Origin of the sequence: Flavobacterium granuli (assembly GCF_031456055.1) — a bacterium.
In the GTDB taxonomy this organism is placed as follows: Bacteria; Bacteroidota; Bacteroidia; order Flavobacteriales; family Flavobacteriaceae; genus Flavobacterium; species Flavobacterium granuli_A.
Genome location: NZ_JAVDTX010000007.1, coordinates 1 through 57671, shown reverse-complemented (window position 1 = coordinate 57671; position 57671 = coordinate 1). Strand labels below are relative to the sequence as shown.

The 57671-nt window shown below is 34.5% G+C and carries 40 protein-coding genes and 1 tRNA gene (1 of these 41 running past the window's edge); 20 read left to right on the top strand and 21 right to left on the bottom strand.

Going from position 1 to position 57671, the window contains the following annotated elements; translation table 11 throughout:
• Together J2W95_RS14750 and J2W95_RS14745 are read right to left on the bottom strand one after the other, a co-directional pair.
• Positions 1-367 carry the 5' end (the start) of a hypothetical protein gene (locus J2W95_RS14750; RefSeq protein ID WP_310008366.1) on the bottom strand. It extends 968 nt beyond the left edge of the window, so 367 of the gene's 1335 nt are visible here — the first part of the coding sequence; it begins with the start codon at positions 365-367; its stop codon lies beyond the left edge, outside the window.
• Positions 368-470: 103 nt separating this feature from the next.
• Positions 471-1256 carry a LuxR C-terminal-related transcriptional regulator gene (locus tag J2W95_RS14745; RefSeq protein WP_310008364.1) on the bottom strand — a complete coding sequence of 262 codons (786 nt, stop codon included), beginning with the start codon at positions 1254-1256 and terminating at the stop codon, positions 471-473.
• A gap of 375 nt (positions 1257-1631) precedes the next feature.
• On the opposite strand from J2W95_RS14745, the gene J2W95_RS14740 reads away from it, so the two are divergent.
• The gene (locus J2W95_RS14740) at positions 1632-2201 is read left to right on the top strand and encodes a GNAT family acetyltransferase (protein WP_310008362.1); all 570 of its coding nucleotides are present in this window, start codon (positions 1632-1634) and stop codon (positions 2199-2201) included.
• Positions 2202-2204: 3 nt separating this feature from the next.
• Here J2W95_RS14740 and J2W95_RS14735 read toward each other — a convergent pair whose 3' ends face one another.
• Positions 2205-2843 (bottom strand): hypothetical protein, encoded by a 639-nt coding sequence (locus J2W95_RS14735; RefSeq protein WP_310008360.1) that lies wholly within the window; start codon positions 2841-2843, stop codon positions 2205-2207.
• A gap of 137 nt (positions 2844-2980) precedes the next feature.
• Positions 2981-4120 carry an acyl-CoA dehydrogenase family protein gene (locus J2W95_RS14730; RefSeq protein WP_310008358.1) on the bottom strand — a complete coding sequence of 380 codons (1140 nt, stop codon included), beginning with the start codon at positions 4118-4120 and terminating at the stop codon, positions 2981-2983.
• Between the two features lie 96 nt (positions 4121-4216).
• Between J2W95_RS14730 and J2W95_RS14725 the strand changes: the two genes are divergently transcribed.
• The 4 genes from J2W95_RS14725 (at position 4217) to J2W95_RS14710 (ending at position 8603) form a co-directional block, all read left to right on the top strand.
• Entirely contained in the window at positions 4217-5284 is a 1068-nt protein-coding gene (locus tag J2W95_RS14725; RefSeq protein ID WP_310008356.1) for an anhydro-N-acetylmuramic acid kinase, read from the top strand.
• 171 nt (positions 5285-5455) lie between these two features.
• Positions 5456-6031, top strand: coding sequence for a chalcone isomerase family protein (locus J2W95_RS14720; RefSeq protein WP_310008354.1), 576 nt, complete (start codon positions 5456-5458; stop codon positions 6029-6031).
• Between the two features lie 260 nt (positions 6032-6291).
• Positions 6292-7518 (top strand): Glu/Leu/Phe/Val dehydrogenase dimerization domain-containing protein, encoded by a 1227-nt coding sequence (locus J2W95_RS14715; protein WP_310008352.1) that lies wholly within the window; start codon positions 6292-6294, stop codon positions 7516-7518.
• 173 nt (positions 7519-7691) lie between these two features.
• Positions 7692-8603 carry an energy transducer TonB gene (locus J2W95_RS14710; protein WP_310008350.1) on the top strand — a complete coding sequence of 304 codons (912 nt, stop codon included), beginning with the start codon at positions 7692-7694 and terminating at the stop codon, positions 8601-8603.
• Between the two features lie 170 nt (positions 8604-8773).
• Here the strand turns inward: J2W95_RS14710 and J2W95_RS14705 are convergent, their stop codons facing one another.
• On the bottom strand, positions 8774-9169 hold the full coding sequence (locus tag J2W95_RS14705; RefSeq protein ID WP_310008348.1) for an ExbD/TolR family protein: 396 nt from the start codon (positions 9167-9169) through the stop codon (positions 8774-8776).
• A 3-nt stretch (positions 9170-9172) separates the two neighbouring features.
• On the bottom strand, positions 9173-9868 hold the full coding sequence (locus tag J2W95_RS14700; RefSeq protein WP_310008346.1) for a MotA/TolQ/ExbB proton channel family protein: 696 nt from the start codon (positions 9866-9868) through the stop codon (positions 9173-9175).
• Positions 9869-9996: 128 nt separating this feature from the next.
• Here J2W95_RS14700 and J2W95_RS14695 point away from each other — a divergent pair, with 128 nt between their 5' ends.
• On the top strand, positions 9997-11232 hold the full coding sequence (locus J2W95_RS14695) for a bifunctional folylpolyglutamate synthase/dihydrofolate synthase (protein ID WP_310008344.1): 1236 nt from the start codon (positions 9997-9999) through the stop codon (positions 11230-11232).
• Positions 11233-11447: 215 nt separating this feature from the next.
• Entirely contained in the window at positions 11448-12146 is a 699-nt protein-coding gene (locus J2W95_RS14690; protein ID WP_310008342.1) for a hypothetical protein, read from the top strand.
• 102 nt (positions 12147-12248) lie between these two features.
• Here the strand turns inward: J2W95_RS14690 and J2W95_RS14685 are convergent, their stop codons facing one another.
• Together J2W95_RS14685 and J2W95_RS14680 are read right to left on the bottom strand one after the other, a co-directional pair.
• Complete coding sequence (locus J2W95_RS14685) at positions 12249-15053, bottom strand: AsmA family protein (RefSeq protein ID WP_310008341.1); 2805 nt, start codon at positions 15051-15053, stop codon at positions 12249-12251.
• Between the two features lie 244 nt (positions 15054-15297).
• Positions 15298-15879, bottom strand: a complete 582-nt coding sequence (locus J2W95_RS14680) for a MiaE family protein (RefSeq protein WP_310008339.1) — start codon at positions 15877-15879, stop codon at positions 15298-15300.
• Positions 15880-15989: 110 nt separating this feature from the next.
• On the opposite strand from J2W95_RS14680, the gene J2W95_RS14675 reads away from it, so the two are divergent.
• Both J2W95_RS14675 and J2W95_RS14670 read left to right on the top strand, forming a co-directional pair.
• A complete protein-coding gene (locus J2W95_RS14675; protein ID WP_310008337.1) occupies positions 15990-17240 on the top strand; it encodes a glycosyltransferase in 1251 nt (416 codons plus the stop codon).
• A 272-nt stretch (positions 17241-17512) separates the two neighbouring features.
• Positions 17513-17590: transfer RNA gene (locus J2W95_RS14670), tRNA-Val, on the top strand.
• 71 nt (positions 17591-17661) lie between these two features.
• On the opposite strand, the gene J2W95_RS14665 is transcribed toward J2W95_RS14670, so the two are convergent.
• The 3 genes from J2W95_RS14665 to J2W95_RS14655 all read right to left on the bottom strand — a co-directional run bounded on the left by J2W95_RS14665 (position 17662) and on the right by J2W95_RS14655 (position 21802).
• Positions 17662-19116, bottom strand: coding sequence for an NAD(P)/FAD-dependent oxidoreductase (locus J2W95_RS14665; RefSeq protein ID WP_310008335.1), 1455 nt, complete (start codon positions 19114-19116; stop codon positions 17662-17664).
• Between the two features lie 181 nt (positions 19117-19297).
• Positions 19298-20953: a serine hydrolase domain-containing protein gene (locus tag J2W95_RS14660; protein WP_310008333.1), complete on the bottom strand. Its 1656-nt coding sequence runs from the start codon at positions 20951-20953 to the stop codon at positions 19298-19300.
• Between the two features lie 93 nt (positions 20954-21046).
• The gene (locus J2W95_RS14655; RefSeq protein ID WP_310008331.1) at positions 21047-21802 is read right to left on the bottom strand and encodes an NUDIX hydrolase; all 756 of its coding nucleotides are present in this window, start codon (positions 21800-21802) and stop codon (positions 21047-21049) included.
• Between the two features lie 310 nt (positions 21803-22112).
• Here J2W95_RS14655 and J2W95_RS14650 point away from each other — a divergent pair, with 310 nt between their 5' ends.
• The 5 genes from J2W95_RS14650 to J2W95_RS14630 all read left to right on the top strand — a co-directional run bounded on the left by J2W95_RS14650 (position 22113) and on the right by J2W95_RS14630 (position 28523).
• Positions 22113-24443 carry a glycoside hydrolase family 3 C-terminal domain-containing protein gene (locus tag J2W95_RS14650; protein WP_310008329.1) on the top strand — a complete coding sequence of 777 codons (2331 nt, stop codon included), beginning with the start codon at positions 22113-22115 and terminating at the stop codon, positions 24441-24443.
• Between the two features lie 93 nt (positions 24444-24536).
• On the top strand, positions 24537-25679 hold the full coding sequence (locus J2W95_RS14645) for an acyltransferase family protein (RefSeq protein WP_310008327.1): 1143 nt from the start codon (positions 24537-24539) through the stop codon (positions 25677-25679).
• Between the two features lie 255 nt (positions 25680-25934).
• A complete protein-coding gene (locus tag J2W95_RS14640; protein WP_310008324.1) occupies positions 25935-26795 on the top strand; it encodes a helix-turn-helix domain-containing protein in 861 nt (286 codons plus the stop codon).
• Positions 26796-26926: 131 nt separating this feature from the next.
• The gene (locus J2W95_RS14635) at positions 26927-27898 is read left to right on the top strand and encodes an alpha/beta hydrolase (protein WP_310008321.1); all 972 of its coding nucleotides are present in this window, start codon (positions 26927-26929) and stop codon (positions 27896-27898) included.
• Positions 27899-27914: 16 nt separating this feature from the next.
• Positions 27915-28523, top strand: a complete 609-nt coding sequence (locus J2W95_RS14630) for an NAD(P)H-dependent oxidoreductase (protein ID WP_310008319.1) — start codon at positions 27915-27917, stop codon at positions 28521-28523.
• 116 nt (positions 28524-28639) lie between these two features.
• Here J2W95_RS14630 and J2W95_RS14625 read toward each other — a convergent pair whose 3' ends face one another.
• The 8 genes from J2W95_RS14625 to J2W95_RS14590 form a co-directional block, all read right to left on the bottom strand.
• Positions 28640-30856 carry a glycoside hydrolase family 3 N-terminal domain-containing protein gene (locus J2W95_RS14625; RefSeq protein WP_310008316.1) on the bottom strand — a complete coding sequence of 739 codons (2217 nt, stop codon included), beginning with the start codon at positions 30854-30856 and terminating at the stop codon, positions 28640-28642.
• Positions 30857-30867: 11 nt separating this feature from the next.
• Complete coding sequence (locus tag J2W95_RS14620) at positions 30868-32601, bottom strand: cellulase family glycosylhydrolase (RefSeq protein ID WP_310008315.1); 1734 nt, start codon at positions 32599-32601, stop codon at positions 30868-30870.
• Between the two features lie 193 nt (positions 32602-32794).
• Positions 32795-34252, bottom strand: coding sequence for a glycoside hydrolase family 30 protein (locus J2W95_RS14615; RefSeq protein WP_310008313.1), 1458 nt, complete (start codon positions 34250-34252; stop codon positions 32795-32797).
• A 16-nt stretch (positions 34253-34268) separates the two neighbouring features.
• Positions 34269-35111, bottom strand: coding sequence for an endonuclease/exonuclease/phosphatase family protein (locus J2W95_RS14610; protein WP_310008311.1), 843 nt, complete (start codon positions 35109-35111; stop codon positions 34269-34271).
• A gap of 128 nt (positions 35112-35239) precedes the next feature.
• On the bottom strand, positions 35240-36304 hold the full coding sequence (locus J2W95_RS14605) for a family 16 glycosylhydrolase (protein ID WP_310008309.1): 1065 nt from the start codon (positions 36302-36304) through the stop codon (positions 35240-35242).
• A 261-nt stretch (positions 36305-36565) separates the two neighbouring features.
• Positions 36566-37375, bottom strand: coding sequence for a hypothetical protein (locus J2W95_RS14600; protein WP_310008308.1), 810 nt, complete (start codon positions 37373-37375; stop codon positions 36566-36568).
• 30 nt (positions 37376-37405) lie between these two features.
• On the bottom strand, positions 37406-39112 hold the full coding sequence (locus tag J2W95_RS14595) for a RagB/SusD family nutrient uptake outer membrane protein (RefSeq protein WP_310008306.1): 1707 nt from the start codon (positions 39110-39112) through the stop codon (positions 37406-37408).
• 18 nt (positions 39113-39130) lie between these two features.
• Positions 39131-42364 (bottom strand): SusC/RagA family TonB-linked outer membrane protein, encoded by a 3234-nt coding sequence (locus J2W95_RS14590; protein ID WP_310008304.1) that lies wholly within the window; start codon positions 42362-42364, stop codon positions 39131-39133.
• Between the two features lie 320 nt (positions 42365-42684).
• Here J2W95_RS14590 and J2W95_RS14585 point away from each other — a divergent pair, with 320 nt between their 5' ends.
• Positions 42685-45555, top strand: a complete 2871-nt coding sequence (locus J2W95_RS14585) for a triple tyrosine motif-containing protein (protein ID WP_310008303.1) — start codon at positions 42685-42687, stop codon at positions 45553-45555.
• A 56-nt stretch (positions 45556-45611) separates the two neighbouring features.
• Here the strand turns inward: J2W95_RS14585 and J2W95_RS14580 are convergent, their stop codons facing one another.
• A complete protein-coding gene (locus J2W95_RS14580) occupies positions 45612-46898 on the bottom strand; it encodes a UDP-N-acetylmuramoyl-tripeptide--D-alanyl-D-alanine ligase (RefSeq protein WP_310008301.1) in 1287 nt (428 codons plus the stop codon).
• Between the two features lie 64 nt (positions 46899-46962).
• On the bottom strand, positions 46963-48663 hold the full coding sequence (gene gldJ, locus J2W95_RS14575) for a gliding motility lipoprotein GldJ (RefSeq protein WP_310008298.1): 1701 nt from the start codon (positions 48661-48663) through the stop codon (positions 46963-46965).
• Between the two features lie 216 nt (positions 48664-48879).
• On the opposite strand from gldJ, the gene porU reads away from it, so the two are divergent.
• The 5 genes from porU (at position 48880) to J2W95_RS14550 (ending at position 57317) form a co-directional block, all read left to right on the top strand.
• Positions 48880-52707, top strand: a complete 3828-nt coding sequence (porU, locus tag J2W95_RS14570) for a type IX secretion system sortase PorU (protein WP_310008297.1) — start codon at positions 48880-48882, stop codon at positions 52705-52707.
• A gap of 42 nt (positions 52708-52749) precedes the next feature.
• Positions 52750-53916 carry a type IX secretion system outer membrane channel protein PorV gene (gene porV / locus J2W95_RS14565; protein WP_310008294.1) on the top strand — a complete coding sequence of 389 codons (1167 nt, stop codon included), beginning with the start codon at positions 52750-52752 and terminating at the stop codon, positions 53914-53916.
• Between the two features lie 91 nt (positions 53917-54007).
• A complete protein-coding gene (gene cdd, locus J2W95_RS14560) occupies positions 54008-54523 on the top strand; it encodes a cytidine deaminase (protein ID WP_409025131.1) in 516 nt (171 codons plus the stop codon).
• 160 nt (positions 54524-54683) lie between these two features.
• Complete coding sequence (gene pdhA, locus J2W95_RS14555) at positions 54684-55682, top strand: pyruvate dehydrogenase (acetyl-transferring) E1 component subunit alpha (protein ID WP_310008290.1); 999 nt, start codon at positions 54684-54686, stop codon at positions 55680-55682.
• A 6-nt stretch (positions 55683-55688) separates the two neighbouring features.
• A complete protein-coding gene (locus J2W95_RS14550) occupies positions 55689-57317 on the top strand; it encodes a pyruvate dehydrogenase complex dihydrolipoamide acetyltransferase (protein ID WP_310008288.1) in 1629 nt (542 codons plus the stop codon).
• The last annotated feature ends 354 nt before the right edge of the window (positions 57318-57671 follow it).

The window sequence follows — 57671 nt, the reverse complement described above, 5'->3', positions numbered from 1 at the left end:
CCCAAACGATTACATCTCCGCTTATTGTCCCTTTATATAAACCGACAGACCCCTTTTTCTCACACATATATACTCTATCTGGTGCCTCACCTTTAATCCCGCCTATTGCTATATCAGTTTCATCCCCACTTGGGCCTAGAAGACGAACCCAAACACCTCCATATATTGAAGTCTCGGTTGAATTGTTTCCTCCATTATTTCCTGTTGGGGTATCTGTAGGATTATTCGGGTTGTTATTATTTGATGGAGTTTCGATAGGATCATCTCCCTTGTCTCCCTTATCGCCCTCATCATTTGAACAAGAACTTACTTGTAAAATTGTTATTAAAATAAAAATAATTCTAAAATACTTTTTCATCGTTGTCATACTTCGTTTGTTATAAATTATTGTTTCTGTTTTAATTGCAGTAAAATTAGCCTAACCAGAATTTTAAAAAATACACCAAAAGGAGTATTCTTCATTGTAAAAACTAAATTACCCCTTGTACAACACAGTTTTTAATAAGCTGAGCGGTGTTTTTAGATTCAGATTTAGTCAAAATATTATTTCTGTGTTTTTTTACCGTCAATGGACTAATAAAAAGCTTTTCTGCAATTTGTGTATTATTTAAGCCATTAGCTAAAAGTTTGATTATATCAATTTCTCTTTTAGAAAATTCTTTTAAATCTTGATTTTCTTTGTCTAGGCTTAAATCCATAAAAGAAGGATCTCCATTTAGTCCAATAAGTGACATTGTGTAAGTGTTCAATTTACTCAAGTGATCAATTTGAGTATGAATGTTTAATGATTTTCCCACTTTACCATTACTATCCATTGTAAGTATCAATGCTTGATGGTTTATCAGCGAATAGGTTCCATTTTTCATTCTCATTCTAAAACAATAACTCATTTTATAATTAAGCAACTTATTCACTCCAAGATTTTTATAAAAAAAATCCTCCAGAGCTTTCTCTGCATTTGCTACAAAATTTATATCATCAGGATGGATTGCATTAAGTATATCATTGAATTTTATTGTACCGGGATTAAATCCGTGCATTTCGATAATAGATGGACTTATATCAGACAATGACATATCATAAAAATCTATTATGTAATAATAAAAAGGACCTGTATTTATAATTGAATTTGTTAAATCGTCAAATGAAATCTGAGGCAACCTAGTTGTTTCGGAACTTTTGGTGTTTATCCAAACTTTATGTAAATTTTCAATTTCTGGAAGCATAGCGTCTGAATAAATTGGGCAAAATAACATAAAAAAATGTTAAAATAAAAATCAGACAACATCCCAAAGACAAACTGAATTAGTAGTAATAATTACAAATTCCGACAAAACAAACAGTAAAAGACTTATTATCAAAAACATAAAAAATATTATTTTTTTTACAATAAATTTAACATTCTATAAAACGATGCTGTTTTTATAAAATTTGAAAGCTTTAAAATAGCAAACACAATAATTTTTCAAGACAACTATTACTCCAACCTCTTTTACTCATTTTTATTAATGCTAAATTTTAAAGAAACTCATTCTTTAAAAAACTCAATACCACTTTATAAATTCAAAGAAAAACTTTAGAGTTTAATTTTACTTATTTTTGCAAAAAAATAAAAACCAGAATACATAACTATGATTGAAAATATCCAATTTGAAGTAGCAAAAAACACAGATATCGAAGGCGTATTGGAATTACAGAGCCTTTATCTGGTATCCAATATGACCGAAGAAGAAAAAGCCTCTGGATTTGTAACTACTCCTTTCACTGTTGAGCAACTCCAAGAAGTGATTCGTCAAGAAGGTTTGTTTATTGCCAAGGACAATCAAAAAATTATTGCCTATATTTTTGCGGCAAGTTGGGAATATTTCAGTCAGTGGGCTATTTTTAATCACATGACTCCTATGCTGCCAGGTCTTTCGTTTGAAGACTTTAAGATGACTGACTCCAATACTTTTCAGTACGGCCCTATTTGCATTGATAAAAAATACAGAGGAAAAGGTTTGATTAATCCTTTTTTCGACTTTATGCGTATTCATCTTTTAAAAAAATTCCCAGTAAGCATTACTTTCATCAACAAAACCAATTTACCTTCACAAAAAGCACATATTGAAAAGTTAAAATGGTCGGTTATTGGAGATTTTCAATTCAACAACAACAATTATTTCATTTTAGCTTACGACATGAATCAACCGTCTTTGTAAATCTTATCTAATATATTTTTTGTAGACTTTAAAAGTCTGGAAGAAAGCCAAAACCACAAAAAACATCGGAATAAATATAGGCATTATGTATTTTGAAAAAGAAAACGTATTCTGAGATAAAGAATCCAACGCTAATATTGCTACGAACATTCCCCAAAAAGTCCCCATTAATGTTCCAAAAATATAATGGAATTTTAGTTTACGATGCAATGATATATGATTGGCATTCATTAGATATAAATTCCAAGCCATCCAAAATGGTATTTGAAGAAAATTTAATCCACACAATACAATTCCAATTAAAAAGGGAGAATAGCGAACATACTCTTCCAAATAATTATGGTCTTCAACAGTTTGGTCTGAATGGGCATAAAACAGATACGCCAAAAGCAACAGAAAGAGTACGGCGAAGAAATCAATACCTTTCATTAATTTCTTATTATTTACTAATTGGTTGGCAAAAATCACAGTAAAATAAACCACTACAGTCTGCGCAATAATCACTCCGACCAAAAAAGAAACCAGGGAATTCATTCCGAATTTCGAAAAAACCTCCACGCCGACAATATTCAAATATCCAAGAGGCAACGATCCCACAAAGCTCACTAAAAACCCAGCTGTTATGTTTTTAAAGGGATTCATTTTTTGGAAATTTAAAATTTTAAGTTGTTGCCAATTCCAGCAAAATTAAACAAAGTGTCTTTCAAAAACATGTCATTAAATAAAAAATCCAAACTCGGAATTAAAGTTTGGATTTATATATTGAGTGAAAAAATTAATTATGCAATTAAGGTTCTTGAAATTACAATACGTTGAATTTCTGAAGTTCCTTCATAAATTTGGGTGATTTTGGCATCACGCATCATACGTTCTACATGATACTCGGCAACATAACCGTTTCCACCGTGAATTTGTACGGCTTCGATAGTAGTGTCCATAGCAGTTTGAGAAGCAAACAATTTAGCCATTGCACCTGATTGTGAAATATCCATTCCGGCATCTTTTTGGAAAGCTGCATTAAAACACAATAATCTCGCTGCCGAAATTTGTGTCGCCATATCAGCCAATTTGAAGGCTATTGCTTGATGCTTGAAAATTTCTTTTCCAAAAGCTTTACGCTCTTGAGAATATTTCAAAGCCAATTCGTAAGCACCAGTTGCAATTCCCAAAGCTTGTGAAGCTATACCAATACGTCCACCGTTTAAAACTGACATAGCGAAATTGAATCCAAAACCATCGGCTCCAATTCTATTTTCCTTTGGCACTTTCACATCGTTAAACATTAAAGAATGTGTATCAGAACCACGAATACCCATTTTCTTTTCTTTTGGACCAATATCAAATCCAGCCCAACCTTTTTCAACTATAAAAGCATTGATTCCTTTATGTCCTTTTTCAATATCCGTTTGGGCAATCACAATATATGTTGAAGCAGAAGCACCATTGGTAATCCAATTTTTGGTTCCATTCAATAAATAATGGTCTCCTTTATCAATCGCAGTAGTTTTTTGAGATGTCGCATCAGAACCCGCTTCTGGCTCAGATAAACAAAATGCTCCAATCACCTCTCCTTTGGCAAGTGGAACCAAATATTTCATCTTTTGTTCTTCATTACAGTATTTCTCTAATCCTGCACAAACCAATGAATTATTCACAGACATAATAACAGCTGCCGAAGCATCAATTTTAGCTATTTCAGTGATAGCCAAAACATAAGAAACACTATCCAAACCAGAACCACCATATTTTGGATCAACCATCATTCCCAGAAATCCAAGTTCAGCCATTTTTTTGACTTGTTCTGTAGGAAATTTGGAGTGTTCGTCTCTTTCTATTACTCCTTCTAACAATTCAGTTTGAGCAAAATCTCGCGCTGCTTGCTGAATCATTAATTGTTCTTCGGTTAGATTAAAATCCATAATAATGTAAAATAAAAATTGGTTTTTGTTTTAAAAATATGGCCAAAGGTACTTTTTAATTATGAAATTTTCAATTTTGAATCGTAAATTTGGCCTATGAAAAAAGATTACTATAACGTTATCGGAGTGATGTCAGGAACTTCGCTAGATGGAGTCGATTTGGCTCATATTCAATTCCAAATAAAAGACAGCAAATGGGCATTCGAAATACTTGAATGTGAAACCATTTCTTACGATTCAAACTGGATTTCAGTCTTAAAAACAGCTGTAGATTATAGTGAAAACCAACTATTGGAATTAAACAAAAACTACACTCAGTTGTTGGCATCCATCATTGCTGATTTCATAAAAAAACATGCTCTAGTAAATTTGGATGCAGTTTGTTCTCATGGGCACACTATTTTGCATCAGCCTCAAAATGGCTTTACACTACAAATTGGAAATTTACCAGAAATTGCAAAACTGATAAAACAAAAAGTAGTTTGCGATTTTAGAGTTCAAGATGTTCAATTGGGAGGACAAGGTGCTCCGCTGGTTCCCATCGGGGATCGGATACTTTTTTCTGATTATAATTATTGTATGAATCTTGGCGGTTTTTCAAATGTATCTTTTGAAGAAAATTACAATAGAATCGCTTTTGACATTTCGGCTGTAAATACGGTTCTTAATTTTTATGCCAATCAATTGGGACTAGACTATGATGACAAAGGGCAAATTTCCCGAAGTGGCAATTGCAACATTGATTTATTAAATGAATTGAACAAATTAGATTTTTATCAAAAAAAGCATCCAAAATCATTGGGTTTTGAATTTGTAAAAGAAGTCATTTTGCCTATAATAGAAGGTTATACAATCTCCATTGAAGACAAATTGCGAACCTATACTGAACATATAGCCATCCAAATAGCATTGGCTTTGCCAAAGAAAAAAGGAAATATGCTAACTACTGGAGGAGGAGCTTATAATGATTTCCTGATCGAAAGAGTTCAATTTCATATGCCAGAAATGGATGTCATCATACCGTCGAAAAAAATTCTGGAATTCAAAGAAGCTTTAATTTTTGCGTTATTAGGCGTTCTAAAAATGCGGAAAGAAGTTAATGCGCTTCAGAGCGTAACAGGTGCAAAATACGACCATAGTTCCGGAATAATTTATGACTGCTAAAAACTTTTTAACATTTAATGTAAGTGATTATTTACTAGAGCGTTGTGGTTTTACAAGAAATAATTAACTACAACGTAATAATATGCACATTTAGCAAAATAAAGGCTTTAAAAAATTAAATTTACAATAATTATGCATTATTTTTGTCCAGAACTATAAATTTATATAATTGTGAAAAAAATATTATTGATTATAACGCTAGTTATTTCTGCATTGTTCACTGAGGCAAATGCTCAAAAACAAATCGTATTCGAAGGGGTAACTATCCCTCGAACAATGAAATTTGAAAACAAAACTTTGCAACTGAATGGCGCAGGATCTAGATCAAAAATGTGGGTCGAAGTATATATTCAAGCTTTATATTTGAGCCACTTATCACAGAACCCAAAAGAAATCATTAATGATAATTTAGAAATGTCTATTCGTATAGAAATTACTTCTGCATTAGTTTCTTCTGGTAAATTAACAAGAGCATTAAATACTGGATTTGAAAAATCTGCAGGAACAAATTTCATTACTTTTAAACCAAAAATGGAATTGTTAAAAAGTTACTTGTCTGAAGAAATCACAAAAGGAGATGTTTTTGAATTAACATACAACCCAACTGACAGTTCTGTTTGGGTTATAAAAAATGGAACTCTTAAAGGGAAAGTTCCTGGATTTGATTTCAAAAAAGTATTTTTCGGTATTTGGCTGGGTGACAATCCAGTAGACGAAGAATTAAAAAATAGTTTATTAGGAATCTAATAATCAATATTTATTGTTTTAAAAAACTTTAAATGCAATATTTACAAATGAACATGATTTAATATTGGCTGCAAATACCAATACTTTTCTGCTCATTTTCTTCTAAAAGAAGTCTAAAATATAGAAGTGCTTTTGTATCTATCGACGATATAAAAGCACTTTTTTTTTGATAAAATTCGAAGGCAAAAAATTTTAAGGCAAATACATATTTCTCATAAAACCTTTTATATATTTGTCGAAAATAAATATATCACAATAATATGAAAGATTTATTAAAGAAATTCGAAAATAAAACTCCTGAAATCATTTTTAACTGGAAAGATTCTGAAACCGAAGCTGAAGGTTGGACTGTGATTAACTCTCTTCGTGGCGGTGCTGCGGGTGGTGGAACACGTATGAGAAAAGGACTCGATATGAATGAGGTTTTGTCATTGGCAAAAACCATGGAAGTGAAATTTTCGGTTTCTGGACCAGCGATTGGTGGTGCTAAATCTGGAATCAATTTTGATCCGAACGATCCTCGCAAAAAAGGCGTTTTGCAACGTTGGTATAAAGCGGTTTCCCCATTATTAAAAAGTTATTACGGAACAGGTGGAGATTTGAACGTAGACGAAATTCACGAAGTAATTCCGATGACCGAAGAATGTGGTGTTTGGCATCCGCAAGAAGGTGTATTTAACGGACACTTCAAACCTACCGAAGCTGATAAAATCAATAGAATTGGACAATTACGTCAAGGTGTAATTAAGGTAATCGAAAACCCAAGATTCTCACCAGATGTAACCAGAAAATATACAATTGCCGATATGATTACCGGTTATGGTGTTGCCGAAGCGGTACGTCATTTCTATGATATTTATGGTGGTTCTGTAAAAGGAAAGAAAGCCATTGTACAAGGTTTTGGAAACGTAGGTTCGGCTGCAGCATTTTATTTAGCCGAAATGGGAGCCAAAATTATTGGTATCATTGACAGAGACGGTGGATTAATCAACGAAGAAGGTTTTACTTTTGAAGAAATAAAAACATTATTCCTTGACAAAGACGGAAATAAATTGGTAGCCGACAACATGATACCTTTTGGAGAAATCAACCAAAAAATCTGGACAATTGGTGCTGAAATATTTACCCCATGCGCTGCTTCTAGATTGGTGGCCCAAAGTCAAATTGACAGCTTAATCGCCAATGGATTGGAAGTAATTTCATGTGGAGCCAACGTTCCTTTTGCTGATAAAGAAATTTTCTTTGGTTCAATCATGGAAGAAGTAGATCATAAAGTAAGCTTGATTCCTGACTTCATTTCAAATTGCGGTATGGCAAGAGTTTTTGCTTATTTCATGGAAAAGAAAGTACAAATGACTGACGAAGCCATTTTTAACGACACTTCGGAAACGATCAAAAAAGCCATTACAAAAGCTTATGATTTAAACAACTCTAAAACAAACATTAGTGCTACAGCATTTGAGATTGCCTTAAAGCAATTGACATAACAAAATATTTTAATTCAAAATCTCCAACACGGATCGAACGGCTTTAAAACTGTTTAATCCGTGTTTTTTTTATTGCCTATTCTTGGTTTAACACTCCAGTCGTTTTTTATTCTTGACAATTTTTAGTACTTTTCAACGTTTTTATAAGTACACTTTTTTAATTCAATTCCACAATGAGTTCTACTCTTTCCAACGACCAAAAGAAATCATTAGTCCTATCCATACTCATCTACGCATCCTTATTGTTGCTGTTATTTTTCATCCGTTTTTGGCCACCATATAATCCGGAAAACAATGTAGCACTCGCTGATGGCGGAGGTGGTGGTGGAGGTGTAACCTTAAACTTTGGCGACAGCGATTTGGGATCAGGAAAAAATACAAAAAGCGAGGTTTTGAATGTACAAAACCAAGCAAAACAAGCCCCAGCTAAAAGCACTCCCGACGAAGCTATTTTATCACAAGAAAATGCAACCGAAGAAAGCGTAACTATTCCACAAAAAGAGAAACCTAAAAAAACGGAAGTCGTTGTCAAACCCGAAATAAAACCCGAAGTCGTTAAACCAAAAGTTTCCAATTCTACCAACGACGCCTTGGCAAGCATTCTAAAAGGCTCCAACAAAGGCGGCGACGGGGATGATAAAACATCAGGCAACAAAGGAAAATCCAACGGAAGCTTAGCCGCAACTGGCTATTATGGAACGGGAGGTTCCGGTGGTGGCACGGGAGGTGGAAACGGAACTGGGACTGGAATTGGCAACGGAAGCGGTTACGGCCCTGGTAGTGGCAGTGGCTCTGGTGGAGGCACCGGCGGCGGTTCTGGCTATTCGCTTGGCAATAGAAAAGCACTCTCCAAACCCGCTCCAAAATACACTTGCAACGAATCTGGCAAAGTAGTCGTAGAAGTTTCTGTAGATCGAAACGGAAACACCATCAACGCAACTGCGGGAATAAAAGGCACAACCAATACAGCAAAATGCTTACTAGATCAAGCTCGAATTGCGGCCATGAACACCAAATGGGACGCTAGCAGTGACGCTCCCGAAAAACAAGTTGGAAAGATTGTTTATAATTTCAATTTGAATTAAAATAATTAGGAGCACTATTTTTTTGCTTTTCATCAACTTTTGTCCCGCTATCCGTTTCAATCTCCCGAAGTAGCGCGGATAGCCCGACCACAATAAAAAAATGGGCGACTCTAGATAATCTAAAGTAGCCCATTTTTTTATTGTGGTCACGCCCAACTGATTTTTCGAATTTACTTCGGACTCGTGGCGATTACGAATTTTAAGTTGTTCTTTACTCCTATTTGCAACACATCGACCAAATCCTGCACTTGCAGATTAAAAGGAATCCTAACAATAACCGTTTGGTCTTTTTGATTGTCTATTTTTGACATTAAAGTGGCTTCCAGCTCTTCATAAGCAACTGCTTCCTTGTCGATATAGAATTTCTTGTCTTCAGTAACCGACAGACTAATGTATTGTTTGTTTGTTTTTTCGTTGGACTTGGCTTTTGGCAGCGTCATTTTGATGACATTTGGATTCGCCAAAGTAGAGATAATCAAGAAAAACAGCAACAAAAAAAACATGATGTCACTCAAGGATGAAGTGGCGACTTCTGCATGAAATCTTCTTTTTCTTTTGATAGACATGACTTATGCTTTTTGAATAATATTTACGAATTCCAATATTTGCTTTTGTACTTTCAAAGCATAATTATCAATCTTTCCATTCAGCAAGTGGTAAGCGCTGTAAGCGATAATTCCCACGATTAATCCCGAACCACTACTGATCATTTTTTCATACAAACCTCCCGAAATATTACCAATACTAATATTTTCGGTTACCGAGATGCTATAAAAAATCTTGATTACCCCCGAAATCGTTCCGATGAATCCTAGCGTTGGAGCAATACCAGCAATAAGCCCTAATTGTCCTAAGTGTTGTTCCATTTCGGCAATTTCGATATCGGCGGCACGGTCCATATTCGATTCAATCTCTGCAATTGGACGTCCTATTAATAAGATACCTTCTTTAATCACATTTCCGGAAGCAGTATTTGTTCTCTCCGTAATGGAACGAGCCAAATCAAAATTGCCTGCAGTCAGGTGATCTCTTACATCACGCATCAAAAGTGGATCCACTTTTGAAACTTTATGGATGTACAAATACCTTTCTATAATCACATAAAAAGTATAAAATAATAAGATTGCGATAGGGATTAAAAAAAACCCTCCTTTTAGAATAAAGCCTAAAACGGAGATTTCGGTATTGGGTGCTATTTTTTCGATAACAACATTGGACGCAGCATTGGCAAGAGTATCAGCTTGTAATTGTATGAAACTAAACATATATTATTCTGGGTTTATAATCATTAATTCTAAAAATTATTTCAATTTTGTATAAAATAATTCAACTGTAATATTAAACTAAAAAAAGCGAAAATTATTTCAATTCACAACTATTTTATCAAAAAATAATGAACTATCAAGAAACCACAAACTGGATGTTTAATCAACTTCCAATGTATCAATTGAAGGGAGCTTCGGCTTATAAAGAAGACCTGACCAATGTCATTTTACTCGCGGATCATCTTGATAATCCCCATAAAAATATAAAATGCATTCACGTTGCTGGCACCAATGGTAAAGGTTCGACTTCTCATATGCTGGCTTCTATTCTCCAAGAAGCGGACTATAAAGTGGGACTATATACTTCACCTCATCTGAAAGATTTTCGGGAACGAATCAAGATTAATGGCATTGAAATCTCCGAAGCCTTTGTTTGTGAATTCATCGAGCAACATAAATCCTTTTTTGAAGCTAATGACATGAGTTTCTTCGAAATGACTGTTGGATTGGCCTTTGATTATTTTGCAAAAGAAAAAGTCGATATTGCCATTATCGAAGTGGGATTGGGCGGAAGACTCGACGCCACGAATATTATCACACCACTAGTTTCTGTAATAACTAATATTGGTATTGATCACGTACAATTTTTGGGCAATACCTTAGAATCTATCGCAACTGAAAAAGCGGGAATAATCAAACCTGGAATCCCAGTAATCATTGGAGAATACACTCCTGAAACCCAGCCCGTATTTTTGACGAAAGCTGAAGCTAATAAAGCCGAAATCTATTTTGCATCCAATTTAATGCGGGAAACATATCCTTCCGATTTAATTGGTGATTATCAAGAACACAATAAAAAGACCGTTATGCAAACCTTTAAAATTTTAAATGAACAAACCAATTTTAAAGTAAGTGACGAAAACATAAAATCGGGATTGCTGCATGTTGTCAAAAACACCGGATTATTGGGAAGATGGCAACAACTAGGTGAAAACCCAAAAGTGATTTGCGATACAGCACACAACAAAAACGGCCTCGAAATTGTTTTGAAACAAATACAAAAAGAAACTTTCAATCACTTGCACATTGTGTTAGGAGTTGTCAACGACAAAGAGCTTGGTGAAGTATTGCCTCTATTCCCAAAAAACGCAACGTATTATTTTTGCAAACCGAATATTCCAAGAGGCTTGGACGCTTCTTTATTACAGGAAAAAGCGCAACAGTTTTCACTAATCGGTACTACCTACCACTCCGTAACAGAAGCCTATGAAGCTGCTCAGAATAATTCTACAAAAGAAGATTTTATCTATGTTGGCGGAAGCACCTTTGTAGTGGCTGAATTGCCGATAAATAAAGAGGTTTAAATAATTCTTATATTTTCTCTTGAAATAAATTAAATTTTCATAATTACTTGATTTACAATTAACTAACTTTATGTGTGTTTTTTGTTAATTAATCATTTAATATTTAATTTATTATGAAAAGGAGAACTGTTTTTTCGTTGGGAATGTTAATTTTAACATTCCTTCTAAGCTTGGATATCCTCGCTCAAGATCCCCCCAAACCTGTATTTATTACGATGACAACCCTACACAGAAATTTAGACACTGACGGTAAAGACTGGAAGGCAACGGAACAAGAGTACTTTGACAAAGTAACGAGCAAAAATAATTTGATAATCGGCTCGGAAATTCTGACCCATTATTACACCGGAAACAGTACAGAAGTCATTATGGTAAGTGTCTATAGAACCTGGGAAGACATAGAAAAAGCACAAACCATCTCTGATGATCTTGCAAAAAAAGCCTGGCCCGATGAAAAAGCAAGAACCACTTTTTTTGACAAACAAAAAAGCTATTATGTTCCGTTGCACTCAGACGAAATTTACGCCTCCATTGAGACAATAGGTATGAAAGAATTCAAAGCCACATCAAAAGAACCTATGATTGTTTACATCCGAAAATCACAAATGTCAATGACCGGAAAAAGAAAAGGCATGAAAGAGTACAACGAGAAAATTACTCTGAAAGATCCTTACATCCAGGGCTACTATCCGTTTCGTCACGCTTGGGGTGCTGACAGCAGGGATTTTATGGAAGCTGTTTTTTATAATTCTTTTGGCGACATAGAAAAATCAAACCTAAAACAGGATGAATTAATAAAAGCTGCCTGGCCTAAAGAAGCCGACAATAAAGCTTTTTTTGACCAACTAAATTTAGGTTTCACTGGCGTTCACGGAGATTTTATTTACCACAATCTACCGGAGGCTTCCAAATAAAAACAAACAGTACAAACTGCGCTGACAATGTCATAAAGCGCAATTTGTACTGTGTTTTTATATTCAAATCTAGCGACAGGAACAACCCTCGCTTTTTGAAAATCACTCCTCAGTATCTTGAGTTTCCTCTATTTCCTCTCCTTTTTTACCCACTTTCACTTTTGGATTATCCTTAGTTCCAGTAACTGTCAACGGAACTCCAATAATTCCCAATGGAGGCAATCCTAATCTCATTTTGATATTTAATTTACCATCCAAGCTTGATGTTCCTTCAATTCTTGGTCTGAAACCTGCAAATTTAAATTTAAAACGTTCAATGGTAATAATATTGTTTTTTACTGTTGATTTGATATCCACTTTGGACAATTCCGGATTCTTAATCTCCTCATGATCCGTTGTTTTACTCACAGCAGTAAACATTTTCATTCCTTTTACTTTTACATCTTTTATAGACAGTACGCCTCCACCTATTAAAGAAGGATAAACTGGCATCATTTGTTGATTCAGCCTACCTTTTATTTTGTAATCCAACGAGACAATTCCCTCTGCATTTTCAGCTGCGCTTGCCATTTCTTTGAACATCTTCACTTCTTTGTACGCTCTTTTTATATCAAACTCCGAGGCTTTGATTTCATACTCAAAGACTGCTTTTTTAGGAGTGAATCCCTGATAGGCGGCATTCATAGCAACATTGCAACCAATCAAATTAAATCCGGTATTCTGCATCAGCATTTTTCCGTCTTTTATTTTCACTGCTCCTTTTCCATCTTGTAGTATAAGTCCCTGATAATTGATTTTGTGAGCTGTGGCATAAAATTGCAAATCAAGATTCGAAGGAATCAGAATCACTCCTTTTTCTTGCACTGTAGGTTGTGCTGTACTACCTGGTACAGCAGTTGTTGTTACAACTGGAGCTGTCGATGTACTGGACATAAATTCATCAATATTGAGGTATTTTGAATTTAAGGTAAACGAACCTCTTAAAACTCCATTTTTGGAAGACATAAAATTAAATACATTCTGCAAATAGCCATTCAGTTTAAAATCAGATTCACCATAGGAAGCCAAAAAGGTATTAAAAGACATTTTATCCTGATTGAACCTGAATATTCCTTCTTTAATCAAAAATGATTTTGGCAAGTACTCTGTAGTAACATTTATATTTCGAAGCTCGAGAGTTCCTTTGTTATGTAATTTACTGTAATCGCCTTTTTGGGCATAGCTTTGAATCCCTTTCAATTCCAAATCCGCTTTGACAAAACCATCTACATCCAATCCTTTTTGAGAAAACACCTTGTAAATTTTACTGATATTCAAAGTTCCTTTGGCTTTGATATCATAATTCAAATCATCAAAATTTTTCAAATCAGCTTCCACTAAAAAAGGTTCCCCTTCAAAAGTAAAACCAGCTGGTTTCAACATTACCGAAAGACCATCATAAGTCCCTTTCTGATTGCTTACTTTGGAAACAACATTGATATCGGTTATTGGGTTTGGATAATATGGAGTTTTTACAAATCCGTTTTTCAAGTTCAACGTTCCATTTGCATTTGGAAAAAGTCTTTTCTTTTGATCGTATTTTCCTTTGGCTTTAAAATCACTCACTAGCATCCCCTTCAATTCTATATCCGAAACCCCAAATGCGCGATTTAATTTCTCCAAATCAATTTGAGATTTCAAAACCAAATCAATGTCTGGGGTAGTCATCCCATTCACTTTCAATTGCGTTTTAAGATAATTTTTTCCAATATTTAAGGACACATTTTTAGCATCCAACTCTAAAAGTTCTGGATTCAAAGAAGGCACTTTTGCAGCAATATCCATATTTAAGTTGGAAACCGGAAAAGCACTTTTTTTATAATTTACAAATCCGCCTTTTACTTTAAAATTCAGATTTAAATCAGGTCCTAGATTTTGAGCTGCAATATATTTCCCTTTAAGTGTCAGCAATAAATCTACATTTCCTTTTAATTCGGTGTCTTTTAGCCAAGTAACGTATTTAGGCGGAAAAGCAGTAAAAAGGTCATTCAAATTGCTTTTGTTTGATTTTATTTTAAAATCAATATCATATCCATCCTTTAAAAAATCAAATTTTCCGGTAAAATCGACCAACAGTTTATTAATGAAAAGATCGTTTTGTTCAAAAACAAAAGAAAGCGAATTGGTGTTTATTTTGGTAATCAAATCCCCGTCCACTTTTTTATTCATCAAGTAAGGTTCATTTTCATAAATCACATTTAACTTTTCGATTTTTGCCTTCGAATGCAAAGCAAATATCGCCTTGCTAAAATCTCCATTTCCTAAATAATTAAACCCAAAAGCATCGACGTGAATATTCGCAGATTGATCGTCATATATAAGTTTACTGTTTGTGATTTCAATTTCTTCAAGCTTTAACCCCGTTTCCGATTCTTCTTTTGGAGTGGTCTCCTTCTCGGCAATATATACATTATAATTGGCCTCCCCTTTTTTGTTTACTTTAACATTAATCAAAGAATTGGAAAGGAAAATTTGATCGACTTTGATTGTTTTTCCAAAAACGAGACTACTCAAATTAATTCCAAAAGCAACCTCATCTGCAGTAATGAATTTTTCATTTTGAAAAGGAGCCGAACCGTTGAGTTTAAAATCACTCAAAGTCAAGGTCAATGAAGGAAAGTGGCTAAAAAAAGAAACTTTGGCTTCCGAATAATTCAGCTCGCCGTTTAATTTTTCATTGGCTGTCTTCTTTACCTGTTCCTTTATTTTATCCGAAAAAACTAAAGGTGTGATAAACATCAGCGCTAATAAAACCACAAGGGTAATTCCTGTATATTTTATTATTTTGAAAAATATAGATTTATAACTGGTAACCGCCATTTGTGATTGGTATAAAATAATAAATGAGAACTTAAAATCTAAGTTCAATTAATTGATTTTGGAGCAGAAAAATTTGTTCTTTTTGGAAATATAGTCCTGCTTTCCGTTGCAATCTCCCTAAAAAAACGGGAAGATTTCCACTGTAAACTAAGTTCACTGAACTCCGATGAAAATAAAAGTACAGTGAAGTAATCGGGGCTAAAAGGAAACATTCTGCTTTTTTCCACCATCCAAAAAAAGAAAAATAACAATAATCAAATACAATTACAAAATGTATCGTTCAATGGTTATTTTATCCGTGGACTGTTTCGTTTTTACCATAGTTTACAATAATTGAGGTTTCAAACTCAATCCATTCTTGCCAACGCTTATCTACATCAAAACTGTCTACATATTTTCTTGCAAAGCCAAGGAAAGTTGTATAATGACCCGCTTCTGAAATCATAAGATCTCTATAAAATTTGGCCAATTCCGGGTCTTTTATATTCTCAGACAATACCTTGAATCGCTCACAACTTCTAGCTTCAATCATTGCCGAAAACAACAATCGATCCACCAAAGCATCTTTACGACTACCGTCTTTTTTCATGAATTTAAAAAGTTCATTCACATAATGATCTTTTCGTTCCCTGCCCAAAGTCAATCCTCTGCTTTTTATTAAATTGTGTACCAATTGTAAGTGATCCAATTCTTCTTTTGCAATAACCAATAACTCCGTTACCAGTTCTTCCAACTCCGAATTGTACGTAATCAAACTAATAGCATTCGAAGCCGCTTTTTGTTCACACCAAGCGTGGTCGGTCAATATTTCTTCAATGTTGGTTTCTACAATATTTACCCAACGTGGGTCCGTAACTAATTTTAATCCAAGCATAACAGGTAATTTTTAGTACTGCAAAATTAGTGTTTTCCTGTTGATTTTCCTTTTAAAATGATGCTTTAACCACCTAAATTGTATTATTTTGCACCATTATCTTAATTAACATGACTCAAATTCAAACGCTTTTAATCATTGGTTTTGTATGGCCCGAACCCAATTCTTCGGCTGCAGGTGGCAGAATGTTGCAACTCATTACTCAATTTCAGCAACAAGGGTACGCCATTACGTTTGCAAGTCCAGCTATGGATAGTGATTTTATGGTCGATCTGGCACCATTGAATGTGAAAAAAGAATCAATTGCCTTAAATTGTTCCAGCTTTGATACTTTTGTCAAAGAGCTGAATCCTGCTGTTGTTTTGTTTGACCGATTTATGATTGAAGAGCAATTTGGCTGGCGCGTTGCCGAAAATTGCCCCGATGCCTTACGAGTATTAGACACCGAGGATTTACATTGTCTGCGATTGGCAAGACAAAAAGCATTCAAGGAGCATCGTAATTTCACAATTACTGACACTTTAAAAGAAGAAGTTGCCAAAAGGGAAATCGCCAGTATTTTGAGATGCGACTTATCACTAATGATTTCCGAGTTTGAAATGGAATTATTAAAAACGACTTTTAAAATAGACGATAAACTGCTGTATTATTTGCCGTTTTTATTAGAACCAATTTCAGAGAAGACTTTTGAAAAGCTTCCTTCATTTGAGGAAAGAAATGATTTTATTTTTATAGGCAACTTTCTTCACGAACCCAATTGGAATGCCGTTCAGTATCTGAAAGAAACCATTTGGCCTTTACTAAGAAAGCAATTACCCGATGCAAACCTTCATGTTTATGGCGCATATCCTTCCCAAAAAGTACTACAACTACACCAACCTAAAGAAGGTTTTCATATCAAAGGACGTGCGATTGACGCCAATGAAGTAGTGCAAAACGCAAGAATTGTTTTGGCTCCATTGCGTTTTGGCGCAGGTATAAAAGGAAAACTGATCGAAGCCATGCAATGTGGAACGCCGAGCATCACAACCACTATTGGCGCTGAATCCATGCAGGGAAATTTGCCTTGGAATGGATTTGTAACTGATGATGTCACCGAATTTACAAATTCTGCCATGCAATTGTACCAAGACAAAAAAGTTTGGATATTGGCACAACAAAACGGAATTTCAATTATTAATGAACGTTATTCGAAAGAACAGTTTGAAAATGATTTTGCTTCCAAAATTCAGATTTTGCGTTCCAATTTACCTCAACATCGTTTGGATAATTTCTTTGGAGCTTTGTTACAACATCATACTTTAACTAGTACCAAATATATGTCACGCTGGATTGAAGCCAAAAACAGCAAAAAAGATTAATCCAGTAGCCCAATCACCCACCGATTATACTGATCAAACGGGTTTTTGTTGATTTTATCAACTAAGAATCTTAGTAACCTTGTATCTTATTCCATCAATTAAGAATTAAACTTGTTTTTTATTGCCTTTTTTTTACTTTTTAAAACACTAAATACCAGTAAACTGAATATTTTTATAAAATAAAAAGCAAAAATTCTTTCGAAATGTTTTGCATAAGCGAAAAACTAGCCTATATTTGCACTCGCAATAACGCAAGACATTGCAACCCGAAAGGGCGATTAGCTCAGCTGGTTCAGAGCACCTCGTTTACACCGAGGGGGTCGGGGGTTCGAACCCCTCATCGCCCACCATAATTTAGAAACCTCCAAAGTCATTTGATTTTGGAGGTTTTTTTTATGTTTAAAAAAATACTTATCAATCTTTATAGTTCTTTTTTCTTAATACATCGCCCTCTCGGCTCATCACCCTCGTGAAGCACAATATCGGAATGCAGAAACTCTGCGGCTTCTGCAGAATCTTTCACTTTGATGGCAGAGCGTTTTAACATTTCTGATTCAAATTCAGTCAAAACGCTTTCCCTCAATCCAGATTTTCTCCACTGAGATAAAGGTCGGCATCCCTTTGATATTCCGCGAGCAAGAGCAAGAGCATCCAGTAGTGCTTGATTTGCTCCCTGTCCTTTGAATGGACTCATTGGATGAGCTGCATCTCCGATCAGAGTCACTTTTCCTGCTTTCGCTAACAATTCTGATTTGAGTAATTCTCGATCATATACGGGATAACCCGAAATCTGCGTTTCTTGAGTTGCCGCTAAAATTTGAGGAATAGGATCGTGCCACTGCGTTCTGCGACACGCTTCCTCCTTAAGTGCTTGATTTCCTTGAGCACTTAACTTCTTAGCCTCATCTTCGTCCATTGGAAAACTAAGTTGCCACATCACAGAATCTAATGTAAAAGGCATTATATAGATTCGCTCATTGCCATTGGCCGTTTGAAATACTGTAGCCGAGTCTAGTAGAGAACTATCTATTCCTTCGAGTGCACTCATAGGACAAATCCCCAATATCACAATACAACCTAGGTAACGCAAAGGGGTAGTATCTTCACCAATCAGTAACCTCCGCACCGAACTGCGAATACCATCGGCTCCAACCACAAGATCTGCCTTGAAGCTCTTCAACTCTGCGTTTACTTGAAAGTTTAAATCAACACTACCTTCTTCACTTGTAGTAAAATCTATTAACTGATGTCCCCACTGTACCATATCATGTCCGCCGAGTTGCTTCAGTAGTGCTAAACGCAAAGATTGCCTTGCGATATGCACATTGGAACGTTTGGAAAATGTTTTCGCCTCTGACGGAATCCATTTTCTGACACCCCATTCTCCGATCACTTTTCCTTCTGTAGTATGAACCAAATGTCTTGTTGAAATCACCCCCTCCTCTAGCGAAAAAATACCCAATCCTGCGATTGCTTTACTGGCTTGCTGCAAAGTGAGTCCGTAGCCCTGAGATCGAGCTTCGAAGTTGTTATCACGTTCGAAAAGAGTAAAAGGAATTCCTCGGTGCAAACAGGCTACAGCTAGAGCAACTCCGCCAATACCTGCACCAATAATCGCAACATGTGGCAAGTTTTCTTTATCAGCAATAGGTGGACTGGCAGCATGAACCAAACCAGATCCAGAACAGTTCAAGCAAGGATTTAGGTGTGGCTTGGGACGAACTGGTACTTTACCTTCATTCGTTTTTTCAAATTGATCAAGTGCTGCTTGGTAACGAAGACGCACTTTCTTGCTAAGTCTTTGGCCTTTTTTGCCTCGTCCCTGACATTCCAGACAAATCGTCCAGCTAGCTTCTTCATTTTTCACTTTTCCCACTTCCTTTTTATTTACAGTGGTGCAAATTTAAAACAAAAGATTCGCAGTATTGCAGGGGCTTCTCTTGAAATAAATTTACATTTTTCAAATCCTAAAAAGATGATTCATCAATAACTTCGTAAAAACAAAAAAAACTTCTCAATTTCTCGAGAAGTTTTTTGTCGCACCACCTATAGCTTGATTATTTTATTATTGCAGGCAAAATATATTCTTCCATCATTTTATCCACTTGCGGATGCCCGTAGGGTCTGTTGAAAGCCTTTGCCGTAATAACAATCGTTAAAGGCAAGTCTTTAAAAATAAATATTTTGCTCCCGCCATTTCCAGCGCAATAAAAAGTCTCATAATCTTTCCCGTTTACCGTATACGTTTTGTTCCAAAATAAGTAACCGTAAAACTCATTCACTCTTTCAGGAATCTGGATTTGCCTTGTAAATGTTTTGTTCACCCATTCAGCTGGCAAAATTTGTTGTCCTTTCCATCGCCCATTGTTTTTGTACAGTTGTCCAATTTTTGCAAATTCTAACGAAGTCATTTGTAAACCACCTGCCGTATTAACCACTTTTTGTGGAGTGTATTGCCATTGGTATTTATCAATATTTAATGGCTTAAATAACTTTTTATCTGCGTATTCTTCTAACCCGTTTGGCACGGATTTATTTAAAATATCACCCAATAAAACTACCCCTGCCGTAAAATAATCCCATTGTTTGCCATTTGATTTAATACTGTCCATGGGCAAGTCTAATGCAAACTTCACCCAATTTTCGGTTGGGTACATATTATCTTCATTTCCTGGCGAATCGCTATTTTGATCTGAACCATCAAATGCCGAACTCATTGTCAATAAATCTTTCAACTTTACATTATCTTTTTTAGAACTGTAATTTGAAAACTTAGTCAGATCGTAGAAAGAGTTTAAGGTTTGATTCTCAGATTTTATATATCCGTCTTTTATCGCAATTCCCATCAATGCTGATGTAAACGATTTTCCGACTGAACGGGTGTCGTGTAATGTATTTCTATCTGCATTGTTAAAATATTCTTCCAACAAAAGTTCGCCATCTTTTATAACAACTATGCTTGTAATTGCTTTGAATGAATTTTCGGCAATGCTTTTATTAAGTTCTTCAATCTTCTTTTTATCATATTCCGAATATGATATTTCAAAACCGCTGTTAGTTCCAATAGGCTGAATCTCTATTTGTTTTGCTGTTATTTCAGGAGTATTAATTATTAAATCAAGCTTGCCTGACGCGATTAAATCTCCAACAATTGCTTCACTATTTTCATTCAATTTTACATACGGTCGCAATTCTACTGTTAGTTTATGCGTTCCATTGGTTAATGCTTTATCACCACCATTGTTTTTAAATCTGTCGAATAAATAAATTGACCACCAATCACCGCCTGCAGTATCTGTAAATGGAACTCGAAATGTAGTAGTTGTACTTTTCCTTAATCCGCAACCGTGATGGATATTCTCTTTGTAAATGAGGTTATTGTCTAGAAAAAATGAAAATTGATAATTCCCTTTTAAATTGAGTTCGTCAGCAGTAAGTTCAGGGGCAAGTCGGTGCATATAATTTGTAATCGAGTTGTCCATAAAAACTCGAATGTTCAAATTAGATTCTTGCTTTAATTCAAATGTTGTCAAAAAGTCTGACTCCTTGTATTGTTCCAAAGGAATATTTCCATTCATAAAAGTCACCTTACCGATATTATCTTTATGAATTTGGTTTTTTATTCCGTCGGTTTGAACAATATCTTTGATTTGTCCAAATGAGAAAAAACAAATGAAATTGCTAATCAAGATTAAGATTGTAATGTGTTTCATTTGTTTTGAAGTTTTTTTGTCGAATTATTTTAGGCGGCTGTTAAATCAAAGCGGTATGCAACGAGGTGTGCACAAATTAAAATAATGGAGTTTTTACCAACCTTGCGTCAAGCCATTCTTTAAGACTTCTTCGTATTTGTCTTTGTCAAAACTGTAGAGATTCGGGGCTTTGTGAGCTACGTTGCTTTTCTTTTCGTCCAACTTGGTGAGTATGCCGATGGAGGTTATTTTTCGGAGAAAATTTCGGCGATCAAGTGTTCTTCCCAATATGGTTTCGTATAATTTTTGAAGTTCGGGGATAGTGAATTTCTCTGGAAGAAGATTGTAACCTACAGGCATTAAATTTAGTTCTGTTCTTAATGTTTCTAGGGCTTTATCCAAAATTTCCCCGTGGTCCAAAATCAATTTCGGAACTTCATTATGATCAACCCATTCGACCATTTCGCCAGGATTATCAGTCTGTGGAATTGCTTTTAAAAAATTGACTAACGCATAATAACCTATGGTCACAAACCTACTTTTATACCATTTTACCTCCTCGGGCGGAATTCCAAAATAGGCTAAAGAGTCACTGCTAAAATGGTCCTGATTTCTCTTGACCTTACCAAAAGTTGAAAATTGTCTCAGAAAAATACCTTTAAGACCAGTCCTTGCTTGCAAAATACTGACAGCCGCTGTGTCGATATCTTCATCGACCGAAATGAATCCACCCGGCAAAGACCAACTATCGTCATACCCTGTTTTGATCAATAAAACCTTGAGCTGATTATCATCGAAACCAAAGATTACACAATCAATAGACAATCCGGGCTGATACTCTTTACTGTTTTTTAGATGTGTTTTTAACATGACTTTGTAGTATCCGTTACTCTTCTAAATTACTGTGCTGCAATTTAGTTCATTTTCAGTACAGCAAATAAACTAAATAAATCTTTACCATTGAAACTTATTTTGACAGCCAAAACTACTTCAAAATTGCAGATAATTTCAAAAATAAGATTTCAAAAAAATACAGGATCATTTGAAAACACTGATAAGTTTGTCAAATCAATATTCAAATCCATTTTTTTTATCAAAAATGTTTTTTGTATTAAAATTAAATGTACATTGCGTCATATTAACGCATTGCATTTTATTAAAAACCAACCACTTATAATTTATGAAAAATAAACTTTTGCTGATTATGGGAATTTTTATTTCTGTAACAGCATTCGCCCAAACCACCGATTATAGAGAAAAAGCCAAAAAATTGGTTTCTCAAATGACACTAGAAGAAAAAGCCTCTTTATGTTCTGGTGAAACGGCATGGTCAACACAAGCAATCCCAAGATTAGGAATTCCTTCTATATTTATGACTGATGGTCCTCACGGTTTGCGAAAAGCTGAGGGTTTCGATTTTGCCAATAGTGTTCCAGCCACTTGTTTTCCTACTGCCTCTGCTCTAGCTTCCTCGTGGAATACAGCTTTGGCACAAAAAATGGGTGAAGCATTAGCTATAGAATCACAAGCCAATGACGTTCAGATATTGTTGGGTCCTGGAGTTAACATGAAAAGATCTCCATTGGGCGGTCGTAATTTTGAGTACTTTTCCGAGGATCCGATTTTGGCGGGTAAAATTGCCACGGCATTTATAAATGGTGTACAAAGTCAAGGCGTTGGTACTTCGATGAAACATTTTGCTGCTAATAATCAAGAATTTGAAAGAATGTCCAACAGTTCCAATGTTGATGAACGTACCTTAAACGAAATCTACTTTCCTGCTTTTGAAATGGCAGTAAAAGAAGCGCAACCTTGGACGGTCATGTGCTCTTATAACAAATTGAATGGTATTTACGCTTCTGAAAATAAATATTTATTGGATGATGTTTTAAAGAAAAAATGGGGTTTCAAAGGATTCGTCGTTTCCGATTGGGGAGCTGTAAATGACAGACCATTAGGAGTTCAAGCGGGTCTAAATTTGGAAATGCCTTCAAGTGGTGGTTTAAATAACAAAAAAATCATCGAAGCAGTAAAAAGTGGTGCTTTGGCGGAAGCCACATTAGACCAAATCGTAATTGAAACTCTTGCTGTAACGCTTAAAGCAAAAGACAGCCACAAGAATGGAATCGTCGTGGACAAACAAAAACACAATGCATTAGCCAGACAAGTAAGTGGGGAATGTATCGTTTTATTAAAAAATGAGAACAATATTTTACCACTGACAACTTCAGTTAAAAAAATTGCAATTGTTGGTGCATTCGCAAAAACACCAAGATATCAAGGTTCAGGAAGTTCTCAAGTAAAACCAACGCAAGTAGAAAATGCTTTCGACGAATTACAAAAATTGTCCAAAGGCGCTTCATTAACCTATGCCGCTGGATATACCCCTGAAGGAGCAACAAATGAAACTTTGATTGCCGAAGCAGTGAAAAATGCAAAAGATGCTGAAACTGTTTTGGTTTTTGCAGGCTTACCAGGTATTTATGAATCTGAAGGGTATGACAGAGCGAATATGGATATGCCGGAAGGTCACAATAAATTGATTGAAGCCGTGGCCAAAGCCAATAAAAATGTGGTAGTCGTTTTAATGAATGGGGCTGCAGTTTCTATGCCTTGGAAAAAAGATGTTTTGGCAATTGTAGAAGCTTATTTAGGTGGTCAAGCCGGTGGTGGCGCTATCGCCGATGTATTGACTGGAAAAGTAAATCCTTCTGGAAAATTATCTGAAACTTTCCCAATGCGTTTGGAAGATACTCCTACTGCCATTGATTTTCCTTCAAAAGATAGCAATGCCAATTATGGAGAAGGAATATACATTGGTTACCGTTATTATGACAAAAAGAAAATCGAACCGAATTTTCCTTTCGGATACGGATTGAGCTATACTACTTTCAGTTATTCTGATATTCAAAGCAACACTGTCTCTGCAAAAGATACGGACGACATTATCATTTCATTGAAAGTTAAAAATACAGGTAAAGTAGCCGGTAAAGAAGTAGTCGAATTATACGTGCACGAACAAGCAACAGAAACTTCCCGACCTGAAAATGAATTGAAACATTTTGAAAAAATAGCTCTTAATCCTGGGGAAGAAAAAACAGTTAGCTTTCACTTAACATCTCGTGATTTTGCTTATTACAGCATCGCTTCACACGATTGGACAATAAAATCAGGAAAATTTGATATTCGTGTGGGAGCTTCTTCAAGAGACTTGCCTTTGCAACAAACTATCGATATTCAATCTACTAAAATGAATAAAATAGTTTACACCCGTAACACTTTGTTTAAGGAATTTAAAAATGCTCCTAATAGTGAGTCCATTTACGAACAAATTACCAAAGGTTTTACCGGTGGAAATAAAAAAGCTGTAACCGAAGAAGAAAAAAAAGCAGAAGCCTTTATGCAAGCGATGTTAGCCGATATGCCAATCAGCAAATTTACAGTAATGTCTGGTGGGAAATTCACTGAAGAAAATCTACAGGCAGTTTTAAAAAGCGCTAATTCAAATTAAAAAAAACACTTTATAATTGGTTATTAATAGTTGTTTATCTTTGAGGCTGTCTCTGTTGGACAGCCTCATTTTTAAAAAAATAAATCTACTCATATGGAAAAAACTACTTCTTTAACTTCAAAAAAACATTATCCAATACTTGACGGTTTACGCGGTGTTGCAGCAATCATGGTGGTTGCTTTTCATATTTTTGAGGCTCATGCGACAAGTCATTTGGACCAAATTATAAACCACGGTTATCTTGCAGTTGACTTTTTCTTCCTGCTTTCCGGTTTTGTTATTAGCTATGCTTATGATGATCGTTGGGGCAAAATGAGCGTTACCGATTTCTTTAAAATCCGCCTTGTCCGCCTGCAACCCATGGTGGTTATGGGAATGATTATTGGAGCCCTTTGCTTTTATTTCCAGGACTCCATATTGTGGCCAACAATTCACGAAGTGCCAGTATGGAAAACAGTGATTGTTATGCTTGTCGGATTTACATTGATTCCGCTATTACCATCTATGGATATAAGAGGTTGGCAAGAAATGCATCCGCTGAATGGACCAGGCTGGTCTTTATTCTTTGAATATATAGGCAATATTCTTTATGCCTTATTCGTAAGAAAGTTTTCGAATACAGCACTTGCCATATTGGTGTTTCTGTCTGGTTGTCTTTTAATCCATCTTGGTTTAACAAGTCCAAATGGTGATGTCATTGGTGGTTGGTCAATAGACGCCACACAACTTCACATCGGTTTTTCACGTTTGTTATTTCCTTTCTTTGGGGGATTATTATTGCATAGAATGGTAAAATTAACTTCTATAAATAATGGTTTCTTTTGGGCTAGTTTGTTAACGGTTATTGTTCTTGCAATGCCAAGAATTGGCGGAAGCGAACATTTATGGATGAATGGGTTGTATGATTCTTTGAGTATTATTATTATTTTCCCATTAATCGTATACTTGGGAGCAAGTGGAGAAGTAACAGGTAAATACTCAACTAAAATCTGTAAATTTTTTGGTGATATATCCTATCCCATTTACATAACACACTATCCACTTATCTATATTTACACAGGATGGGCTGCAAGCAACAAACCTTCCTTTGAAGAAGCATTACCTTTTGCTTTATTGACATTTATAGGATCTATTCTTCTTGCTTATACTTGTTTAAAATTATATGATGAACCAGTACGACTTTGGCTTAAACAGAAAATGTTAACGTCTAAATCAGTATTAATTACAGCCAAATAATTATATACCATTGGCAAGAAAGTCCTTTATAAATACCATACTATCTCCCTGATATAATCTTTTAAAGAAAAAAATGTCGGGCTTTTTGCAAATGCCAATGGTAATTTCCAAGAAAAAGCGATACAATTCATACGAATCGTATCGCTTTTGTGTTTAACCCAAACTAGAGATAAAAAACCATTAAATCAGTAATTTGTTTCCTTTTTTATAGTAGAATGTTTCATATATATATTCACTTGTTTATAACTTTGTAAAATGAGAATATTTAAAGACTTCAAAGCGTTCAATGAATATATAGGCTTGCCAAATCCTTTGGACAATGATATTGATATTGGTTATTATGATCCACCCAATATGCTTTTGAAGTCAGAACCTATAATGGTTGACTTTTACAGAGTTTCATTTAAAACCAATTTTGTTGACAAAACGACACCCAATGCAAAGCCTGTGAATGCGGTGTTTTTCAACAGTCCTGAAATGATTGGCGGATGGGATATTGAACCAACTTACAAGGGAATGTATGTGCAATTGTCAAAAAAAATTATTGACGAAAATCGATTTTTATTCAAAAATTATCTTGATTATGGTCTGCACGAACCTTTATTTCTAACAGACAACGAAATTGTAGAAATTACTACTCTTTTTGAACTGATGATTAAGTATTACAACAAAGAAAGACAAAATTTTGTAGTATTGCTTTCCTATGTAAATGTGTTGATTTCGTTGGTAGAAGCATTTTACAAAAGACAATTTTCTACCGACCCAAAAGAATATAATCGCATCGTAACCGATTTTCAGCAAAGTGTTAAAGACTATTACAATCGTCCTGTTTCCCAACTTCCAAATGTTCAATATTTTGCTGATAAATTAGGGCTAACGCCAAACTATTTAGGTGACATTGTAAAACATTTTACCAATAAATCTGCACTCGAAAATATTCACGATTTTGTAATTAAAAGAGCGAAAGAATTATTAGTAGATGACAAAAAACTAAACACCACAGAAGTAGCGTATGAATTAGGTTTTGAGTATCCCAATTATTTTTCAAAATTCTTCAAAAAACAAGTTAATCTCACACCAAAAGAATACCGATTGCAAACAATCGGCAAAAATTAATACAATCGAAACGTCTTTTATCAAGGCGTTTTTTTGTAATCAGTAATTTGTTTCTTTTTCTGTAGTAGTCTGTTTCCTTTAGCTGTTTTTCAGCATTCTATCTTTGCCCTATCATTTTAAAAGACAAAGCAATGGAGGCAAAAATCATTCTGATAACATTCGTTACAATGTTGTCATTCGGAACAAAATCAATAGCACAAAAGGTTGAAAAAGTTACATTCAACAACAATAATCTAAAAATGGCAGGGAACTTATACTTGCCTGCAGCTTTTAATGAAAACAAAAAATATCCCGTAATAATTACTGTTCATCCTGGCGGTGGCGTTAAAGAACAAACTTCGGGTTTGTATGCTCAAAAAATGGCAGAACAAGGTTATGTTGCATTGGCATTTGATGCTTCACACCAAGGCGAAAGTGAAGGATTGCCAAGATTTTTGGAAGACCCAACCCAAAGAGTTGAAGACATTAGAAGCGCGGTAGATTATGTAAGCACACTGAAATTTGTAGATGCTGAAAAAATTGGACTAATAGGCATTTGTGCAGGTGGGGGTTATTCTATAAGTGCGGCACAAACCGAACACAGAATAAAAACTATTGCCATTGCAAGTCCTGTTAGTACAGGTAACAAAAAAGGTTGGGACGGAAAAACACCTATTTCAGAATCGATAACAACATTAGAAGCAGTTGCAAAACAGCGTACAGCAGAAGCAAATGGAGCGAAACCAATATATATAAATTATGTACCTGAAAAACCCGATGCAAAAACACCAAATGATTTGGTTGAAGCATACGATTATTACAGAACACCCAGAGCGCAACATCCTAACTCTACCAATATTTTTCTATTTACAAGTTTAGATAAAATGATGGCTTTTGATGCTTATGCAAACATTGAAACTTTGCTTACGCAACCAATACTTATCATTGTGGGTAGTAACGCAGGTTCTCGTTGGCAAGGAGAAGAAGTTTATAAAAGAGCAACGAGTCCAAAAGAATTAAAGGTTATTCAAGGTGCAACGCATATGGATTTATACGATATTCCAAAATATGTAAATCAAGTTGCTACTACTATGACAACCTTTTTTGGTAAAAATTTAAAATAATATTAAGCATTTAAGAATGGAAAAATCAAAAAAAGTATTGCTAATCAATACACATTTAACCTATCCAAATTGGTCAGAAGGAACGTTAAATAACTCATTTGTACAAAAAGCAAAAGACTTTTTCGAATCTAAAAGTTTTGAAGTTTTAGAAACTAAAGTTGAAGACGGCTACAATCCAGAAGTAGAAGTAGAAAAACATTTGCAAGCAGATATTGTAATTTTACAAACACCAATAAATTGGTTTGGTGCACCGTGGATTTACAAAAAATATGTGGACGAAGTGTTCAATAGTGGATTTGCCAATAAATCGCTATTAACGGGTGATGGCAGAACAAATGAAGACCCGACAAAACAATACGGATCAGGCGGACTGATGCAAGGTAGAAAATTTATGATTTCCGCGACTTGGAATGCACCAGCTGAAGCATTTGATAATCTTAATCAAAAATTATTTGCAGGCAAAGGCTTAACAGATATTTTCTTGCACATTACTAGTAATTATCGTTTTTCAGGTTACGACATTATAGATAGTTACAACTGCTTTGATATTTATAGACTTGGCGACATGGCTAAAGACCTTGAGAATTACCCAAATCATTTAGAAAACTACCTACTGCAAAAATAAACATTGGACTTAAAGAGAAAAAAATATCGCAATTTTTATAAACGCCAATCGTAATTTTACAAAAAAAGCGATACAATTCAGAAGAATTGTATCGCTTTTTACTTAAGAAAATGGTGTTATTTTACCAATTCAAAACTGTCTCTCAAACGGATATCTGCTGAAGATGAACCAATCATCAAATCAAAATCACCTGGCTCTGAACCAAATTCCAATGCATTGTTGTAGAAGGATAATTTTTGATTGTCAATAGTAAACTGTAATGTTTTCACCTCACCTCGATTCAATGTGATTTTTTGGAAATCTTTCAACTCGATTATAGGACGAACTACAGAACCAAATCTATCTTTCAAATACAACTGAACTACTTCCTCACCTTTCACACTTCCTGTATTTTTTATATTTACCGAAACCGTAATTGATTCAGTGTTTTTCATTGTTTTTTTAGACAATTTCAAATCAGAATATTCAAAAGTCGTATAACTTAATCCGAAACCAAATGGAAATTTTGGAGTTGTTGGTAAATCGATATAAGCCGATTTGTAAATTTTATCTTCATTGATAGAAGGTCGTCCAGTATTGAAATGATTGTAATAAATTGGAATTTGTCCTTCGTTTCTTGGGAATGACATCGGTAATTTTGCAGACGGATTGTAATCCCCAAAAAGTACATCAGCAATAGCATTTCCAGCTTCTGAACCCAACCACCAAGTATAAACAATCGTTGGCATATTATCGGCAATCCAATCAATAACAAGTGGTCTTCCCGCATTTATCAAAATAACAATAGGTTTCCCTGTTTTTTGAAGTTCTTTGATTAATTCTTCCTGAACTCCTGGTAATTGTAAATTACTTTTACTTTTGGCTTCACCACTTTTGTTGAAGTTTTCACCAATACTTAAAATGATAACTTCAGCTTGACTTGCAACCCTCAAAGCATCTGCAAAACCTTCTTTGCTTTTGTCTTCCACACCACATCCTTTGGCATACAAAATTTTGGTTCTTTTGCCTACTTTATTCTCCAAACCTTCCCATTGAGAGACGATGTAAGTCGAATCAATACCTTTTACGTCAACAGCCCAAAATCCGTGATTGTCTCTTTTCGGTTTTACCATTGGTCCAATAAAAGCAATCGTTTTTAAGCCTTTGGAAAGTGGCAATACGTCTCTTTCGTTTTTAAGTAAGACGATACTTTTAGCAGCCATATCTCTAGCCGCTTTGGTGTGTTCTGGATTATTCATTTCTTTTTGCTCCCTTTCTGGACTGCAAAATTTATACGGATCATCAAATAATCCCATTTCAAATTTCTTGCGTAAAATTCTTTTTACAGCATCATCGATTAAAGCCACTGGAACTTTATTTTCTTTCACCAATTGTTCTAGATTATAACGATACGCATTGCTCTCCATATCCATATCACTTCCTGCTGTTATCGACGCAAGAGCTGCTTCTTTATTATCTTTTACATAACCATGAGCCACCATTTCGCCTATCGAACCCCAATCGGAAACCACAAAACCTTGAAAATTCCATTTTCCTTTCAAGATATCTCTAAGTAAATAGTTATTGGCACTCGCCGGTATTCCGTTCAAGTCGTTGAATGAATTCATGAAAGTAGCGGCACCAGCATCCAAAGCCGCTTTGAAAGGAGGCAAATAAGTTTCCCAAAGCATTCTGTCACTCATGTCAACCGAGTTATAATCACGTCCGCCAACGGCAGCTCCATAAGCAGCAAAATGTTTTACACATGCCATAACCGAATTCACGTCTCCTAGGTTTCCTTGAAATCCTTTGACTCTGGCATAAGCAATTTTAGATCCTAAATAGGTATCTTCCCCTGCTCCCTCCATAACTCTTCCCCAACGCGGATCACGAGAAATATCAACCATCGGTGCAAATGTCCAGTGAATTCCAGAGGCAGCAGCTTCTGTCGCAGCAACTCTAGCCGCAAGTTCTATAGCAGTTAAATCCCAACTCGCCGCTTCGGCCAACGGAATAGGGAAAGTAGTTTTGTAACCATGGATAACATCAAGACCAAATAACAACGGAATTTTCAATCGGGATTGCATTGCCAATTCTTGGTACTGTCTTGTATATTTTGTACCCATAATATTCAACATCGAACCAATCAATCCTTTTTTGATTTCGCTTTGTTTATTGGAATTAATCGTAATTGGCCCCGTAGCAGTATTGTCTCCTGTATATTGGTTTAACTGTCCTATTTTTTCTTCAAGTGTCATTTGCTTTAGCAAAGCATCTACTTTCTGGTCTACAGTTTGCTGCGAAAAGGCAAAAACCGATGCGAATACGAATGCCAGTGTTATTGATTTTTTCATTTTTTAAATTTTTATTTAGCTGTTTTAAACTCCAAATAGTTAAGATTAAAATTTCCTCCTTCAAAGTGAACTCGGATTTTGTTCATTCCTTGTTTAAGAGCTACATTTTTTATTTCAATTGTTTTCCAAGCTGCTTCTCCTCCTGTAACAGGAAGTTCGGTTGTTTCCGAAATTTTCTTTCCGTCCAATTCCAAATACAATTTACCTCCCGATTTTTCACTCGAATATCGAATATCAACATTAAAGATACTTTGTTTTTTTACATCAATTGTAAATTGCAACCATTCACCCTCTTCTATAAAGGAGACTTGAAAACCGTTGGTTATTTTATCCGTACAAGCTACAATATCAACACCATCATTTCTCATTTTGCCTCCTTTATTCCATTGGGTAAATTTAGTTCCATCGTAATTTGCCACATCCTTATCGGAGTAAGCAAAACCGTTTTGTCCCAAATCAAATTCGGTCGCAAACACTTTCCCTGGAGCCACATGATTTTTATACTTTTTGGTATCGTTAGTTTGTACTTGTCTGAACATTGCATCAATCACATCATATCTGATGGTCAAATGTTGCATTTTATAGTTTTCAGCCATTTGCATCATGACTTTCTTGGAGAATTCCTGACTCGGTTTTTCTCCCCCGCTTTTCCAGTATTCCAAGATTTTGTCGTAGCCCACTGGTTTAGTAACCGAAGTAACTCCTGCTAAATTCTCAATTTTTTTCATTGGCCAAAAAGCCCAACCAATATTATTGGATTCCATCAATGAGATAGCTTCCTCAAACCACACATTAGAGTTTTCACCACTTTCACCCAACCAAATTGGCACATTGTATTGAGTCCTGTAATTCAGCATTGTTTGGATGGATGCCTTGTCATTTATATTCCAATATTTATGAAAACTCAAAGCTATATTCTCATCCCAAAGCGGAAACATTCCATTGTAATTATTCCCCCAACAATTTCCTTCAATGAAAATTAAATGGTGCTTATCAATAGCTCTTATCGCATTTGTAAGTCGAACCTGCAACGCTTTTAAAGGAGCGTTTGAGGTTTCGTCACAACCATTTTGATTCGTACCTGTAAAATTCCAATTGGGTTCATTGACAATGTCATAAGCACCAATCCACGGACTGTCTTTATAACGTTGCGCCAATTTCTCCCAAAGTGCCACCATTTTATCCTGATTTGCAGCACTCTCCCAAAGCGATGGTTTCGAATCATCGTAGTCTGATATTGCAGCATCTTTCCCTTGTCCCCCAGGAGCTGCATGCAAGTCAAGAATTAAATATATTTTATTGGCAGCACACCAGTTTAATAAATCATCCGTCATTTTAAAACCTTCCTCAAGCCAAGTAATTTGCCCGTCTTTTTCGGTTTCAATTGCTGGAGTATATAAATTGTAATGCATTGGCAATCGGATGGAATTAAATCCCCAAGCTGCCAAAGAATCAATATCTCTCTTTGTTATTCCGTTTGCTTTGTATGCCTTATAGAATTCTTCGGTCTCTTTTGTACCAATTACATCAGTAATTTTTTGTTTGATTTTATATTGAGGGCCTGCAAAAGCACCCGTTTGAATCATGTAGCCTTCCTGAACCATCCAGCCTCCAAGTCCCAAACCACGCAAAACAATATTTTTACCGTTTCCATCCACAATTTTCTGTCCATCTCTGTGCAAAAACCCCTGTCCAAAAGAGGCAATGGTGAAGCACATGAAAGAAAATACGATTATTTTTTTCATCTCAATTAATTTTAAAAATTTGAATATTTAAGAATATCTTGGGCGTGTCACCATTAGAAAAAGAGGGCTGACATACAGTACCGCCTATTCGCCCTCTTTCCCTAATGCTGTCGGGCTATACGCGCTACTTCGGCAGCTTGCTTCTATCCCTCACGCGTAACTAACTTTAAAGGTCACAAGAAATTTTACATATTTAATACACCAAAGTCTGAATCGAATTCGGCAAAATGCTAATTTCGGTGGCTTGAGTTCCCACGCACAAATTATACTGAACTGTAACGTCGCTTTGATTCATTACAACAGTTACCATTTTTCCATCTTTGTTCAAAAATGAAGTACTCAACAAGCTGCTTCTACTCACGGCAGTACTAACTCTTTTGGCTTCAGGACGTATAAATTTTGAAAAATGCCCAATGTAATAATACGATGGAGTATAAATCAACTCTCCCGTTTTGCTATCAGCATGAACTGGAGCAAAACAAAAGTTACCCACGTGATTAGGTCCGCCATTTTCATCCAGAAGAATATTCCAATCTGTCCAAGCCACAGTTCCGTTATTGAAATCATGAATCATAGAAGTTCCATAACGTTCTCCATTAGCCCACAATTGGTAATTTTTTGCATCAAATTTCTCGACACAACCTTCAGTAAACATTAAATTTTTATCAGGATATGCTTCATGAACTCTAGCTACATTCTCAAACATTGGATGTCCTCCAGCCCAAGTTTCATACCAATGGAATCCCATTCCCCAAATATATTTCGATGCTTCGGGATCAGAGAAAACAATATTGGCTCTTTGTACCATCAAATCACGGTTGTGATCCCAAGCAATGATTTTTTTATCGCCCAAACCTTCTTTTTTCATAGTTGGTCCAAGGTAATTTTTTACGAAATCTCTTTCTGCTTCAGCAGTATATACACAAGATTCCCATGTTTGAACTGCCATTGGTTCATTCTCTGTACTGATTCCCCAAATTGGAATTCCTTCTTTCTCATAGGCTTTTACAAACTTGGTATAATACGTTGCCCAAGTCTGAAAAAACTCAGGTAATAATGTACCGCCTTTCAGCATATCTTTATTGCTTTTCATAAAAGCAGGAGGACTCCAAGGAGTTGCATAGGTCGTAATTTTTCCGCCCGCAGTTGCAATTGCTTTTTTAATTAACGGAATTTTATATTTTCTATCGTGTTCAATAGAAAAAGTTTTCAATGCCGTATCACCTTCATCAATATAAGTATAACTCCCTGAACTAAAATCGGAACTATGAATAGTGGTACGCATCAAATTGTAGCCAATTCCTTTTTCTGTGTTATAATAAGCATTCAGTAATTCCTCTTGCTTTTCTTTGGATAATTTGGCGAAAACTTCGGCACTTGCATCTGTTATTGCTCCTCCAATTCCCATAAAAGACTGGAATGTTTTATCTGGATTTACAAAAACGCAAATCTGTCTTTCTGTTGGTTGAGCCAATTCTGAAAACGTAAGGCTTTCTGTTTTTGACAATCTCAAATTAGTACTTTCGGCCGTAGTGTACACCGTAACGGTTTTTCCATTTGTTGAAAAAGGATGCGCTTGTGATTTACTTTTTTGTTGTCCAAAAACAAAAAAGGTAGCTAGTACTAATGCTGTGGTGGTTAATTTTTTCATATTAAAATATAGTTATTCAATAATTTATTTCGATAAAAACTGGAAAATGATCTGAGGGATATCTCAAATCTTTGGTGTCTGATAAAACAGCATATTTTTTAACGCTAATAGAGCTGCCTTTTGATAAAAAAATGTAATCAATCAAACGTGTTGAAGCTTCATTATATTTAAAATTATTAAAAGTGCCATAAGGTCCAAAAGGTTTTTCTTGTGAAATTGATCTGGCATCATTCATTTTATTCTTTAATGCAATTATCCTCTCGGTTTCTGGTTCTGAATTAAAATCACCCATCAAAACAACAGGATATTTATTAGTATTTAATTTTTCAATTCTTGAAAGTATCAGTTCTAATCCTTTGGTTTTTGCCTCTTCACCGACATGATCCAAATGGGTATTAAAAATCCAAATCAATTTATTATTTTGCTTATTCTTCAAAAGCGCATAAGTACAAACTCTATTATAAGCAGCATCCCAGCCTATTGAAATGGTTTCGGGTGTTGGCGATAACCAAAAGGTATTGGATTCTATTATCTTAAATTTTTCTTTGTTATAAAAAATATTCGACGATTCTCCTTTTCCTATTCCGTCTCTTCCTATTCCTACATAACTATATTGAGGAAGTGCTGTTGCAATATCCAATACTTGATTGGGCTTTGCTTCTTGAACTCCAAAAATATCAGGAGCATAAAATTGAATCTGTCCATTAAAAAAATCTTTCCTATGTGCCCAGTCGTTTTCTCCATCCGATTCGATATCTAGTCGGATATTGTAAGTCATCACTTTTAAAGTTTGTGCATTAGAAAAAATACCAACCAGACTAAAAATGAATAAAACTGCTGCTTTTTTGTAGAGAATCATTTTTCTTTTTTTACTCGTTTTTATTAGTCATACAATGCCGAATGATTCTTCATTAGAGCTTCTATCAAACTTAACAAAATAGAAGCTACTAACGAAGACCAAACAAGCTAACTAACACAAAAAAATAATCAATTATAAACTCTTACATAATCAATTTCAAAAGTAGAAGATGTAAAATTGGGATCAATTGCCCCTCCAAAATCTCCTCCGATAGCACAATTGATTATCAGGAAAAAATTTTGATTAAATGGCAAACTAGCATTATTAGTAAACGTATAAAATAAGGTATCATCAATATAAAATTTTATTGTTTCTGCCCTCCAATCAACAGTATAAGTATGAAATTCAGAAGTAGCCGTTGAAATCATTTTTGTTAATCCATCTCCATTTCCACCTGAATGCCCAGGATGATGTAAGGTTGAAAAAATTTTATTTAACTGATTACCTACATGTTCCATGACATCAATCTCACCACAAGCAGGCCAACCAACTGTTGATATATTACTTCCAAGCATCCATAATGCTGGCCATGTTCCAGCTTGTGCAGGTAACTTGGCTCGAAACACAACTTTACCATACTTTAAAGAAAAATTTTCCGACGTTTGAAGCCTTGCGGAAGTATAAGTACTCCCCAAATAATTTTCTTTTATTGTATGAATTTTTAAAACACCATCCTTTACAACAGAATTTTCAAGTCTTTTTGTATAATATTGAGGTTCGTTATTTCCCCAACCTCCGGCTCCAAGATCATAACTCCATTTTTCACTATTTGGTGCTCCATCAACATCAAATTCATCCGCCCAAATTTGCTTACTAGCAACAAAAACCACAATAGATTTTGTTGAATTTAAATATTTTAAACCGTTGAATGCTGTGACATTTATATCGAACGTTTTGGTACCGCTTGAAGTATAGGTGTATGTAAATACTCCCGTAGTAGTTTCTAAAGTTTGTCCATCACCAAATATAACTTTATATGAAGTCCCACTATTTGAGTTGATTTTAAAATTAACAACACCGCTTCCATCACCATTTGGCAACTGAGATGTAGTTCCAACAACTTCAGCATTTATTACTAATTTTGATTCTGTATTCTCTACTATAGGTTCATCTTTACTCTCTCCAGAGCTACAACTCAATAAGGCTAAAAATAGCAACATTGGCAATGCCATAATCTTTTTAAATATTTCCATTATTTTAATTGAATTATAAGCAGAAGACAGAAATAATAAGTCAAACCAACAACGCCATTAAAGACACTTGATCAGATATTATTATTTTTAAAATTATCAAAAAAGATACATTCTAGTATTTGGAAAATAAAGGTGAATTTTAAATATATCAAGCAATGTTTATCCTTAACTATTTATTATTAAACAAATTAAAAGTTTATAATTCGAAAAAGGGAGAATTGAATCTCCCCTTTTCGAAAATATAAATTAACTTAACTATTATTATTCTGGTCTAAAAACAAATGTCCAACCAGTACCATTTGCTTCATTGTTATTTAAATAGAGAATCATTTTGTTGTCTGTAAGCTCTACAATTGTATATACTCCATCTGCATTTCCTGCAGCTGACCCAAGCATTTTTGCTCCATCGCTAATTATCAATCTTTTACCTGCCACATCCAAAGTAAATAAACCTTTAGTTGGTGTAGCTGTTTTGGTTTCATAATGATTAAAATTAGCATCACCATCTAAGTCAAAATGCATTTTTCCATCTGCATCACTAGGAGGACAACAAATTCCAGCATTCCACCAAGCACCCATAACTGAAGCTGGATCTGGATTATTAGGAGGAGACATAAACCACCATAATGGACCATCTCCATTTGCCTCAGGATTATCTTTATAAAAAACCCAAGTTTTACCTTTGACAGCATCTGCTCCTAGCAAAGCACCCCATTCAGCTGGAACTGGATGATCTAACTTATCAATAGTTACGGCAACCTTTTTTTCAAATAATTCAGCCCCTAAAGTACCTCTATATGCAAAATTAAAAGTCCCCATAACTGGAAAAACAATAGTAGCTTCATCTGTTAAAGCCTTACCTATAATATAATTCCAATGTCCACTAATTCCTGGAGTAAGCATTTCAAGCTTAATTTCATTACCTCCTGCTGTGGTATTTGTAGCTTTTAATGTAACACCCTCAACATTTGTGCTGTTTTCTAAATGATCCTCCTCTACAATTGGCTCGCAAGCTGAAAATATAAGCATTAACGAAGCAATAAGGAGATATATTATTTTATTGTTTTTCATAATTATAATTTATTATATAGTTATTCAATTTTACCAACCTGGATTTTGAGTGTAGACCCCATTTGACAATCTTATTTCCGTTTCTGGAATTGGCATCAAACCTTTTGTTTCGGCTCTGTATTTTACGCTATACATTGCGCCTGTTCCAGAATTTCTAACTGGGAATGAATCATTAAAAGCAGTATTCACATCTCCCCATCTCACTATGTCAAACCAATGCAAAGCTTCAAATGCAAATTCATGTAAACGCTCTTCTTTTATTGCATCCAATGAATATCCAATTGCCGGTAATTTAGCCCTAGATCTTACTGCATTCATTCCATCTGGTGTTTTAGTGATTTCAGAATGCATTAATAATACATCTGCAAAACGCATAAAGATAAAATCCTGTGCATGCATTAGTTGCATATCCGTATTAGACCAATCGTACATTTGAACAAACATACCTACATTACTACCAGATCCATTTGAATGTTGTATAGAAGTATATTTTTTATTAAAAAATCCAGTTTCATGATCGCCTTTGTCAGCAACATATGCATCTGTTCCTTGTTCTGCTTTCCCAACTTGAATTATTGAGCCTACTTTTCTAGGATCAGTATCTGACCAATTGCTCCATAATTTTGGATTTACAGTACCCATTCCCCAACCTGTTCCAAAAGGAACTAGTGAGTTGTCACGCATTCCAGTAAATAAGGCAAGTCTATTCGTATAGCTTGGTCCATTAGTCCAATTCCAATCTCCAAAAGAAAATCGTTGCACAAACATTGTTTCATAATTTCCAGTTCCAAAAGTTGGTGTAATACCATCTTGACCAACCCAAGACAAATTCTCAGTTGCAGCCCAAGGCAATACATTTTGACCAGCACTCTCGTTTACATATGAATAAGGCCATAAATTTCTAAAATCAGAAGCTAAGGCATGACCACTATTGTTCATACAATCGTTCAAGTAAGATGTAACATCTGTAGCGCTCAATGCTCCACCTTCTACTAATGGCAAGTCTGTTGTTGCTTTTTGTTCAATATTTGTCATATATCCAGTGTAAAACAAATACACACGTCCTAAATAGGCCTCAGCAACCCATTTGTTAGCATGACCATAACTAGCAGTTGGAATACTAGGAAATGGAGTTGCTGGCATTAACGCAATTGCTCCTTTTAAATCGCTGGCTATTTGCGCAAAAGTTTCTGTATAACTTGCTCTACCAACTGTTCTATCGCCATCAAGTTTAACAATTAATGGAACACCTCCAAAAAATTTAGCTAATCTAAAATAGAAAAAGGCTCTCATAAACATTGCTTCACCTATGGCTTGATCTTTAAACTTTTTAGCTTCCTCTACTGTTGTGAAGTACTTTGAAAAATCTGCAGCTTCTGTTTTTTCAATAATCGCATTTGCTCTCGTTATCCCGAAATACGATTGAACCCACAAATCGCGATAAGTATCCTCAAGAGGATCTTCAAAATTATCAACCCATTTGGCTGCCTTATCATCAGGACCTCCACCGCCTAGCATTCCAGTGTCTAACAAATTGGCTGCAATTTGTTCTTCACTCATTGGATTTGGGAGATAAATTGCATTATAAACACCCGCCATTGCTTCGTTGATGTCAGTAGGTGTTTTGTAAAAATTCGACGTATTTTTTCCATAAAGATTCTCAGAATCTAAATAGTCCGAGCAACTTGTAGCAACAAAAATTGCTGAAATTGCTAGTATATATATTATTTTTTTCATTTTAAATGTGTGTTTATATTAAAAATCTGCACTTAATCCAAACATTACTGTTCTAGCCTGTGGGTATAGACCAAGATCTATTCCTGAAGCCCATTTTCCTTCGCCCGAATCATCCGCTCCTGAAAAACGAACTTCTGGATCCATACCGTCATAATCAGTAAATGTATATAAGTTGTTTACAGCAACATATAATTTTAGATTTGACATAAACTTTACATTTGAAAGAACCTCATTAAAATTATAACCAAGAGTTAAATTATTAATTCTTAAAAAGTCTGCATCCTGCATATAGATATCAGAGATATATTGACTGTTTCTATTGGATGTAGACCCTAATCTAGGCATTTTAGTCGAAGTTCCTTCTCCATGCCAACGATTGAAAACATCGGAAGTATAGTTTTGTTTAGGACTATCAGCGAATGATCTATAGGATTGCATTACCTGCATTCCAAATTTACCAGCCATAGTTGAATTTAAATAAACACCTTTGTATTCGAAATTTAATTGGATACCTAATTCAAAATCTGGATTTGGATTACCTAAATACACTTTGTCTTTTTCATCAATTAGACCGTCTTGATTTTGATCTACAAAGCGAACATCTCCAGGACGTTGATCACTAAAATATGGCGTTCCATCAGGTTTTACATAAGCATCCACTTCACTTTGATTTTGCAAAATTCCTGCAGTTTTGTATCCGTAGAAATATCCGATAGGCTGTCCAACTTCTACTCTAGAAACTTCCCCAGTTCCTTGAGATAATACATTACTTGGCCCGTGTATTATTCCATCTGCATTAGCTATTTTGACAACTTCATTTTTATTATGAGCACCACTAAGTGTGATACCATACTTAAAATCACCTACTTTATCGTTCCAATTCACAGAGTATTCAACTCCTGTGTTTTCAACATCTCCTCCGTTAATAAATGGAGGTGGAGCACCTAGAGTTCCAAGACCCGGAGCTTTAACCAACCAGTCTATTGTTGATTTTTTGTACCAATCGAAAGTCAATCCTAATCTTGAATCAAATAATCTAGCATCAATACCTAAATCTAGCTGTTCTGAAGTTTCCCATTTTATGTCAGGATTTGGAACATTCGCAAGTACTGCAGTACTTCCGGAAACAGGTTTTGTATCTCCAAAAAAGTAGCCTGGGAAAGAATAATTAATATTAGCTTGATACTGAAAAGCATCAATTGCTTGATTTCCGTTTTGTCCCCAACTTCCTCGTATTTTTAATGAATTAAGTATATCTGAAGTGTTTGCCATAAAATCTTCCTTTGTAATTACCCAACCTGCTGACACGGAAGGAAAATAACCCCATCTATTGTCTGGAGCAAAATTTGAAGATCCATCAGCACGCATTGTTGCAGAAAATAAATATTTTTCTTTATAATCATATTGCGCTCTAGCAAAAAAAGACTGAGTCCCACCACCATTTGCAGCCCAATCTTGACCATTTGCCGTGATATCATTTACTGAACTTGGATTTTGTGTATTACGTAAATAGGCGTAATCTGGGTTTCCAGGAAACAATAAGCCATTTCTAGATGCAGTAACCTCATTGTTAATTTGGGATTGAATTAATTCAGTTCCTATTACTCCAGTAATTCTATGCTCACCCAATTTAGTATCATAAGAAAGCGTATTCGTCCAAGTTGACGTAGCTCCGAAGTACGAGTTTTGCGAAGCTCCATCTGTAGCATCATCATAAAGTAACCCTAGATGATAAGTTGGATTCATCGATCTACCATTTCCAAACCAAGAATCAATTCCATATACTGATTTAAATTTTAAATTCAAAACAGGCTCAATTTCTACAAATGCATTACCATTAATGCTATTCCCTTTTCCATAATTATAATTGTGTCTGTAATACATTATTGCCAATGGATTGGTTTGTCCAGTATTCAAACCATCTAATGTAGGAGTAAATCCAAACTCATTAACATTTCTGTCAATAGAATTCTGCCAATATGCAGGCTGTAAAGGATTTTGTATCAATGCATTGTGTAAATCATTCCAATATATATTACCCGTCGCAACCGACCTGTTTTGTCTATTAGAATAGGTAAAATTTTCACCAATAGTAATTATACTGTGGCTGTCATTCTTTTTTAACACCATTTGTGTATTTAACCTCGCAGTAAGTCTTTTGAATCCTGCATCAACTATATTTCCGCCAATGATACCATCTTGATCAAAATAAGATAAACCCGCAGAATAAATAATATCTTCACTACCACCGGTAATATTTAAAGAGTGGCTTACTACAGGCGCATCTTTTTTGGACATTTCGTTAATCCAATTAGTTCCTTGCCAACCATTTTGCAGCTGTCCCCATACATCATCCCCTAATTGTTGTCCAGCTCCTGGATAATTTGATTCAAGCCATACATTGTCATGAACAAGTGCATTCCAATCGTAAGGAGCCTTTCCGTCGTTAACCATTCCTTCGTCCATAATATACATATATTCTTGAGCATTTAATGGATCCAAGTTTTTGTATATGTTTTGCACACCAAAATAATAATCATAGCTTATTTTTGCAGGTCTGCCTTTGCGTCCTTTAACAGTCGTAACTAAAACAACTCCATTTGCCGCTCTAGAACCGTAAATTGCTGCTGAAGCCGCATCTTTTAAAACATCGATAGATTCAATATCTGACGGATTCAAATAATCAATGTTACCAACAGATACCCCATCAACTACATACAAAGGATTTGAATTACCAATAGTACCTAATCCACGAATAGTTACTCTTGTTCCTGCTCCAGGAGAACCGCTGTTTTTAGTAACATTAACACCCGCCGCAATACCTTGAAGCGCCTCCATTGCAGATCCCGTATTTAATGATGCAAGTTCTTCACCCTTGAAATTGGCACTGGCTCCAGTAAGTAATCCTTTCTTTTGAGTACCATATCCAATAACAACAACTTCTTGCAGAGATTTAGATTCTGGAACTAGTTTGACATTAATTTGATCACGCCCTGAAATTGGAGTTTCAATAGTAGAAAAACCAATAAAACTAATGGTTAAAACTCCATTAGAAGGAGATTTAATTGAAAACTTACCATCAAAATCCGTAGAGGTTGTGACATTTGTTCCTTTCAATAAGACATTTGCACCTGGTATTGCAAGTCCATCTTGATCTGTTACTTTTCCATTAATCAGAGCATCTTGCGCCTGTAAGCCAATGGAAAACAATAAAGACCAAAAACAAAAAATAAGTACTTTTCTTAATTTCATTTTTAATTTTTTTTTGGTTAATTAATTAGTGTTTTGACAAATATAAAGTTAAATAATGCATAATTCATATTTTAAAACCACTACAAAAACACATCAAAATAAATTTTGTTATAATAAAAAACACATCATAATAAATATAAATAATTCATTTTCAATGTTTTAAAAAATTACAAGACTAGTTAAGAAAATATTAATTATATTTAAAACCTTAATTCATATTAAATTGAATATTTTAGCCATAAAAACAAGAATAACAAAATAAATTAAGAAATATAAAAGAGCAACAATTCTATTTATATTATTGATAATGATTCATAAACATGAAAACAACAAAGCTTTTACTTATTTATATTTTAATTTATTTACCAATAACAATTAATGGTCAAATAAAAAAAATTGGAACTCCTTTAATTAAAAATTATAACAGGATAGAATATAAAGGAGGTACCCAAAACTGGGACATAGACCAAGACAAAAACGGGAATATGTATTTTGCGAATAATACTGGTCTTATCCAATTTGATGGTTCGACATGGAAAAAATACAAAGCAAAAAAAACAGATGAGATGAAATGTTTAAAAGTAGATCCTACAGGAAAAGTATATGTAGGATACTACAATGAATTTGGTTACTTCAAAGCCAATTCAAAAGGAAAACTAGAATACTTTTCACTTTCATCATTATTAAACAAAAAAGAGCACAGCAAGATGGACGTTGTTTGGAAAATTCATCTTTATAAAGATGAAGTTATTTTTCAATCCTTTCATAGTATCTATATCTACAAGAATAATAAGTTAAAAATCATAAATGCACCCAAAAAATTTCAATTTTCATTTATTTCAAATGGAAGATTGTATATTCAGGATATTTTTTCGGGAATAATGGAGTACCATGACGGAAAGCTCACCTATTTAAAAGGAACAAATGCCTTGAACAATACCGAAGTTTGGGGTGTGATTGAAATACAGAAAAACAAAATTTTAATATCCACTTTAGATAGAGGTATTTTCACATTATCAAACAACCAGGTAATACCTTGGAATACACAAGCCAATACATTTATAAAGAAAAATGGCTCACTGGGATGTATTTTATACAAGAACAAATACATTGTAATCAATTCCGTTCTTGACGGAATTATAGTTTGTGACTTAAATGGGAATATTATTCAACATATCAATCGCAGCAAGGGACTACAAAACAACACAGCTCTTAGTTTGTTTATTGACAACAGCAACAACCTATGGCTAGGACTTGACAATGGTATAACCTATGTAAACGAAAACTCACTTCTGACCTATTTAGACTTCAACTACAATTTAGGCACAGTATATTCTTCAGTTATACACAAAGGCAATTTATATGTTGCTACGAACCAAGGTGTTTTCTATCATCCTTGGAATACTGATTTCAAAGCAGACTCATTTAAACTTGTAGAAGGCACAACAACCATAGCTTGGAACATACAAATAATGAATGGAGAGCTGATATGTGCTAGCAACAAAGGAGCCTTAGTAATATTGGATGGCAAATTGATTAAAAATCTAGACCCTACTGGCTATTTAAAATTTGAACCAATACCTAAACATCCTGGCTTTTATATTGGAGCAAATTATAATGGGTTTTCAATTTTCGAAAAAACAAACACAGGAATAAAACTCAGAAACAAAGTAAAAGGCTTTAACAAATCTTCAATTGTTTTTGAAATTGATAATAACTATATATGGCTTAAAAAAGATGAGTTCATTTATAAAATTTCTCTTGAAAATAATCTAAGAAAAACACAAATAATCAAAACGTACACTCAATTTTCCGAAAGCAATCCTGGTATTGGGAGCCTACAAAAGATCAATAATAAAATTTATTTTCAAACTAATAATATATTTTATACATATTCAAAAATACAAAACACTTTTATAGAAGATCAAGCCATTACCAATCTATTCAAGTCGATCCCAAAAATAAATCAGCTCATAGAGGATAGCAATGGAAACCTGTGGTATAACAACAATAATTCTATGGGAGTTTTAATGAAAGCAGGCAATAAGTATAGACATATCTCCTCCCCATTATCAAACCTAACCGAAAATCTAGTAACAAATTATATGTCGATTAACACGATCGACTCTAAGAATACTTTTATAGGCTTAACAGACGGACTTGCCCATTATGATTCTACTATCGAAAATATAACTCCACTAAAACCAAAAGCCCTTATAAGAAGCTTTTCTTTTCCTGGAGACACAATACACCTAGGAAACGGCCAAAATAAAGAGGAAGAATATGAATTACCATATTCCTCAAATCAAGTGAAATTCACATTTTCCTCCCCATCTTATGAGAATCTTGAAAATCTTGAATTTTCATATCAATTAGAAGGTTTTGAAGAAAATTGGAGTGTATGGTCAAATAGTACCGTAAAAGAATACACCAATCTAAAAGAAGGAAATTACAAAATGAAAGTAAGGGTGAAAAACAATTCTGGGATTGAATCAGACGAAGCCTCTATTGCTTTTAGGGTATACCCCCCATGGTATAGACACTCACTAGCTTATTTATTATACTTATTAATGGCCGCAGGTTGTGTTCACTACATTCGCTTTAGAATCAGAATGAAAATAAGAAAAAACAAACATTTTGAAACACTGGAGCAACGAAGATTGTATTTAGAAAAAGAAACAAAAATCAAACAAGAGCAATATGAGCTAGAAAAAGAAATTGAAAAATTAGAAAATGAAAAATTACAAATAAAAATTCTATCGAAAGACAAAGAACTAGTAAACAACACTTTACAGGTAGTTAAAAAAAATAAAATATTAAATGGGATTATTCAAAAATTAAAAGACATAAATACAGGCTCATTTGATGAGACAACCAAAGCTCAATTCGCTAAATTAAATAGAAGTATTACCAAAGAAGTTAATACCGACAAAAGCTGGAAAGATCTTGAAAAACACCTCAAGAATGTACATTTTGATTTCTTGAAAAAATTAAAGGAAAAACACCCCACCATTTCCTCAAGAGAAATGGATTTAGCTACCTATTTATTAATGAATATGTCAACCAAAGAAATTGCCGAATTCATGAATATCTCAACAGGCGGAGTGGAATTAGCTAGATACCGTCTAAGAAAAAAATTAGAACTGAATCAAAAAGAAAATCTAATTGGTTATTTAATGAGTATCAAATAAAAAAAAGCTCCTTCAGAATTATTTGAAGGAGCTCTCTTTTTAAATGTTTACAAAAATTATTTTATAAATTCTAAAGTACGTTCCAAGGCCATTCCTCTAGAACCTTTAATGAGTATCATGTTATTCTCAAATTTTTTATTTTTAATGGAATCTGAAAAGGCTTCAAAATTTTCAAAGAAAAAGAAGTTTGACTGATTTGTCTTATTTTGATAAAAATCTTTACCAATAAAATAACAAGCAATATTATCCTGATTCAATAATAAATCAACAACTCCCTTATGTTCCAATGAACTCTCATTCCCTAGTTCAAACATATCGCCTAAGAAAACAATTTTATTCTTTTTATCCAAAAGAATGAAATTCTCAATAGCAACTTTCATACTACTAGGATTCGCATTATAAGCATCCAAAATAATTTCATTAGTTGCTTTAGAAATTAATTGAGACCTATTATTTTCAGGAATATAACTTTCTAATGCTTGTTTAATATCCTTTTTCTCAACACCAAAATAAGTCCCTATAGCAATTGCCGCATTGATATTATTTGCGTTGTACAGACCAATTAAATGAGTTGAAATAATATTTTGTGAGTACGTTACAGAAACAAAAGGATTTGCTTCAACATGAGTTACATTTACATCAGCTGTATCTTTATTTAATCCAAAAGAATACAATTTAATCACTTTAGTTTTTTCAACTTGAATTGGGTCTTCAAGATTGACAAATGCTAATTTGCCATTATTTGAGAGATAGTGATACATTTCGCTTTTCCCTTTAATAACACCTTCAACTCCACCAAAACCTTCAAGATGTGCTTTACCAAAATTAGTGATGTAACCATAATCAGGCTGTGCAATATCGCAAAGAAATTCTATCTCTTTTTGATGATTAGCCCCCATTTCTACAATTCCCATTTCGGTTTGCTCATTAAATGACAATAATGTTAAAGGGACACCAATATGATTATTTAAATTACCAACAGTAGCTTTAGTGTTAAATTTTTTCGAAAGCACAACATTAATCAATTCTTTTGATGTGGTTTTACCATTACTACCTGTAAGGGCAATTATAGGCAATTTTAAATGTTTTCTATGAAATTTAGCCAATTCCTGCAAAGCCATTAAACTATTTTCAACCAAAACAGTTCTATCATCAATATAATACTCTTTATTGTCTATTATTACATATGAAGCTCCTTTGTTGAGCGCTTCTTTAGCAAAAGTATTTGCATCAAAATTATCTCCTTTTATGGCTACAAAAAATGATCCAGACTCAATTTTTCGTGTGTCAATTGAAACCGAATTACATTTCAAAAACAAACTATGAATGTATTTAATATCCATATAAATATAATTTAAAAAATAAAAGCCCTAATGAAAGGGCTTTTACTGTATTGTATAAAAAAAATTAATTTCTTGGTGATCTTTTTGTATTAGATTTAGAACCTACTCTAGACATAGCACATCTGAATCCGATGTAATCTGTTGCCATATCCTGAGGGAAGAATCTTCTTTGTGCAGGATCCAACCAATAAGCTCTGTCTCTCCAAGATCCTCCTTTGTAAACACGAACTGCATCGTTTATCAAAGTTGTTCTTTTACTTGACTTATCATATTTTCTTTCCATGTTACCTAAACTGTCAATTTTCACATTGTGTTTAGGAGCATTGTACATAATTTCTTTTTCTGAAGTTTTTCCTTTATCAGCATCAGCAGCACCAAACTTATAATACTTACTAGATTGTTTATCACCATCTCTGTAATTAATATTATCACTTGTACTGAAATTTTGTCTCAAATAGGTTTCATTATCATCTACAGGAACTTGAGCAATTTCACCAGCTAAGTTTCTTGGAACTAATTTACCGTTACTTAATGTATCAAAAACAACATTTTTATTAGTGATAATTTCAATTTTTCCGTCTTTACCAATTTTGTTTTTAGTATAAACGTTACCTCTGAAATAGTTAAAGTCATTTGTCTCAACATCAACAATTGGTCTGTAAACATCGGCAACCCATTCAGCTACGTTTCCAGCCATATCATATAGTCCAAAATCATTTGCTGGGTAGCTTTTAACAGCGTTTGTAATATCTGCACCATCATCTGACCAACCTGCAATTCCACCGTAATCTCCATTACCTTGTTTAAAGTTAGCTAACTGAAAACCTTTGTTTGATCTTTTTCCAGAACGAGTATAAGTTCCTGACCAAGGATATTTCTTTTGCCCTTTGTAAATATTGTATTCTCTTTGACCTACATCAGCTGCTGCTGCATATTCCCACTCAGATTCTGTTGGCAGTCTGTATTCAGGTAATAAAATCCCTGATGATCTTTGGGCATATACATTTTTCTCTTCAACAACATTACCATTTTTATCTGGTTTTGGTCCTTTTTTAGAGGCACCTTTACCTTTCAAAAGAATTTCTTCGTTACCTCCGTAAGTCATTGTAGGAGCCGCTAAATATGTTTCAGTATTAAAATTACTTTCGGCAGAAACATCTAATGACTTAGCATTTTTCTTCAAATATCCATTTTTTTCTAAAACAGCCTCATTTACACGATCCGTTCTCCATTTACTAAATTCAACAGCTTGAACCCAATTTACACCTACTACAGGATAGTTGGCATAAGCAGGATGTCTTAAATAGTTATTGGTCATTGTTTCATTGTAACCTAATCTGTTTCTCCAAACAAGAGTATCAGGTGAAGCTCCTTCATAAATATTTTTATAATTTTCTTCAGTTGGAGGATAAACTTTTTTCAACCATTCAAGGTATTCAAGATACATTAAATTGGTAACTTCTGTTTCGTCCATATAAAAAGACATAACATGTTGTTGATTTGGAAGGTTATTCCAATCGTGCATTACATCATCTTGAACCAATCCTCTTGTAAAAGTTCCTCCTTCTACAAATACCAATCCTGGTCCAGTTTCCTGTGTTTTATGCGCCGCTCCTTTTGCAAAACCTCCTTTAGAACTGTTTATGTCCCAACCTGTACCTCTCGAGGCACTTTCGGATTTAGATTTTTTGCTACAACTAGCTAGTCCTAATATTAATGCCAGGGACAGCATTATCTTTAGGGGGATAGTTTTATTTACTCTCATAGTTTCTAGTAGGTGATTATTAAAATTTAGGTTGCGCAATGTAATAATTAAACATTAAATCACAAAACCCTTTTTAACTTTAATTTTTAATATTTTTAACAGATGTAATAAAAACGCAAAAATATATTTTTTATTACACAAAACAACGAAAATGACATTTAATATTTTTTATTTAATTTTAACAATTATTTACAATTCATTCCATTATCAATTTCAATGAAAAACTTCATATCTTGTTTTATTCTTTTATTCCCTATTATAACTTTTGCACAAATAAAAGGAGATATAAATATCGATTGGATACAAAGTTACACTATAACCCCCAACGCCAAATCTCAAACACCAAGTTTCAAAGGAAACAGTTATTTCTACGATGGATATCGTCAATCTATTTATTATAATTTAAACTTAAAAAACACCTCCGATTTAGACGATAAAAGCATTCAGATTTCAAATGTAGTTTATGAATCCATAGCAACATCAGCGCTTGGGAATTTAAACACTTCAATTATTCCTTCAGCCATAAAAGCCACACTGTATACATCTAAATCAAGAAATACTATTCAAAATTTCCTCAGAATATCACCAATAATCAAAGACGCTTCTGGCTACAAAAAAATTAAATCCTTTTCATATACTATAAATAACGGCTCTCCTAGAAAAACCATTTCCGCCAAAAACAAAATGAGTATTACAAATTCAGTTTTGGCTTCAGGGAATTGGCATCGTTTTTATATCGAAAAATCTGGAGTCTATAAAATTTCTTTAAAATTTCTACAGGAATTAGGGCTGAATTTAAATGGAATTGACCCTAAAAGAATTAAGATATATGGTAATGGCGGTAAAATGCTTCCACTAGCAAATGAAACTTTTTATCCGACAGATTTAACAGAAAATGCAATCCAAATTCAAGGTGAAAGCGATGGGGTTTTCAACAATGATGATTATATCTTGTTTTATGGTGAGGGAATTTACAATTGGAATGATGAAAGTCAAACCAATATAAATTTATACGATTCAAAATCTTATTATTACATCACTGTAGAAGGAGACAATGGAAAGAGAATTTTAAACATGCCTCAACCTACAGCTGCAAGCACTTTAAACATTTCAGCATATGACGATTATCAATTTCACGAGGTCGACTTAACAAATATCGCACAAGTTGGCCGACAATGGGTTGGTGAATCATTTGACATTAATCAGGACCAAGAATTTGCATTTGATTTTCCAAATATAGACTCATCAACACCTGTTAAATTAAATATCTTATTAGCTTCTGCAGCCTACACTCCTACTTCTTTTAAAGTTACAACCAATGGGCTTGAAGTTGGCAATGTTACATTTTCTGCATTAAATACCAATTCAGACATACAATATTTCAATGGTGTACTTCCGAGCAATACCACTTTTACAGGCAGTTCTAATATAAAAATAAAATTATCCTACAACAACAATGGAGTACCTGGCTCTAAAGGCTTCCTAGACTATATTCAATTAATAGCAAAAAGCAAATTACAGGGATTTGGAAAGCAATTCCATTTCCAATATGATTTAGCCAATTCAAGTCTTGGAGTCATATCGTATGATTTTACAAATGCTACCACTGTTTCTCAAATTTGGGATATAACCGATATATATAATGTGTCAAAAATCGAAAACAGCAACCAAAGTGCATTTTCCTTCAAAGCTAATCTTGGTGAACTTAGAAAATACATTGCTATTGATACGAATGACTATTATTCCCCATTAAAAGAAAATAAATCAAAAATAGCCAATTCAAATATAAAAGGTACAGTCTTTAAAAACAATCAAGGTCAATTTCAAGATATTGATTATGTAATCATTTCCCCAGAAATTTTAAGATCCCAAGCAGAGAAGCTAGCTAATTTTCACAGAGTAAATTCAAATTTAAATGTAAAAGTTATCACTCTTGAATCCATCTATCAAGAGTTTGCTTCAGGAAAACAAGACATTGCCGCAATAAGAAATTGCATAAAATACATTTACAATAACGCTTCATCGATAGACAAAAAAGTACGATATGTCAATCTTTTTGGAGATGCATCATTTGACTATAAAAAAAGAATAACCAACAATACCAATATTGTACCTATATATGAATCTTTAACCAGTAATACTATTGGCGAAGCATCATTTGCGTCAGATGATTTTTATTGTCTAATGGATGATTCTGAAGGGAACATTACTACATTTTACGGCGGAATAGACATTGCTGCCGGCAGAATGCTAGTTAGTACTACCACACAAGCAGACGAGATGGTTAATAAAGTCATTGAATATCATGATAAAAAGTCCTATGGGAGCTGGAGGAATAACTACACTACACTTTCTGATGATTCAGACAAATCTACCGACGCTTCTTTGCAATCAAGACAGAACACTCTTGCTGATGAAATTACTCTCCAAAAACCGTTTTTGAATGTATCTAAAATATTTTTGGACTCTTACACACAAGAGGCTTCAGCTGGAGGAGAAAGGTATCCTAAAGCAAAATCTGAATTTTATAACGAATTTGAGAAAGGAGCCTTGGTTTTTAATTATTTGGGACATGGCGGAGAAGATGGCTTGGCGAGTGAAAGACTTTGGGACAAAGCAGACAGTCAAAACTTAAGCAATAAATATAAATACCCATTGTTTATTACAATTACTTGTGAGTTTTCTCGTTTTGACAATCCCACAAGACCCACAGCTGGAGAATACATTTATTGGAATTCAAAAGGAGGAGCCATTTCTTTAGTATCAACAATTCGTTCAATTGGACAATTTAGTGCCGAAAATTTCAATGATGTTTTTGCTAAAAATCTTTTATCATACGGTTCCAATCAATATGTCTCTATAGCCGAGGCCTTAAGAATCTCTAAAAATGAAAATTCAAATACAGCAACAAACGTAGTCCTTTATCTTGGCGATCCAGCTATATTCCTTGCTATTCCAAAACCAAAAATAATATTGACCAAAGTGAATGATATACCAATAAATCAATCGCTCCCAGATTTCAAATCATTAGCTAAGATGAAAATAACTGGGGAAATAACCGACGAAAACAATCTTCCTTTGACCAATTATAACGGAGTTTTATCAACTATTTTATTTGATAAAAAAATAACAAAAAGCACTTTAAACAATGATGGCTACAGTCCTGTTATAAATTTCACGACATTAGGTGAAGCTATTTTTAGAGGAAATGCATCTGTTACGAATGGTCAATTTGAATACAGCTTCATAGTACCAAAAGACATCCGAATTCCATTAGACACCGGAAAACTAAGTTTTTACGCCCAAAAGAATGAATTACCTAAAGACGTTACAGGTTACGACACTACAATCAAAGTAGGTGGGGTAAATGAAAATGCAGTTGCAGACAATAATATTCCAAAAGTAAAGTTATATATGAATGATGAAACTTTTGTGTCTGGAGGCATTACCAATGAATCGCCTATATTTATTGCTTATATGGAAGACGAAAGCGGAATCAATACAGCTGGCGGAATCGGACACGATATTGTAGCTGTTTTAGATGGTGATGTGAGTAATCCATTCATTTTGAATGACTATTATCAAACCGAACTAGATAATTTCACAAAAGGAAATTTACATTTTCCTTTCCGAAATTTAAAAGCTGGCTTACATACTATTACTTTTACAGTTTGGGATGTTTATAATAATGCTACAACATCAGAAATACAATTTTTGGTAATTGGAGACGAATCCATTACACTTACAAATGTATTGAACTATCCCAATCCATGTGTGAATTACACAGAATTTTGGTTTTCTCACAACAAACCAAACGAACCATTAGAGGTACAAGTTCAAGTGCTAACAATAACTGGGAAAGTAGTTTGGACAAAAAACCAAACCATTACAACACCAGGTTTTTTATCAAGAGAAATAACATGGGATACTCGTGATGATTTTGGAAATAAAATTGGCAAAGGAGTTTATGTTTACAAATTAACCGTAAAAGCAACCCTATCCAATAAGAAGATCGAAAAATTTGAAAAACTTGTGATTCTTTAATATTATAGTATATTTACCTCTAATTAATTTTTATTTTAAGTAATGAAGAGAGCTACTTTATTGATTATATTTTTATACAATATTAATTTTGTTCACGCACAAGAAAACGTGATTACAACAGCCGTTCCTTTTCTTTTAGTAGCAGCAGATGCTAGATCTGCTGGTATGGGAGACAATGGTGTTGCTTCATCAGCAGATGCATTTTCCCAACAATGGAATCCTTCAAAATATGCATTTTCCACTGATCAACAGGGATTTTCTCTAAGCTACACACCTTATCTAACCGATTTAGTAAATGATATATCACTAGCTCAAATAACCTACTATAATAGATATAGCGACAAAAGTTCTTTTGCTGGTAGTTTCCGTTATTTTGGCCTGGGAGATATTGAATTAAGAACAGATTTTGACAGCCAAGTTGTCCTCGTCTCTCCTAATGAATTTGCTTTTGATTTATCATATGCCTTAAAATTGAGCGATAAGTTCTCAATGGCAGTAGCTGGTCGTTACATAAATTCCAACCTTAAAGTAGCTACAGAGAGTAATGACTCTTCATCTTCAAGTAGTTTTGGAGTTGATGTTGCTGGATTTTATCAGTCAGAAGAAATTGCATATAGTGATTTTAATGGTAGATGGAGAGCTGGATTTAATTTTCAAAACATGGGTCCAAAAATGAGCTATGATAATGATGATATAAGTGCCAATTTTCTACCTGCGAATATGAAACTAGGCGGAGGATTTGATTTCATTTTAGACGAATACAATAAGGTAGCCGTGAATTTGGAAGTAAGCAAACTAATGGTTCCAACACCTCAATCGCCTAAAGATTTAAACGGAGATGGAATAATAGATAGTGCAGAAGAACAACAAAATTATGATGATTATCAATCTATTGGTTGGTTTGCAGGAATGTTTCAATCATTTTCAGATGCACCTGGTGGATTTAGTGAAGAACTAAAAGAAGTCACCTATTCCATAGGATCAGAATATGTGTATCAAGATTCATTTTCATTTAGAGCAGGATATTTTCATGAAAGCCCAGATAAAGGTGCAAGAGAATTTTTCTCTCTTGGAGCAGGTTTTAAATATAGCTCAGTAAAAATTGATGTTTCCTACTTATTTTCAGCCTCTAAGGTTCAAAACCCTCTCGAAAACACACTGCGTTTCTCTTTGACATTTAATTTTGGAGAGAAATATGAAAGTTTTTAATCTTACTTTACTTTTATAAAAATAAAAATCCAAACTTCAATATTTTGAAATTGGATTTTTTTGTTTTTATTTCTAGATACATTTTCAAAATATTCAATTAAAAAAACAGCTTTTACTAATGAAAGAAATAATAATCACTTCGAAAATCACTGTTTTTGAAACCATTCAAGAATTACCATTGGCTGAACAAAACCTAATGTTAAAGGCTGTTGAAGTTAGGAAAAATGCTTACGCACCCTATTCAAAATTTAGGGTTGGAGCAGCCCTTCTTTTGGACAATGGTGAAATTATTGTTGGTTCCAACCAGGAAAATGCCGCTTATCCTTCCGGACTTTGCGCAGAACGGGTAGCTATTTTTTATGCAGGAGCCATTTATCCTGAAGCGACCATTTTGAAAATGGCAATTACCGCTGCCTCTGACAATAATAACAATAAAACAACTACTCCCGTTCCGCCATGTGGAGCTTGCAGACAATCCATCGCAGAATATGAAATTCGACAAGATACCCCTATAGAAATATATTATATGGGAGAAACAGGCTCAATTCATCAATCGGCATCCCTAAAAAACCTACTTCCTTTTATGTTTGAAAAAAAATTACTTTAAAAAAATCAAAATTTAGCGTTTAAATTTTAGTTCTTAGTAGGAATGTCTTATTTTTGCATCCCGATCCCTTCGGGGCGCAAATTTGTGGTGAGGAAACTATTTTGCGTTACTAGGTCATAATTGATAATACAATAACACTTAAGCAAAAGAATTATTTCAGATGAAAGAAGTTACAAAAGAAGTTTATTTAAAGTGGTATGAAGACATGTTACTTTGGAGAAAGTTTGAAGACAAACTTGCGGCATTATACATTCAACAAAAAGTTAGAGGTTTTCTACACTTATATAATGGTCAAGAAGCAGTATTAGCAGGTGCTTTACATGCTATGGATTTGACGAAAGACAAAATGATTACCGCCTATAGAAATCACGTTCAGCCAATTGGTATGGGTGTAGATCCTAGACGCGTAATGGCTGAACTTTTAGGAAAAGCAACTGGGACATCAAAAGGAATGGGTGGATCAATGCACATTTTCTCAAAAGAGCACCGCTTTTACGGAGGACATGGAATCGTAGGTGGCCAAATCCCATTGGGAGCTGGTTTAGCATTTGGAGACAAATACAATGGAACAGGTGGAGTTACAATGACTTATTTTGGAGATGGAGCTGCACGTCAAGGTTCATTACACGAAGCTTTTAATATGGCTATGTTATGGAAACTGCCTGTTGTTTTTATAGTTGAAAACAATGGATATGCTATGGGGACTTCTGTAGAAAGAACTGCAAATCACACTGATATTTGGAAATTAGGTTTAGGATATGAAATGCCTTGCGGACCAGTTGATGGAATGAACCCAGTGAAAGTTGCCGAAGCTATGACTGAAGCAATAGACAGGGCAAGACGTGGTGACGGACCAACTTTTCTTGAAATGAAAACTTACCGCTACAGAGGACACTCTATGTCTGACGCACAATTATACCGCTCTAAAGAAGAGGTTGAAGAATATAAAAAAATAGATCCAATCACTCAAGTTTTAGATGTGATTTTAGATCAAAAATTTGCTACACAAGAAGAAATTGAAATAATCGATCAAAGAGTTAAAGATCTAGTTGAAGAATGTGTTCAATTTGCTGAAGAATCTCCTTATCCAGAAATTCAACAATTATACGATGTAGTGTACGACCAAGAAAACTATCCATTCACACCTCATAAATTATAATCAATTATGGCAACAATTGTAACAATGCCTCGCTTGAGCGATACTATGACAGAAGGAACGGTAGCAGCTTGGCTTAAAAAAGTAGGTGACAAAGTAAGCGAAGGTGATATCTTAGCTGAAATTGAAACCGACAAAGCAACAATGGAATTTGAATCCTTCAACGAAGGAACACTTTTATATATTGGAATCCCAGAAGGAGAAACTGCTCCGGTAGATTCATTATTGGCAATTATCGGAAACGATGGCGAAGATGTATCTACTTTAATAGCTGGAGGTTCAGCGGCACCTGCTCCAGTTGAATCAACGCCAGTTGCAACTGAAGTAAAAGCTTCTGAAGCACCAGTACCAGCAGCAGATTTACCAAAAGGAGTTATCGTAGTAACGATGCCTCGTTTGAGTGATACTATGACTGAAGGAACAGTAGCTACTTGGTTGAAAAAGGTAGGTGATAAAGTTGTTGAAGGTGATATCCTTGCTGAAATCGAAACAGATAAAGCTACAATGGAATTCGAATCTTTCAATGAAGGAACTTTATTATTTATTGGAATTCAAGAAGGTAACACAGCTCCTGTAGATAGTCTTTTGGCAATCATAGGACCTGCAGGAACAGATATTAGCGGAATCGCTGAAAACTATAAAGTGGGTGGAGCTGCTCCAACTGCAGCAACAGCAAAAGAAGAAGTTAAAACTGCTACATCTGATAAAACTTCAGAAGCAGTTGAAACAGTAAGCGATGGAAAAAGAATTTTGGCATCACCTTTAGCTAAAAAAATAGCAAGTGACAAAGGAATTCAATTAACACAAGTAAAAGGAACAGGCGAAAACGGCCGTATCGTAAAAAGCGATATCGAAAACTTCACACCTGCAGCTGCAGCTGTATCAAACACTACAGAACCTAAAGCTTCTGAAACTCCAAAAACTGAAGCTCCAAAAGTGTTCGTGCCAGCTGGCGAAGTTTTCACAGAAGAAATCAAAAATTCGCAAATGCGTAAAATCATTGCGAAACGTTTAGCTGAATCATTGTTTACAGCACCTCATTACAATCTTGTAATAGAAGTGACAATGGATGATGCAATGCAATCAAGAGCAATTATTAATAGTGTTCCAGATACCAAAGTATCTTTCAATGATATGGTAATCAAAGCTTGTGCATTAGCGTTGAAAAAACACCCAAAAATTAACTCTCAATGGAAAGAAGATGCCATCATCATCAATCACCACGTAAATATTGGTGTAGCGGTAGCTGTTGAAGATGGATTAGTAGTTCCTGTACTAAGATTTACTGATGCAATGAGCTTGTCTCAAATTGGTGCAAGTGTTAGAGATCTTGCAGGTAGAGCAAAAAACAAAAAACTTGGTCCAGCTGAAATGGAAGGAAGTACTTTCACAGTTTCTAACCTTGGAATGTTTGGTATCACTGAATTTAATTCTATCATTAACCAACCAAACTCTGCTATTTTATCAGTAGGAGCTATTGTAGAAAAACCAGTAGTAAAAAATGGTCAGATTGTAGTTGGAAACACTATGATGTTGTCATTAGCATGCGACCACCGTACAATTGACGGCGCAACTGGTGCACAGTTTTTACAAACATTAAAACAATATATTGAAAATCCAGTAACTATGCTTGCATAAGCACTTGATTTAATATTTATAAATCCCGTCTGTTTTCGAACAAGACGGGATTTTTTTTTGAAAAAATTAAAGCAAATAAGAACTAAAAAATAACAATCGGAACTAGCTCTTTATTTTTTTATTTAAAGTCAAAAAAACAATCAATTTTCCATTCTCAAGATTAGACTCTCCATTTTCATTATGGCATGTCCCTACGGGTCGGGCTGTCCATTGTATCTTTTGCTTTCCCTAAAAAGGAAAACAAAAGGATGCCTTTCCCATCCCTCATGCAAGGACGTTTTCATAACAGCATTTCTTCTGTTATTGATTTTAGTCTAGTTTACATAAACAAAAAAAAACAGCCCCAAAGAGGAG

What these genes read in the sequence shown, in the direction of transcription:
- J2W95_RS14745 (WP_310008364.1), bottom strand. Translation starts at nt 1,256, where the DNA reads ATGTTATTTTGCCCAATTTATTCAGACGCTATGCTTCCAGAAATTGAA.
- J2W95_RS14740 (WP_310008362.1), top strand. Translation starts at nt 1,632, where the DNA reads ATGATTGAAAATATCCAATTTGAAGTAGCAAAAAACACAGATATCGAA.
- J2W95_RS14735 (WP_310008360.1), bottom strand. Translation starts at nt 2,843, where the DNA reads ATGAATCCCTTTAAAAACATAACAGCTGGGTTTTTAGTGAGCTTTGTG.
- J2W95_RS14730 (WP_310008358.1), bottom strand. Translation starts at nt 4,120, where the DNA reads ATGGATTTTAATCTAACCGAAGAACAATTAATGATTCAGCAAGCAGCG.
- J2W95_RS14725 (WP_310008356.1), top strand. Translation starts at nt 4,217, where the DNA reads ATGAAAAAAGATTACTATAACGTTATCGGAGTGATGTCAGGAACTTCG.
- J2W95_RS14715 (WP_310008352.1), top strand. Translation starts at nt 6,292, where the DNA reads ATGAAAGATTTATTAAAGAAATTCGAAAATAAAACTCCTGAAATCATT.
- J2W95_RS14710 (WP_310008350.1), top strand. Translation starts at nt 7,692, where the DNA reads ATGAGTTCTACTCTTTCCAACGACCAAAAGAAATCATTAGTCCTATCC.
- J2W95_RS14705 (WP_310008348.1), bottom strand. Translation starts at nt 9,169, where the DNA reads ATGTCTATCAAAAGAAAAAGAAGATTTCATGCAGAAGTCGCCACTTCA.
- J2W95_RS14700 (WP_310008346.1), bottom strand. Translation starts at nt 9,868, where the DNA reads ATGTTTAGTTTCATACAATTACAAGCTGATACTCTTGCCAATGCTGCG.
- J2W95_RS14695 (WP_310008344.1), top strand. Translation starts at nt 9,997, where the DNA reads ATGAACTATCAAGAAACCACAAACTGGATGTTTAATCAACTTCCAATG.
- J2W95_RS14690 (WP_310008342.1), top strand. Translation starts at nt 11,448, where the DNA reads ATGACAACCCTACACAGAAATTTAGACACTGACGGTAAAGACTGGAAG.
- J2W95_RS14680 (WP_310008339.1), bottom strand. Translation starts at nt 15,879, where the DNA reads ATGCTTGGATTAAAATTAGTTACGGACCCACGTTGGGTAAATATTGTA.
- J2W95_RS14675 (WP_310008337.1), top strand. Translation starts at nt 15,990, where the DNA reads ATGACTCAAATTCAAACGCTTTTAATCATTGGTTTTGTATGGCCCGAA.
- J2W95_RS14660 (WP_310008333.1), bottom strand. Translation starts at nt 20,953, where the DNA reads ATGAAACACATTACAATCTTAATCTTGATTAGCAATTTCATTTGTTTT.
- J2W95_RS14655 (WP_310008331.1), bottom strand. Translation starts at nt 21,802, where the DNA reads ATGTTAAAAACACATCTAAAAAACAGTAAAGAGTATCAGCCCGGATTG.
- J2W95_RS14650 (WP_310008329.1), top strand. Translation starts at nt 22,113, where the DNA reads ATGAAAAATAAACTTTTGCTGATTATGGGAATTTTTATTTCTGTAACA.
- J2W95_RS14645 (WP_310008327.1), top strand. Translation starts at nt 24,537, where the DNA reads ATGGAAAAAACTACTTCTTTAACTTCAAAAAAACATTATCCAATACTT.
- J2W95_RS14640 (WP_310008324.1), top strand. Translation starts at nt 25,935, where the DNA reads ATGAGAATATTTAAAGACTTCAAAGCGTTCAATGAATATATAGGCTTG.
- J2W95_RS14635 (WP_310008321.1), top strand. Translation starts at nt 26,927, where the DNA reads ATGGAGGCAAAAATCATTCTGATAACATTCGTTACAATGTTGTCATTC.
- J2W95_RS14630 (WP_310008319.1), top strand. Translation starts at nt 27,915, where the DNA reads ATGGAAAAATCAAAAAAAGTATTGCTAATCAATACACATTTAACCTAT.
- J2W95_RS14625 (WP_310008316.1), bottom strand. Translation starts at nt 30,856, where the DNA reads ATGAAAAAATCAATAACACTGGCATTCGTATTCGCATCGGTTTTTGCC.
- J2W95_RS14620 (WP_310008315.1), bottom strand. Translation starts at nt 32,601, where the DNA reads ATGAAAAAAATAATCGTATTTTCTTTCATGTGCTTCACCATTGCCTCT.
- J2W95_RS14615 (WP_310008313.1), bottom strand. Translation starts at nt 34,252, where the DNA reads ATGAAAAAATTAACCACCACAGCATTAGTACTAGCTACCTTTTTTGTT.
- J2W95_RS14610 (WP_310008311.1), bottom strand. Translation starts at nt 35,111, where the DNA reads ATGATTCTCTACAAAAAAGCAGCAGTTTTATTCATTTTTAGTCTGGTT.
- J2W95_RS14605 (WP_310008309.1), bottom strand. Translation starts at nt 36,304, where the DNA reads ATGGAAATATTTAAAAAGATTATGGCATTGCCAATGTTGCTATTTTTA.
- J2W95_RS14600 (WP_310008308.1), bottom strand. Translation starts at nt 37,375, where the DNA reads ATGAAAAACAATAAAATAATATATCTCCTTATTGCTTCGTTAATGCTT.
- J2W95_RS14595 (WP_310008306.1), bottom strand. Translation starts at nt 39,112, where the DNA reads ATGAAAAAAATAATATATATACTAGCAATTTCAGCAATTTTTGTTGCT.
- J2W95_RS14590 (WP_310008304.1), bottom strand. Translation starts at nt 42,364, where the DNA reads ATGAAATTAAGAAAAGTACTTATTTTTTGTTTTTGGTCTTTATTGTTT.
- J2W95_RS14585 (WP_310008303.1), top strand. Translation starts at nt 42,685, where the DNA reads ATGAAAACAACAAAGCTTTTACTTATTTATATTTTAATTTATTTACCA.
- J2W95_RS14580 (WP_310008301.1), bottom strand. Translation starts at nt 46,898, where the DNA reads ATGGATATTAAATACATTCATAGTTTGTTTTTGAAATGTAATTCGGTT.
- gldJ (WP_310008298.1), bottom strand. Translation starts at nt 48,663, where the DNA reads ATGAGAGTAAATAAAACTATCCCCCTAAAGATAATGCTGTCCCTGGCA.
- porU (WP_310008297.1), top strand. Translation starts at nt 48,880, where the DNA reads ATGAAAAACTTCATATCTTGTTTTATTCTTTTATTCCCTATTATAACT.
- porV (WP_310008294.1), top strand. Translation starts at nt 52,750, where the DNA reads ATGAAGAGAGCTACTTTATTGATTATATTTTTATACAATATTAATTTT.
- pdhA (WP_310008290.1), top strand. Translation starts at nt 54,684, where the DNA reads ATGAAAGAAGTTACAAAAGAAGTTTATTTAAAGTGGTATGAAGACATG.
- J2W95_RS14550 (WP_310008288.1), top strand. Translation starts at nt 55,689, where the DNA reads ATGGCAACAATTGTAACAATGCCTCGCTTGAGCGATACTATGACAGAA.